The 57,385-nt window shown below is 66.0% G+C and carries 49 protein-coding genes (1 of these 49 cut by a window edge); 32 read left to right on the top strand and 17 right to left on the bottom strand.

Annotation, left to right across the window (positions count from 1 at the left end; all coding sequences use genetic code 11):
- The 5 genes from tgt to fabV form a co-directional block, all read left to right on the top strand.
- A protein-coding gene (tgt, locus tag ABE463_RS04995) for a tRNA guanosine(34) transglycosylase Tgt (protein WP_123729020.1) crosses the window boundary here: on the top strand, positions 1–380 show its 3' end. 751 nt of this gene lie to the left of the window's left edge; the window shows 380 of its 1,131 coding nt (coding positions 752–1,131); its start codon lies beyond the left edge, outside the window; its stop codon occupies positions 378–380.
- Positions 381–534: 154 nt separating this feature from the next.
- Positions 535–879 carry a preprotein translocase subunit YajC gene (gene yajC, locus ABE463_RS04990; RefSeq protein ID WP_019183141.1) on the top strand — a complete coding sequence of 115 codons (345 nt, stop codon included), beginning with the start codon at positions 535–537 and terminating at the stop codon, positions 877–879.
- Positions 880–937: 58 nt separating this feature from the next.
- A complete protein-coding gene (gene secD / locus ABE463_RS04985; protein WP_346467444.1) occupies positions 938–2,791 on the top strand; it encodes a protein translocase subunit SecD in 1,854 nt (617 codons plus the stop codon).
- Between the two features lie 19 nt (positions 2,792–2,810).
- On the top strand, positions 2,811–3,785 hold the full coding sequence (secF, locus tag ABE463_RS04980; protein WP_121042091.1) for a protein translocase subunit SecF: 975 nt from the start codon (positions 2,811–2,813) through the stop codon (positions 3,783–3,785).
- A 740-nt stretch (positions 3,786–4,525) separates the two neighbouring features.
- Complete coding sequence (gene fabV / locus ABE463_RS04975; RefSeq protein ID WP_346467443.1) at positions 4,526–5,785, top strand: enoyl-ACP reductase FabV; 1,260 nt, start codon at positions 4,526–4,528, stop codon at positions 5,783–5,785.
- A 124-nt stretch (positions 5,786–5,909) separates the two neighbouring features.
- Here fabV and ABE463_RS04970 read toward each other — a convergent pair whose 3' ends face one another.
- From ABE463_RS04970 to ABE463_RS04960, 3 genes are all read right to left on the bottom strand, one after another.
- Complete coding sequence (locus ABE463_RS04970; protein ID WP_346467442.1) at positions 5,910–7,979, bottom strand: EAL domain-containing protein; 2,070 nt, start codon at positions 7,977–7,979, stop codon at positions 5,910–5,912.
- 92 nt (positions 7,980–8,071) lie between these two features.
- A complete protein-coding gene (locus ABE463_RS04965) occupies positions 8,072–9,256 on the bottom strand; it encodes an NAD(P)/FAD-dependent oxidoreductase (RefSeq protein WP_346467441.1) in 1,185 nt (394 codons plus the stop codon).
- Positions 9,253–9,804: a YaeQ family protein gene (locus ABE463_RS04960; RefSeq protein ID WP_123729025.1), complete on the bottom strand. Its 552-nt coding sequence runs from the start codon at positions 9,802–9,804 to the stop codon at positions 9,253–9,255. Before ABE463_RS04960 ends, ABE463_RS04965 begins: the two co-directional genes overlap by 4 nt.
- A gap of 41 nt (positions 9,805–9,845) precedes the next feature.
- Here ABE463_RS04960 and ABE463_RS04955 point away from each other — a divergent pair, with 41 nt between their 5' ends.
- Positions 9,846–10,730, top strand: a complete 885-nt coding sequence (locus ABE463_RS04955) for a pseudouridine synthase (RefSeq protein ID WP_346467440.1) — start codon at positions 9,846–9,848, stop codon at positions 10,728–10,730.
- Positions 10,731–10,858: 128 nt separating this feature from the next.
- Here ABE463_RS04955 and ABE463_RS04950 read toward each other — a convergent pair whose 3' ends face one another.
- A complete protein-coding gene (locus tag ABE463_RS04950) occupies positions 10,859–11,335 on the bottom strand; it encodes a YaiI/YqxD family protein (protein ID WP_346467439.1) in 477 nt (158 codons plus the stop codon).
- Between the two features lie 301 nt (positions 11,336–11,636).
- On the opposite strand from ABE463_RS04950, the gene ABE463_RS04945 reads away from it, so the two are divergent.
- From ABE463_RS04945 to ABE463_RS04930, 4 genes are all read left to right on the top strand, one after another.
- Positions 11,637–11,846, top strand: a complete 210-nt coding sequence (locus ABE463_RS04945; protein WP_017356920.1) for a cold-shock protein — start codon at positions 11,637–11,639, stop codon at positions 11,844–11,846.
- Between the two features lie 161 nt (positions 11,847–12,007).
- Positions 12,008–12,700 carry a glutathione S-transferase gene (locus ABE463_RS04940; RefSeq protein WP_123729028.1) on the top strand — a complete coding sequence of 231 codons (693 nt, stop codon included), beginning with the start codon at positions 12,008–12,010 and terminating at the stop codon, positions 12,698–12,700.
- Between the two features lie 37 nt (positions 12,701–12,737).
- Positions 12,738–14,303, top strand: coding sequence for a protein adenylyltransferase SelO (locus ABE463_RS04935; RefSeq protein ID WP_346467438.1), 1,566 nt, complete (start codon positions 12,738–12,740; stop codon positions 14,301–14,303).
- Between the two features lie 42 nt (positions 14,304–14,345).
- On the top strand, positions 14,346–14,882 hold the full coding sequence (locus ABE463_RS04930) for an adenine phosphoribosyltransferase (protein WP_123729042.1): 537 nt from the start codon (positions 14,346–14,348) through the stop codon (positions 14,880–14,882).
- A gap of 104 nt (positions 14,883–14,986) precedes the next feature.
- Here the strand turns inward: ABE463_RS04930 and dbpA are convergent, their stop codons facing one another.
- The gene (gene dbpA / locus ABE463_RS04925; protein WP_123729043.1) at positions 14,987–16,369 is read right to left on the bottom strand and encodes an ATP-dependent RNA helicase DbpA; all 1,383 of its coding nucleotides are present in this window, start codon (positions 16,367–16,369) and stop codon (positions 14,987–14,989) included.
- 33 nt (positions 16,370–16,402) lie between these two features.
- Positions 16,403–17,479 (bottom strand): YeiH family protein, encoded by a 1,077-nt coding sequence (locus ABE463_RS04920; RefSeq protein ID WP_346467437.1) that lies wholly within the window; start codon positions 17,477–17,479, stop codon positions 16,403–16,405.
- A 104-nt stretch (positions 17,480–17,583) separates the two neighbouring features.
- Between ABE463_RS04920 and ABE463_RS04915 the strand changes: the two genes are divergently transcribed.
- On the top strand, positions 17,584–18,480 hold the full coding sequence (locus tag ABE463_RS04915) for a LysR family transcriptional regulator (protein ID WP_346467436.1): 897 nt from the start codon (positions 17,584–17,586) through the stop codon (positions 18,478–18,480).
- Positions 18,481–18,515: 35 nt separating this feature from the next.
- Entirely contained in the window at positions 18,516–20,393 is a 1,878-nt protein-coding gene (locus ABE463_RS04910; protein WP_346467435.1) for an ATP-binding cassette domain-containing protein, read from the top strand.
- Positions 20,394–20,438: 45 nt separating this feature from the next.
- Here ABE463_RS04910 and ABE463_RS04905 read toward each other — a convergent pair whose 3' ends face one another.
- Together ABE463_RS04905 and ABE463_RS04900 are read right to left on the bottom strand one after the other, a co-directional pair.
- Positions 20,439–20,900, bottom strand: a complete 462-nt coding sequence (locus tag ABE463_RS04905) for a cytochrome c (RefSeq protein WP_019183110.1) — start codon at positions 20,898–20,900, stop codon at positions 20,439–20,441.
- Between the two features lie 8 nt (positions 20,901–20,908).
- A complete protein-coding gene (locus tag ABE463_RS04900; protein WP_346467434.1) occupies positions 20,909–21,283 on the bottom strand; it encodes a c-type cytochrome in 375 nt (124 codons plus the stop codon).
- Between the two features lie 204 nt (positions 21,284–21,487).
- Between ABE463_RS04900 and ABE463_RS04895 the strand changes: the two genes are divergently transcribed.
- From ABE463_RS04895 to ABE463_RS04885, 3 genes are read left to right on the top strand one after another with little or no spacing between them, the layout of a single operon-like run.
- Positions 21,488–22,633, top strand: coding sequence for an efflux RND transporter periplasmic adaptor subunit (locus ABE463_RS04895; RefSeq protein WP_346467433.1), 1,146 nt, complete (start codon positions 21,488–21,490; stop codon positions 22,631–22,633).
- The gene (locus ABE463_RS04890) at positions 22,630–26,139 is read left to right on the top strand and encodes an efflux RND transporter permease subunit (RefSeq protein WP_346467432.1); all 3,510 of its coding nucleotides are present in this window, start codon (positions 22,630–22,632) and stop codon (positions 26,137–26,139) included. Before ABE463_RS04895 ends, ABE463_RS04890 begins: the two co-directional genes overlap by 4 nt.
- Positions 26,136–29,237, top strand: a complete 3,102-nt coding sequence (locus ABE463_RS04885; protein WP_259260424.1) for an efflux RND transporter permease subunit — start codon at positions 26,136–26,138, stop codon at positions 29,235–29,237. The genes ABE463_RS04890 and ABE463_RS04885 overlap by 4 nt, the downstream gene beginning before the upstream one ends.
- Before the next feature lie 138 nt (positions 29,238–29,375).
- On the opposite strand, the gene ABE463_RS04880 is transcribed toward ABE463_RS04885, so the two are convergent.
- The 6 genes from ABE463_RS04880 to ykgO all read right to left on the bottom strand — a co-directional run bounded on the left by ABE463_RS04880 (position 29,376) and on the right by ykgO (position 34,082).
- Positions 29,376–30,596, bottom strand: coding sequence for a TraB/GumN family protein (locus ABE463_RS04880; protein ID WP_121042125.1), 1,221 nt, complete (start codon positions 30,594–30,596; stop codon positions 29,376–29,378).
- Positions 30,597–30,600: 4 nt separating this feature from the next.
- Positions 30,601–31,131, bottom strand: a complete 531-nt coding sequence (locus tag ABE463_RS04875; RefSeq protein ID WP_346467431.1) for an N-acetyltransferase family protein — start codon at positions 31,129–31,131, stop codon at positions 30,601–30,603.
- A 19-nt stretch (positions 31,132–31,150) separates the two neighbouring features.
- Positions 31,151–32,038, bottom strand: a complete 888-nt coding sequence (locus ABE463_RS04870; protein WP_259261085.1) for a carbon-nitrogen hydrolase — start codon at positions 32,036–32,038, stop codon at positions 31,151–31,153.
- A 344-nt stretch (positions 32,039–32,382) separates the two neighbouring features.
- Positions 32,383–33,417, bottom strand: a complete 1,035-nt coding sequence (locus ABE463_RS04865; RefSeq protein WP_346467430.1) for an agmatine deiminase family protein — start codon at positions 33,415–33,417, stop codon at positions 32,383–32,385.
- 46 nt (positions 33,418–33,463) lie between these two features.
- Positions 33,464–33,790 carry a hypothetical protein gene (locus ABE463_RS04860; protein ID WP_346467429.1) on the bottom strand — a complete coding sequence of 109 codons (327 nt, stop codon included), beginning with the start codon at positions 33,788–33,790 and terminating at the stop codon, positions 33,464–33,466.
- Between the two features lie 166 nt (positions 33,791–33,956).
- Complete coding sequence (ykgO, locus tag ABE463_RS04855; protein ID WP_057628212.1) at positions 33,957–34,082, bottom strand: type B 50S ribosomal protein L36; 126 nt, start codon at positions 34,080–34,082, stop codon at positions 33,957–33,959.
- 194 nt (positions 34,083–34,276) lie between these two features.
- Between ykgO and cmk the strand changes: the two genes are divergently transcribed.
- The 8 genes from cmk (at position 34,277) to galU (ending at position 42,585) form a co-directional block, all read left to right on the top strand.
- Positions 34,277–34,957 (top strand): (d)CMP kinase, encoded by a 681-nt coding sequence (cmk, locus tag ABE463_RS04850; protein ID WP_046273768.1) that lies wholly within the window; start codon positions 34,277–34,279, stop codon positions 34,955–34,957.
- Between the two features lie 193 nt (positions 34,958–35,150).
- On the top strand, positions 35,151–36,836 hold the full coding sequence (rpsA, locus tag ABE463_RS04845) for a 30S ribosomal protein S1 (protein WP_121042136.1): 1,686 nt from the start codon (positions 35,151–35,153) through the stop codon (positions 36,834–36,836).
- 87 nt (positions 36,837–36,923) lie between these two features.
- Positions 36,924–37,229, top strand: a complete 306-nt coding sequence (locus ABE463_RS04840; protein ID WP_346467428.1) for an integration host factor subunit beta — start codon at positions 36,924–36,926, stop codon at positions 37,227–37,229.
- 103 nt (positions 37,230–37,332) lie between these two features.
- Complete coding sequence (locus tag ABE463_RS04835) at positions 37,333–37,617, top strand: LapA family protein (RefSeq protein ID WP_346467427.1); 285 nt, start codon at positions 37,333–37,335, stop codon at positions 37,615–37,617.
- A gap of 6 nt (positions 37,618–37,623) precedes the next feature.
- Positions 37,624–38,802 carry a lipopolysaccharide assembly protein LapB gene (lapB, locus tag ABE463_RS04830; protein WP_346467426.1) on the top strand — a complete coding sequence of 393 codons (1,179 nt, stop codon included), beginning with the start codon at positions 37,624–37,626 and terminating at the stop codon, positions 38,800–38,802.
- A gap of 3 nt (positions 38,803–38,805) precedes the next feature.
- Positions 38,806–39,780, top strand: coding sequence for a glycosyltransferase family 4 protein (locus ABE463_RS04825; protein WP_346467425.1), 975 nt, complete (start codon positions 38,806–38,808; stop codon positions 39,778–39,780).
- A 16-nt stretch (positions 39,781–39,796) separates the two neighbouring features.
- On the top strand, positions 39,797–41,704 hold the full coding sequence (locus ABE463_RS04820) for a nucleoside-diphosphate sugar epimerase/dehydratase (protein ID WP_346467424.1): 1,908 nt from the start codon (positions 39,797–39,799) through the stop codon (positions 41,702–41,704).
- On the top strand, positions 41,704–42,585 hold the full coding sequence (gene galU / locus ABE463_RS04815) for a UTP--glucose-1-phosphate uridylyltransferase GalU (RefSeq protein ID WP_346467423.1): 882 nt from the start codon (positions 41,704–41,706) through the stop codon (positions 42,583–42,585). The genes ABE463_RS04820 and galU overlap by 1 nt, the downstream gene beginning before the upstream one ends.
- Positions 42,586–42,833: 248 nt before the next feature.
- On the opposite strand, the gene ABE463_RS04810 is transcribed toward galU, so the two are convergent.
- From ABE463_RS04810 to ABE463_RS04800, 3 genes are read right to left on the bottom strand one after another with little or no spacing between them, the layout of a single operon-like run.
- Entirely contained in the window at positions 42,834–44,042 is a 1,209-nt protein-coding gene (locus ABE463_RS04810) for an acetyl-CoA C-acyltransferase (protein ID WP_121042146.1), read from the bottom strand.
- A gap of 22 nt (positions 44,043–44,064) precedes the next feature.
- The gene (locus tag ABE463_RS04805) at positions 44,065–46,437 is read right to left on the bottom strand and encodes a 3-hydroxyacyl-CoA dehydrogenase/enoyl-CoA hydratase family protein (protein WP_346467422.1); all 2,373 of its coding nucleotides are present in this window, start codon (positions 46,435–46,437) and stop codon (positions 44,065–44,067) included.
- Positions 46,438–46,480: 43 nt separating this feature from the next.
- Positions 46,481–47,143: a TetR family transcriptional regulator gene (locus ABE463_RS04800; RefSeq protein ID WP_346467421.1), complete on the bottom strand. Its 663-nt coding sequence runs from the start codon at positions 47,141–47,143 to the stop codon at positions 46,481–46,483.
- Between the two features lie 321 nt (positions 47,144–47,464).
- Here ABE463_RS04800 and ndk point away from each other — a divergent pair, with 321 nt between their 5' ends.
- The 9 genes from ndk (at position 47,465) to ABE463_RS04755 (ending at position 57,340) form a co-directional block, all read left to right on the top strand.
- Positions 47,465–47,890 (top strand): nucleoside-diphosphate kinase, encoded by a 426-nt coding sequence (gene ndk / locus ABE463_RS04795; RefSeq protein WP_008265389.1) that lies wholly within the window; start codon positions 47,465–47,467, stop codon positions 47,888–47,890.
- A gap of 10 nt (positions 47,891–47,900) precedes the next feature.
- Positions 47,901–49,106: a 23S rRNA (adenine(2503)-C(2))-methyltransferase RlmN gene (gene rlmN, locus ABE463_RS04790; protein WP_346467420.1), complete on the top strand. Its 1,206-nt coding sequence runs from the start codon at positions 47,901–47,903 to the stop codon at positions 49,104–49,106.
- Positions 49,093–49,890, top strand: coding sequence for a type IV pilus biogenesis/stability protein PilW (pilW, locus tag ABE463_RS04785; protein WP_346467419.1), 798 nt, complete (start codon positions 49,093–49,095; stop codon positions 49,888–49,890). Before rlmN ends, pilW begins: the two co-directional genes overlap by 14 nt.
- A gap of 6 nt (positions 49,891–49,896) precedes the next feature.
- Positions 49,897–50,751 carry a RodZ domain-containing protein gene (locus ABE463_RS04780; protein WP_346467418.1) on the top strand — a complete coding sequence of 285 codons (855 nt, stop codon included), beginning with the start codon at positions 49,897–49,899 and terminating at the stop codon, positions 50,749–50,751.
- Positions 50,752–50,810: 59 nt separating this feature from the next.
- A complete protein-coding gene (locus tag ABE463_RS04775) occupies positions 50,811–51,449 on the top strand; it encodes a tetratricopeptide repeat protein (protein ID WP_123729063.1) in 639 nt (212 codons plus the stop codon).
- A complete protein-coding gene (gene bamB, locus ABE463_RS04770; protein WP_123729064.1) occupies positions 51,449–52,657 on the top strand; it encodes an outer membrane protein assembly factor BamB in 1,209 nt (402 codons plus the stop codon). Before ABE463_RS04775 ends, bamB begins: the two co-directional genes overlap by 1 nt.
- A 12-nt stretch (positions 52,658–52,669) precedes the next feature.
- The gene (der, locus tag ABE463_RS04765) at positions 52,670–54,061 is read left to right on the top strand and encodes a ribosome biogenesis GTPase Der (protein ID WP_259261070.1); all 1,392 of its coding nucleotides are present in this window, start codon (positions 52,670–52,672) and stop codon (positions 54,059–54,061) included.
- A 74-nt stretch (positions 54,062–54,135) separates the two neighbouring features.
- On the top strand, positions 54,136–55,269 hold the full coding sequence (gene moeB / locus ABE463_RS04760) for a molybdopterin-synthase adenylyltransferase MoeB (protein ID WP_346467417.1): 1,134 nt from the start codon (positions 54,136–54,138) through the stop codon (positions 55,267–55,269).
- A 244-nt stretch (positions 55,270–55,513) separates the two neighbouring features.
- On the top strand, positions 55,514–57,340 hold the full coding sequence (locus ABE463_RS04755; RefSeq protein WP_346467416.1) for a monovalent cation:proton antiporter-2 (CPA2) family protein: 1,827 nt from the start codon (positions 55,514–55,516) through the stop codon (positions 57,338–57,340).
- Positions 57,341–57,385 lie beyond the last annotated feature (45 nt).

Here is a 57,385-nt window from a genome sequence, read left to right as displayed (position 1 = left end):
GACCGGAAGACCTGGTCGAAGGCGTCGCCCGCGGCGTGGACATGTTCGATTGCGTGATGCCGACCCGGAATGCCCGCAACGGCCACTATTTCACCTCGTTCGGCACGGTGCGCATCCGCAACGCCCGCTACGAGCGCGACATGGACACCATCGAGCCGGGTTGCGGCTGCCATGCCTGCACCAGCGGCTATACCCGCTCGTATCTGCGCCACCTGGACCGCTGCAACGAGATGCTGGCGCCGATGCTGGGCACCATCCACAACCTCTATTACTACGAGAAGTTGATGGCCGACATGCGTGCCGCGATCGCGGCGGGAACCTTTACCGCCTTCCGCGAGTCTTTCTACGCGGCTCGTGGAGCGGTCACGCCTGCGCTGTAAAGTGACCCCCGCCGGCCGATCCGGCGCGCCGACCCTGCCAAACGGCCCAAGGACGAACTCCCGGGGCCATGGCATACTTCGAGGCTGACCCCCGTTTCGCGGCGACTCCCTGACCCTTCAAGGGGCGGGGCGCCTCCCAACCCAAGGACACACTATGAACCTGCTCGCCTTCCTGATTCCCACCGCCAACGCCCAGGCCGCCGGTGGCCAGCCGCAGGGCATGGGTCTGACCACCCTGCTGTTCCCGATCATCCTGATCGCGATCATGTACTTCCTGATGATCCGCCCGCAGATGAAGCGCCAGAAGGAACACAAGGCCATGCTGGAGAAGGTCAAGCGCGGTGACGAAGTGCTGACCAACGGCGGCATCGCCGGCGTGGTCACCGACATCGGCGACAACTTCATCACCATCGAAGTGGCCGAGAACGTGCGCATCCGCGTGCAGAAGGGCGCCGTGGGCAATGTGCTGCCGACCGGCACGCTGAAGTCGGCCAACTGATCCACTCCCTTTCCGTTCAACCGCGGTGCCGGGACGGGCACCGCGCGGGACCCAAGCAATGCTCGAATTTCCACGCTGGAAGTATTTCCTCATCCTGATCGTGCTGGCGGTCAGTGCGTTGTACGCACTGCCCAACATCTACCAGAAGGACCCTGCCGTGCAGATCACCGCCAACCGTGGCGGGCAGATCGACGACGCCCTGCGCGACCGCGTGCTGGGTGACCTCAAGCAGGCCGGCGTGGAGCCGTTGTCGGTGGCCAAGGAAGGCGACAGCCTGATCGTGCGACTGCCGACGCTGCAGGCGCAGACCGCCGCCAACGACGCCCTGCGCGACGAGATGGGCGAGGACTACGTGGTCGCCCTGAACCTGGCCTCCACCGTGCCGGAGTGGCTGAGCGACCTCGGCGCCAAGCCGATGGTGCTGGGCCTGGATCTGCAGGGCGGCGTGCACTTCGTGCTGCAGGTCGACCAGAAGGCCGCACTGGACAAACGTCTGGACGCCTACGCCGAAGACGTCCGGACCAGCCTGCGCGATGCCCGCATCGCCTACCAGTCGGTCGAACGCCGTGGCGACAACACCATCGTGGCGAGCATCAGCCCGTCCGCCGGTGCCGATGCCGCCGCCCGTGCCCGCGAAGTGATGGTCAAGGCGCAGCCGACGCTGGGCTACGAGGTGGCGGGCAACCGCATCACCGTGAGCATGCCGGAGACCGAACTGACCGCGATCGCCAACGGCGCCATCGAGCAGAACGTCAACACGCTGCGCAACCGTGTCAACCAGCTCGGCGTGGCCGAGCCGATCATCCAGCGCCAGGGCGCGGACCGCGTGGTCGTGCAGCTGCCGGGCGTGCAGGACACCGCCGAAGCCAAGCGCATGATCGGTGCCACCGCGACGCTGGAGTACCGCGCCGTGGTCGAGGGCAATGCCCAGGACGCGATCGCCAGCGGCCGCATCCCGCCGGAGGCCAAGGTTTACCAGCAGCGTGACAACCGTGGCCCGATCCTGCTCAACAAGCGCGTGATCGTGACCGGTGACCAGATGGTCGCCGCACAGGCCACCACCGACCAGAACGGGGCCGCGGCCGTGAGCGTGACGCTGAACAATGTCGGCGGCCAGCGCATGTTTGATTTCACCAGCGCCAACGTCAACAAGCCGATGGCGGTGGTCTATACCGAACGCATCCCGACCGTGAACGTGGTCGACGGCAAGGAAGTGCGCAGCTTCCGCGTCAAGGAAGAAGTGATCTCGGTCGCCAACATCAACGGCGTGTTCGGCAAGAACTTCCAGACCACCGGCCTTGAGAAGACCGAGGCGGAAAACCTGGCCAAGCTGCTGAAATCCGGTTCGCTGGCCGCGCCGATGGACTTCGTTGAAGAACGCATCGTCGGCCCGAGCCTGGGTGCGGAGAACGTCGAGCGCGGCGTGACCGCAGTCGGCTTCGCGTTCCTGTTCACCCTGGTCTTCTTCACCGTGTACTACCGCATGTTCGGCGTGATCACCTCGGTGGCCATGCTGTTCAACCTGCTGATCGTGGTGGCGGTGATGTCGCTGTTCGGCGCGACGATGACGCTGCCCGGCTTTGCCGGTCTGGCGCTGTCGATCGGCCTGTCGGTCGACGCCAACGTGCTGATCAACGAACGTATCCGTGAAGAGCTGCGGGCCGGCATGCCGCCCAAGACGGCCATCGTGGCCGGTTACGAGAAGGCTTCCGGGACCATCCTGGACGCCAACCTCACCGGCATCCTGGCGGGTGTGGCGTTGTATGCGTTCGGTACCGGTCCGTTGAAGGGCTTCGCCGTGACGATGATCGTCGGCATCCTGGCCTCCATGTTCACTGCAATCACCGTCTCGCGTGCCCTTGCCGTGCTGGTCTACAGCCGCCGCAAGAAGCTCAAGACCCTGGCCATCTGACGGGAAGCGAATAGAAACCATGAAACTTTTCCCGTTGCATCTGATCCCGAACGACACCAAGTTCGACTTCATGCGCACCCGCTGGGTGGCCATCGGTCTGGCGGCGCTGGTGTTCATTGCCGCCATCGGCTGCATTGCCTTCAAGGGCTTCAACTACGCGCTGGACTTCACCGGCGGCACCGTGGTCGAAGTCCGCTTCGACAAGCCCGCTGACGTCGATGCCGTGCGCGAGCACCTGGAAGGCGCCGGTTATGCCGGTGCCCAGGTACAGAGCTTCGGCAGCGGCAGTAACCTGCTGATCCGTCTGCAGCCGCAGGAGATGGCGGAAGGCGAGAACGCCGGTGAGGCCAACAACCGCACCGCAGAAGCCGTGCAGAAGGCGATCTCGATGGAGGGCAACCAGGCCGCCATCGTCGGTGCCGAGTTCGTCGGCCCGCAGGTCGGTAAAGAGCTGGCGCTGAACGGCCTGTACGCGGCGCTGTTCGTGCTGATCGGCTTCCTGATCTACATCGGTTTCCGCTTCGAGTGGAAGTTCGCGATGGTGGCGATCATCACCACGCTGTTCGACGTGCTGGTGGTGGCGGGTTACTTCTCGCTGAGCGGCCGCGAGTTCGATCTGACCGTGCTGGCAGGTCTGCTGTCGGTGATGGGCTTCTCGATCAACGACACCATCGTGGTGTTCGACCGTGTGCGTGAGAACTTCCGCAGCCTGCGTGTGGAGCCGCTGGAGGTGATGAACCGTTCGATCAACCAGACGCTGTCGCGCACGATCATCACCTCGCTGGTGTTCTTCCTGTCGGTGCTGGCGCTGTATCTGTACGGCGGTGGTTCGCTGGAAGGGCTGGCGCTGAGCCAGATGATCGGTGCGGTGATCGGTACGCTGTCGTCGATCTTCATTGCCTGCCCGCTGCTGACGATGGGCGCGCTGGCGGTGACCAAGCAGGATCTGCTGCCGAAGGCGAAGGACGTGGAAGCGTTGGAGCGTCGTCCGTAAGGTTTCTGGTGGTTTGAAACATCCGGGAGGCCGCGCATTGCGCGGCCTTTCTTTTTGTTCGGGGCCAGAGTCAGAGGCAGAGCCAGGGCGGCGCCTTGGATGCTCACTGTTGGAGGGCGACGGATAGCGCTGTGCTGGACGCGCCGTAAACCCATCCCTGGGGGCTCGTGAGCGCCATCCATGGCGCTCCAACGGTCCTGCACATCGCTATCCCTCACCCTCCAGAGAGGGTGCTGGATGGCGGTCAGTAGGGCAGAGCGAAGCAACGCAAAGCAAAGCAAAGCAACGGCACCCGCGCTGGCGTGGATCTACGTGGGGCAAGAATCGGTCATGGCATTGGTGACTCTCTGCACGCGCAATCCTGGTTCGGCGACAGTCGGCCAATCTCCAAGAGTCAGCATCCAATGCACTCGTCATAACGACAGGTGTCGCGTGTAGAGCCACGCCATGCGTGGCTGCTCTCCCGTCCGCAGCGGCCCTTTGTCGGGCAGGGGCCGGTGAGGGCAGGGCGGGACCGTCACCCGCATGGATGCGGGTGTCGAGCCTCCAGGGACGGATTCACGGCGCGTCCCGACCTGCCCTCACCGGTCCCAGGCCACAAGGAACATACACCCCCGTCGGTTGTACTAAGCAGCGCTGCGCACTACGATCCCTTGCGTTCCGCGCAGCCGCTCCGGTGGCGCGCGACCTCCCTTTTCATCGCGCCGGTCCGCCCTGCGCCAGTCCCCCTCGAGGTTTACATGGTCATCAAACCGCGTGTGCGCGGCTTCATCTGCGTCACCACCCATCCCGTCGGCTGCGATGCGGCCGTCAAGCAGCAGATCGATTACATCCAGTCCAAGCCGAAGATCACCAACGGCCCGAAGAAGGTGCTGGTGCTCGGCGCCTCCACCGGCTACGGGCTGGCCGCGCGCATCACCGCCGCCTTCGGCAGTGATGCCGCCACGCTGGGCGTGTTCTTCGAGCGTCCGGGCACCGAGACCAAGCCCGGCACCGCCGGCTGGTACAACACCGCCGCGTTCCACAAGTACGCCGATCAGGCCGGTCTGTACGCCAAGAGCGTCAATGGCGATGCCTTCTCCGATGAGGTCAAGGCCAAGGTCATCGAGCTGATCAAGCAGGACCTCGGCCAGGTCGACCAGGTGGTGTACAGCCTGGCCGCGCCGCGCCGCAAGCATCCCAAGACCGGTGAAGTGATCAGCTCCACGCTCAAGCCGATCGGTGCGCCGATCACGCTGCGCGGCCTGGATACCGACAAGGAAGTGATCACCGAGACCACGATCGAGCCGGCCAGCCCGGAAGAGATCGCCGGCACCGTCGCCGTGATGGGCGGCGAAGACTGGCAGATGTGGATCGATGCGCTGCTCGAGGCCGGTGTGCTGGCCGAGGGCGCGACCACCACGGCCTTCACCTACGTCGGTGAGGAGATCACCCAGGCGATCTACTGGAACGGCTCCATCGGCGCGGCCAAGAAGGATCTGGACGAGAAGGTCGTCGGTCTGCGCCAGAAGCTGGCCCCGATCGGTGGCGATGCGCGCGTGTCGGTGCTCAAGGCGGTCGTCACCCAGGCCAGCTCGGCCATCCCGACCATGCCGCTGTACCTGTCGCTGTTGTTCAAGGTGATGAAGGCCAAGGGCACGCATGAAGGCTGCATCGAGCAGCTCGATACGCTGTACGACATCCTCTACGGCGGCAAGGACGCAGGCACCGCAACCGAGCGCCTGCGCCACGATCTGGTCACCGATGGCGGCCGCAAGGTCGAGCTGATCGATGATGCCGGCCGCCTGCGCGCGGATTACAAGGAAATGGCGCCGGAGGTGCAGGGCGAGGTGGTCGCGCTGTGGCCGCAGGTGACCAACGAGAACCTGTACGAGATCAGCGACCTGGCCGGCTACAAGGCCGACTTCCTGCGTCTGTTCGGGTTCGGCGTGGAAGGCGTGGATTACGACGCCGATGTTGCCACCGACGTGAAGATTCCGAACCTGGTCGAGATGGCCTGATCGGAAGGAGGGATGCCGACCAACGGTCGGCGTCTACCGGTGCGGCGCGCCCCCTGATAGTCGGGCGGAGCGCCGTCATGTCCGGGAGACAACAGGTCACGACCGTGGGTCGTGACGCTTCCGCTCAGCTGAAATCGAAGTTCATCGCCGGCCCCGCCGGGCCGACGAACTCGCCCTGCACGTAATCCACGCCGGCACTGAAGAGCAGGCTCATCGAGTTGGCATCGGCGACGAACTCGGCGATGGTCCGGATGTCGGCGGCCTGCGCACGCGCGGTGATCTCGCTGATCTTCTCGCTGTGCTCGCGGGTGCGGGCGAAGTCCGACGTGAAGTCGCGGTCGAGCTTGAGGAACTGCGGCTGGAAGTGCGCCAGCAGCTGGAACGAATCCAGTCCTGAGCCGAACTGCTCCAGGCCGATCCGGCAGCCCAGCGGCGCGACCGCGGCCAGGAACTGCTGGGCATTGCGCAGATGGGTGAATACCTTGGCCTCCGGCGCGTGCAGCCACAGCTGTTCGCCCGGCACACCCTGCGCCTCGAGTTCGTGGCGGAGCGTGGCGATCATCAGCGGGTCGTTGAACGACTCAGGGGTGATCTTGACCATCATGTGGGTGACATGGCCCTCGCGCTTGCGCGCGGCGAGCATGGTGATCGCGTGCGTCACCACCCAGCGGTTGATGTCGGCCAGCAGGCCATGGTCCTCGGCGATACCCAGGAACGCGTTCGGGCTGAGCAGCTCACCGTTGTGGTCCAGGCGCAGGTAGGCCTCGTACAACTCCAGCGCCTCGCCCTGCAGGCTGAGCACCGGCTGGTAGTGCAGCTGGAAGCCATCCCCGTCCAGTGCCTGCCGGATGCGGGTCACCCAGTGCTGGATGCGCTCTTCTTCCACGCGGTCCACCGCGGCCGGATCGAACACGCGGGTGGTGTTGCCCAGTTCCAGTGCGGCCTGGGTGCACTCGGTCGCGCGCGCCAGCACCTGACCGATGCTCGCGATCTTCTCGCCCACCTGCACACCGCCCACGCTGACGGTGACGGTGGCCGAGCGCTCGCCGATGCTGAACACCTGCGCGGCGAAGGCCTCACGGATATGGTCGGCCAGGGCGACGGTCTGCGCGTAGGGGGCCTCGGTCAGCACGGCAAAGCTGTGCTCGCCGAAGCGGGCCACCTGTGCGGTGTCGCCAACCGATTGGGCCAGCACGCGGGCGAGGGCGCCGATCAGCGCATCGGCCGAGTCCAGCCCGATCTCCGGCAGCAGGCGCGCGTAATGGTCCGGCTCGATCAGCAGCAGGCCGAACTGGCCCTCGCTGCGGCCGGCCTGGGCCACCGCGTTTTCGACATGCAGCATGAAGGTCGGGCGGTTGAGCAGGCCGGTGACCTGATCGCGCTGGCGGAGGTCTTCGACCTCGCGCGCCAGTTCCGGATCGAACTCCATGCGCCGGCGGAACACCACCTGCAGGCAGGATTCGCCCTCGTAGCTGGCCTGGGTGAACTCCATGGTCGCGGCGAACACGGCGCCGTCCTGGTTGCGCGCATCCACCTGGTACTGCGGCGGCGGCGCATCGCCCTTGCTCATGGATTTAAGCAGCTGCTTGAAACCGTCCACGTGTTGGGGGGCGACCATGTCCAGCAGCGAGATGCCTTCCACATCGTCGAAGGTCTCGTAGCCGAACATCTCCAGGTAGGCCTCGTTGGCCCGGATGTGCATGCCTTCGTGGATGTAGGCGATCGGGTCGCGCGAGGACGAGATCAGCGCATCGCAGCGGCGCTCGGTCTCGCGCATCTGCGCCTCGATCCGGCGCAGCCCGCGGCGCGCGTGCAGATCGGTCCATTCGTTGCGGACCACCGCCAGCAGGTGCTCGGGGCGGTGGCGCAGGGCGATGGCGCGGATGCCGTTGGCGCCGGCCTCGACCCACTCGTTCTCATCGATCGATTCGGCCAGCAGGATCATCGGGATGTCCTTGCCGCTGGCCGCGATCTGCTGGGTCACCTGCAGCAGCGGGATGCTCTGCGCGGCGGCGACCAGCACCAGGTCGATCGGCTGGGTACCCAGTGCCTGGGCCAGTTCCTCGCTGTGCTGCGGGCGCATCGGGCGCACCGCGATGCCGCTGTTGCGCAGCGTGCTGACGATGGTCTCGGCGTTCTCGCCGCTGTCGTCCACGATCAGCAGGCGGACCGTCATGTCATTCGCGTTCTGCATTCACTACTCCCCGGACTGCAAACTTGATACACGATGCGTGTGACTACGTCCATGCGGCAAACGGTAGCCGATCACGGAACGCTGGTTCCGGCTCAGGCCACGCTGCCTGCGGCATGGCCACAGGCCCACGCCCACTGGAAGTTGTACCCCCCCAGCCAGCCGGTCACGTCCAGCACCTCCCCAATGAAGTGCAGGCCGGGAACCAGTTGCGACTCAAAGGTACTGGAGGACACCTTGCGGGTGTCGACCCCGCCCAGCGTCACCTCGGCGGTACGGTAGCCCTCGGTGCCACTGGCCACCAGTGGGAAATTCTGCAGCAGTTCCGCGGCCTGGCGCAGCTGGGGTTCGTCGATCTGGCGCACCAGCCGGTCCGGCAGCCAATGCTCGCACAGGCGCAGCGCCAACCGCCGCGGCAACACCTCCGACAGCACCGTGCGCAGCTCGGCGGCACCGCGCTCGGCCTTCATCCGGCGCAGCCACTCCAGCGCGTCCTGGCCCGGCAGCAGGTCCAGCCGCAGCTCATCGCCGGGCTGCCAGAAGGAGGAGATCTGCAGGATCGCCGGGCCGCTGATGCCGCGGTGGGTGATCAGCATGGAATTACGGAACTCGACCTCGTTGCAGTGCGCCGTGATCGGCAGCGCCACCCCGCTGAGATCGTTGAAGCGCTCCTGGTGCTTGCCGCTCAGGGTGAGCGGCACCAACCCGGCGCGGGTCGGCAGGACCTCATGGCCGAACTGGCGGGCCAGCTCGTAGCCGAAGCCGGTCGCGCCCATGCTCGGGATCGACAGGCCACCCGTGGCCACCACCAGCGAGGCGGCATGGAAGTGCCCCTGCGCGGTGTGCACGTGGAAGCCGTCCGCGCCGCGCTCCACCTTCTGCACCCCGCAGTCGGTGCGGATCTGCACGCCGGCGGCCTGGCATTCGTCCACCAGCATCTTCACGATCTGCTTGGAGGAGACGTCGCAGAACAGCTGGCCCAGCTCTTTTTCGTGATACGCGATGCCGTGCCGCTCCACCATCTCGATGAAATGCCACGGCGTATAGCGGGCCAGCGCGGATTTGCAGAAGTGCGGATTGGCCGACAGGAAGTTGGCCGCCGTGGTGCCGGTATTGGTGAAGTTGCAGCGCCCGCCGCCGGACATCAGGATCTTCTTGCCCACCTTGTTGGCGTGGTCGATCACCTGCACCTGGCGCCCGCGTTTGCCTGCGGTCATCGCACACATCAGTCCGGCAGCGCCGGCCCCGATGACCAGCACATCACAGCGGATCACACTCACGCCTGCGGCTTCTGCTTGCGCCAGGTGGGGATGACGCTGAGCTGCGCCTTGTCCGAGGTCAACTGCACTTCGCCGTCCTGGATCTGCACGTCCCACTGCATCGTGCGTTCAATCTGCGCGCCCCATTCGGTGACGAACTCGCCCGGCAGGTCCATGACCTCCAGCGTGGACAGCTTCTTCAGCGCGGAGGCGTTGCGGTCCCACCAGATATCGGCGGCGCGGCCGCCGTAGGTGACCAGCTGCACCGCACGCGCGCGGCCGGCGGCCTTGCGCAGGCGCGACTCGTCGGGCTGGCCCAGTTCGATCCACAGCTCGACGTCACCGGTGTAATCGCGGCGCCACAGGTCCGGCTCGTCGTCCACGCTCAGGCCGCGGCCGAACTCCAGCCGATCATCGGCGTTCAGCGCGAAGGTGAGCAGGCGCACCATCAGGCGGTCGTCGGTCTCGGATGGGTGCTGGGCCAGCGTCAGCGTATGGCTGGCGTAATAGCCGCGATCCATGTCGCTGATCTGCAGTTCGGCCTTGCGGATGGTGGCGGTGAGGGCCATGGGGATACCTGAAACAAAGAGCGCCATGATAATGGTTCGCCATGAGCCCGTCCGATCCGATCCTCGCTGCCCCCGCACCCAGCCGCCTGCAGTTGCCCCCCGGCGACTGGCCGAGCCTGCTGGACGGGCTGTGTGCGCGCTTCCCGCGTATCGACCGCGCGCAGTGGGCAGACCGCTTCGCCCGGGGGCGGGTGCAGGACGCGCAGGGCAGGGCGCTCGCGCCGGATCAGGCCTGGCAGGTGGGGCTGGAGATCGTGTATTTCCGTGAAGTGGCCGATGAGCCGGTGATTCCCTTCGCCGAGGCCATCGTCCACCAGGACGCGCACCTGCTGGTGGCCGACAAGCCGCACTTCCTGCCGGTCACCCCTGCTGGCGGCTACGTTCGCGAGACGCTGCTGGCGCGGCTGGTGGCGCGCACCGGTAACCGCGACCTGGTGCCGTTGCACCGCCTGGACCGGCTGACCGCCGGGCTGGTGCTGTTCTCGACCCGGCCCGATACCCGCGATGCCTACCAGCGCCTGTTCCGCGAGCGGCGCATCGAGAAGGTGTACGAGGCGCTGGCACCGCCACTGCCGCAGCGGGCGTTCCCGCTGGAGCGCCATACCCGGTTGATCCCCGGTGAGCCCTTCTTCCGCATGGCCGAGGTGCCCGGCGAGCCCAATGCGCGGACCCGCATCGAGGTGATCGAGGCCGCCGGCCCGATCTGGCGCTACCGGCTGCACCCTGTCACCGGCCGCAAGCATCAGCTGCGCGTGCATATGGCGGCGCTGGGCGCGCCGATCCTGGGCGACGACCTGTACCCGGAGCTGCTCCTGGATGCCCCGGCGGACGCGCCGCTGCAGTTGCTGGCGAAGGAACTGACGTTCGATGACCCGCTGACCGGGGAGCGGCGCACGTTCACCAGCGGGCTGTCGCTCCACCTGTAGAGCCGGCCGCTGGTCGACTGCCGGGGTGAGTGGTGGTCACCAAGCGCTACGGAGGAGCCGACCGGCGGCCGGCACTACCGGGCCGCGACTCTCCGCCACGCCGGACCCTCGACCGGCCATCCGTCCGTTCATCTTGCCGAACGGTTGGCCAGCCAACGATCCAGCTGCGCAGCAAAGGCCTGCTTGTCGCGCGCGTGCAGGGGCGCCGGTCCGCCCGTCTGAACGCCGGAGCCGCGCAGTTCTTCCATGAAATTGCGCATCGACAGCCGCTCAGCCATGTTGTTCGGGGTGTACAGGTCGCCGCGCGGGTTCAATGCGATGGCCTTCTTGTCCAAGACCAAGGCCGCCAGCGGGATGTCCTGCGTGACGACCAGATCGCCTGGCTGGACCCGTTCGACGATCACGCTGTCGGCCACATCCAGGCCCGGCGGAACCTGGATCGAGCGGATGAAACGGGACGGAGGGGTCCGCAACCAGTGGTTCGCGACCAGGGTCATCTCGATCCCGGCACGCTCGGCGGCCCGGAACAGGATCTCCTTGATGACCGCCGGACAGGCGTCGGCGTCCACCCAGATGTGAACTTTAGGGGTCGGGGCATCTGTCATTTTGCTGATCTTAAGGTAGGAAAAATCTGAATGGGGGGTGCGATTTCGTGTAGGATCGCCCGACCCCTTGTCCTGTCAGGCGGGAGGGGGAGGATGGCTGAATCAACCAGCTATCGCTTTTTCGGTAAAACACGAGTATCGTCACCCACACTGTGTTTGCTAGGGTCACCGTGAATCGTGGCCTGGTGCAGTTGATCTCACGATCTGCTCATCGATCCGCTTTACCAACGCCTGCAACTCAGTCTCGGCTCCGATACGCGGCGGCCGCGATTATTTCAACTATTGTTTCAGGAGTTAGTACATGTCTGATCGTCAGCAGGGCACCGTGAAGTGGTTCAACGACGCCAAGGGCTTCGGCTTCATCACCCCGGAAAGCGGCCCGGACCTCTTCGTGCATTTCCGCGCGATCCAGGGCACCGGCTTCAAGTCGCTGCAGGAAGGCCAGAAGGTGACTTTCGTCGCCGTGCAGGGCCAGAAGGGTATGCAGGCTGACCAGGTGCAGGCGGTCTAATCGACCCCCCGCAACCGTAAGGTCGCCTAAAACGCCGGAAGCGAAAGCTTCCGGCGTTTTTTATTGGGCGGCATCCGGGCATTGCCACCGAAGAACACGTTGAAGACGTCATCGTGCCGGCCGCCCGGTTACGATGCCGCTTTGACCCTGCGGAACCCTCGATGATCAAGGTGCACCATCTGGACCACTCGCGCTCGCTGCGCGTGTTGTGGATGCTCGAAGAACTGGGCCTGCCGTACCAGGTCGTCAACTACCAGCGCGATCCCAAGACCTGGCTGGCACCGCAGGCGCTGCGCGACGTGCACCCGCTGGGAAAATCGCCGGTGCTGCAGGACGATGCGCTGGTCCTGGCCGAATCCGGCGCGATCCTGGAATACCTCGCCGACCGCTACGACAGCGGCCGCCAGCTCTCGCCCGAGCCGATGCCGGCCCAATCCCCCGAACGGGTGCGTTACCGCTACTGGATGCACTACGCCGAAGGCTCGGCGATGCCGCCGCTGGTGATGACGCTGGTGTTTTCGCGGCTGCGCAACGCGCCGATGCCGTTCTTCGCCAAGCCGATCGCGCGCTCCATTGCCGACAAGGCGCTGAACGGCTTCGTGCGTCCTCAGGTGAAGCTGCACATGGACTGGATGGAACGCGAGCTCGGCCAGTCGCCGTGGTTTGCCGGGGAACGCTTCACCGCTGCCGATATCCAGATGAGCTTCCCGATCCAGGCCGCCGCCGCGCGCGGTGGCGACATGACCGCCTACCCACGGTTGCAGGCGTACCTGGCCCGGATCGAGCAGCGCCCGGCCTACCAGCGTGCGGTGGAGCGCGGCGGTCCGTTGAACCTCGGCGGCGGTTCGCGCTGAACTTGCGGGGCAGCCGGTCTGCCCCCATTTCATGCCCATGAGCACCCAGCCCCTGCGTTTCGACAACCGTTTCATCCGTGACCTGCCCGGCGACCCGGAAACCGGCCCGCGCGTGCGCGAGGTGCGGGAGGCCGCGTGGTCCTCGGTCATGCCGACGCCGGTTGCCGCGCCACGGCTGCTGGCGTACTCGCCTGAGGTGGCCACGCTGCTGGGCATGGGCGAGGACCTGATCGAGAGCGAGGATTTCGCGCGGGTGTTCGGCGGCAATGCGCTGTATGCCGGGATGGCACCGTGGGCGGCCAACTACGGTGGCCATCAGTTCGGCCATTGGGCGGGGCAGCTCGGCGATGGCCGTGCGATCTCGCTGGGCGAGCTGCTCACCCCGGACGGTGCGCATTGGGAGCTGCAGTTGAAGGGCGCCGGGCGCACACCGTACTCGCGGGGCGCCGACGGGCGTGCGGTGCTGCGCTCGTCCATCCGCGAGTTCCTGTGCAGTGAAGCGATGCATCACCTTGGCGTGCCGACCACGCGCGCGCTGAGTCTGGTCGGCACCGGCGATGCCGTCGTGCGCGACATGTTCTACGACGGTCACCCTGAAGCCGAACCCGGCGCGATCGTGTGTCGCGTCGCGCCGTCGTTCATCCGCTTCGGCAGCTTCGAACTGCCGGCCTCGCGTGGTGACACGACGTTGCTGCGGCAGTTGGCCGATGTCTGCATCGCGCGCGATTTTCCTGCGCTGGCAGAGGCGGGCGAGGCGCGCCATGCACGCTGGTTCGCCGAGATCTGCGAACGCACCGCGGTGCTGGTCGCGCACTGGATGCGCGTCGGCTTCGTGCACGGGGTGATGAACACCGACAACCTCTCCATTCTCGGGCTCACCATCGATTACGGCCCGTATGGCTGGGTCGAGGACTACGATCCGGAGTGGACCCCCAACACCACCGACGCGCAGGGCCGACGCTATCGTTTCGGCACGCAGCCGCAGGTGGCGTACTGGAATCTCACCCGGCTGGCGCAGGCCTTGGCACCGCTGTTCGAGGATGTCACCCCGCTGCATGACGGGCTGGCGCGTTTCCAGCAGGTGCACGCGGACTGCGAGCGCGCCGCCATCGCCGCGAAGCTGGGCCTGGACACCTGCCGCGATGACGACGTGGCGTTGATGGCGGCGTGGCTGGAGATTCTGCACGAGGGCGAGATGGACATGACCCTGGCCTTCCGTGGGCTGATGGCGCTCGATCCCGCATCGCCTTCCGTGGCGGTGCTGGAGGAGGCGTTCTACAGCCCGGCCCGTCGCGACGCGGTGCTGCCGTCGCTGCAGGCATGGCTGCAGCAGTACGCGGTGCGCCTGCGCGGCGATGGCCTGAGTGCACACGCGCGCCAGCAGCAGATGGGCCGCGCCAATCCGGTCTACGTGCTGCGCAACTGGCTCGCCCAGGAGGCGATCGAACAGGCGGAGCAGGGCGACCTGAGCGGCGTGCATACGCTGCTGGAGGTGCTGCGGCGGCCGTATGAAACGCAGCCGGGGCGCGAACACTTTGCGGCCAAGCGGCCCGAGTGGGCGCGTGTGAAGGCCGGCTGCTCGATGCTGTCCTGCAGCTCGTAAGCGCCTCGGTTACCCTATGCCACCCTGTTTGTTTCCAGACCCATGACCGAGTCTTCCGCCACGCCCGCCTGGGCCGGCCGCCTGCGCGACATCGCCGATTTCCCCAAGCCGGGCATCCTGTTCAAGGACATCATGCCGTTGCTCGCCGACGGCCCGGATTTCGCGGCTGCCATCGATGCGATGGTCGCGCCCTGGCGCGATGCCAACCTGCAGGCGGTGATGGGGATCGAGTCGCGCGGGTTCATCCTCGGTGCGGCCATGGCGCGGGTGCTGGGCGTGGGCTTCGTACCGGTGCGCAAGCCGGGCAAGCTGCCGGGCAAGGTGCTGCGCCAGGATTACACCCTGGAATACCGCACGGACAGCATTGAAGTGCATGCTGATGCCTTGCCGGCCGGCGCACGCGTGCTGGTGATCGATGATGTGCTCGCCACGGGCGGCACTCTGCTGGCGGCGTTGTCGCTGGCCCGCCAGCTGCAGGTCGAGGTGGTTGGTGCGGCCGTGCTGGTGGAGCTGGCCGGCCTCGGTGGCCGCGACCGCTGGACGGATGACGTCCCGCTGCTGGCCAACCTGGTCTATTGATCCGGGAATCCGCGCGGGCCTACCGCCTCCGGTAGTGCCGGCCGCTGGCCGGCACCTCACACGCCGCGACGAAAGTGCAGCCGACCAACGGTCGGCTCTACCGCTCAGACATCCATCTTGCGGACACGGAACCGGCGGCCCTTGATCTTGCCGGCCTCCAGCTGGGCGATCGCCCGGCCAGCCTGCTCGCGTGCGATGGCCACATACGAGCGCGTGGCGTAGATGTCGATCTTGCCGATGTACTTGGCCGCCAGCCCGGCATCGCCGGTCAGTGCGCCGAGGATGTCGCCCGGGCGCAGCTTGTCGGTCTTGCCGCCATCGATGCGCAGCGTGGTCATCGCGGCCTGCGGCAGCACCGGCGGGCGTGCGGTGGCCAGCGGCGTCTTCTGCCAGTCCAGCGGCTTGCCCTGTGCCAGTTCCAGCGCATCGGCGCGGTTGCGCTCGCGGTGCGTCACCAGGCTGATCGCCAGGCCCGTGGCACCGGCGCGGCCGGTACGACCAACGCGATGCTCGTAGGTTTCGATATCGGTCGGCAGCTCGTAATTGATCACCGCGGCCAGGTCCTGCACATCCAGGCCACGCGCGGCCACGTCGCTGGCAACCAGCACGTTGCAGCTGCGGTTGGCGAAACGCACCAGCACTTCGTCGCGGTCGCGCTGTTCCATCTCACCGTGCAGCGGCAGTGCGGAGAAACCGAACTGCTGCAGCGAAATGGCGACATCGTCGACATCGCGGCGGGTATTGCAGAACACCACCGCCGATTCCGGCGTGTACTTGAGCAGCAGGCCGGCCAGCGCCTTCTGCTTCAGCGCCAGCTCGGTCTCGCAGAACAGGTGGCGGATCGCCGGCGCATGATCGGCGCCTTCCACGGTCACTTCCACCGGATCGCGCAGCAGCACGCGGGCGATCTCGCGGATCTCATCCGGGAAGGTCGCCGAGAACAGCAGCGTCTGACGGTCCTTGCTGGTGCGCCCGGCGATCTCGCGGATCGGCTCTTCAAAGCCCATGTCCAGCATGCGGTCGGCTTCGTCCAGCACCAGGGTGGTCACGCCGCCCAGGTGCAGCACGCGCTTGCGGCCCAGTTCCTGGATGCGCCCGGGGGTGCCGACGACGACCTGCGGGTCGTGTGCTTCCAGCGAGGCCAGCTGCGGGCCCAACGGCATGCCGCCGGTCAGCACCAGCAGTTTCAGGTTCGGAATGCCGGTGGCCAACTTGCGGATCTGCTTGCCGACCTGGTCGGCCAGTTCGCGGGTCGGGCACAGCACCAGCGCCTGGGCGCGGGTCACCGATGGGTCCAGCGCCTGCAGCAGGCCCAGCCCGAAGGCGGCGGTCTTGCCGCTGCCGGTCGGGGCCTGTGCGATGACATCGCGGCGCTCAAGGATGGCCGGCAGGCTCTGGGCCTGCACGGGGGTGAGCGAGGTATAGCCCATGGCATCGATGCCGGGCAGCAGCGCTGGTTTCAGCGGCAGGGAGGAGAATTCAGACATGCGGTAGTGTCGCAGAAGTCCGCCCGGCGTGCCTCAGCCGAGCAGCGCGTGCACGCCCAGGTTGATCCCCAGCCCGCCCGCCAGCAGCCAGCCGAACAGCAGCAGCGCCAGCAGCAGCGGCGTCATCCCGGCCTTGCGCAGCGCCGAGGCATGCGTGGTCAGACCGAGCGCGGCCATCGCCATCGCCAGCAGCACGGTGTCCAGATCGATCGCCGCGCTGACGACGGCCGCCGGCAGCACCTGCAGCGAATTGAGCCCGGCCACCGCGACGAAGCCGAACGCGAACCAGGGCACCACGATCCTGGCGCGCTGGCCGGGCGCCCCAGGCGCACCACCGCGCGCCAGCAGCATCGACAGCCCGATCAGGAACGGTGCCAGCATCATCACCCGCACCATCTTGGCGATCACGGCGGTGTCGGCCGCAGCTGCGCTCACGGCGCGGCCGGCCGCGACCACCTGCGCAACCTCGTGCACGGTCGAGCCGGTGAACACGCCGTAGGCCTGCGCGCTCATCGGGATCCAGCCGTGCGCCTGATTGAGCTGGTACAGCAACGGGTACAGGAACATCGCGAGCGTGCCGAACACCACCACGGTGGACACGGCCACGGTCACCTGTTCGGCGCGCCCGCGCACCACCGGCTCGGCCGCCATCACCGCCGCCGCCCCGCAGATAGAGCTGCCCGCGCCGATCAGCAGGGCGCTCTCCTTGTCGAGGCCGAACCATCGCGTCCCGGCCCACCAGGCCAGCGCGAACGTGCTGGTCAGCACCAGCGCATCGATCAGCACCCCGCTGATACCGACCTGGCCGATGTCCTGGAAGGTCAGGCGCAGGCCGTACAGCACGATGCCCGCCCGCAGCAGCCAGTGCCTGGAAAAGCCGACCCCGGCGTTGGCATGGGCCGCCAGCCGCGGGTAAAGGGTATTGCCCACGACGATGCCGAGCACGATGGCCAGGGTCAGCGCGCTGATGCCGTGTGCCTGCAGCCACGCCAGCGGCGCCAGTCCCATGGCCGCGGCCGCAACGGCGCCGGTCAGCAGCAGCCCGGGCAGGCGGCCGCGCCAGCGCTGCGCGGTGGTGGGTGAGGGCAGGGCGGCGGCAAAGATGTTCACAAGGGTCTCCAGTCAACGCACAGCCGTAGCCTGCGCGTCGCCGACAAACCTGTAAAACGCATTGCTTGTGTCAATTCGACCTGTTTAGTGCGTTAATTGTCGTCATGCACCTCACCCTCCGCCAATGGCAGGTTTTCGTCGCCATTGCCGACGCCGGCACCACGGCTGCGGCGGGCGCGCAGCTGGCGTTGTCGCAGTCGGCCACCAGCGCCGCGCTCAACGAACTGGAAAGCCAACTGGCCAACCCGCTGTTCGACCGGATCGGGCGCCGGCTGGTGCTCAACCCGCAGGGGCGGGCGCTGCTGGATCCGGCCCGCGCGCTGCTGGTCGCCGCCGCCGATCTGGAGCGGCTGGCCGGCGCAGGGCAGTCCAACGCCGGCGCGCTGCCTCTGCTGCTGCGGCTCGGGGCCAGCACCACGATCGGCAACTACCTGCTGCCGCCCCGCGTCGCCGTGCTGCTGGCCGATAACCCGCAGGCGCAGGTGGACCTGCGGATCGGCAACAGCGCCGACGTGGTCGCGGCCGTACAGCGCCTGGAGGTCGACCTGGGCCTGATTGAAGGCCCGTGCCATGAAAGCGGCCTGCAGGTGCTGCCGTGGCAGCGCGATGATCTGGTCATCGTGGGCGCGCCGGGAACGATGCCCACGTGCATGAATGTCGCGGCGCTGGCGCAGGCCCGCTGGCTGCTGCGTGAGCCGGGTTCGGGCACCCGCGAGGCGGTCGAGCAGGCGCTGCTGCCGCACCTGCATCACTTTGCCCGCGCCATGCAGCTGGGCAGCACCGAGGCGATCAAGCAGGCGGCTGCGGCCGGGCTTGGCCTGGCGTGCGTGTCGCGGCATGCGGTGGCCGATCTGCTCGCGCTGGGCAGCTTGAGCGTCGTGGAAACGCCGGTGCCGCCGATGTCGCGCCAGCTGTGGGTGGTACGCCATCCGGGCAAGCGGGTGCCCGCGGCGCTGTGGGCGCTGCTGGGGCTGCCTGCGGACGCGTTCGGTCAGGAGTAAGCGACGCGGTTGCCGCCAGACCGTACAATGGTCGGATGCCTCTGATTACTCTGCAAAACGTCGACTTCAGCGTCGGCGGCCCCCTGTTGCTGGAAAAAGCCGAACTGTCGATCGAGCCGGGCGAGCGTATCGCCCTGATCGGGCGCAACGGCGCCGGCAAATCGACCCTGCTCAAACTGCTGTCCGGCGATCACAAGCCCGATGATGGCGAAGTCCGCGTGCAGCAGGGGGTGCGCATCACCCGCCTGGAACAGGAGGTGCCGCACGGTGCCGCCGGCAGCGTGTTCGACGTGGTCGCCGATGGCCTGGGCGAACTGGGCCAGTGGCTGGCCGAGTTCCACCACCTGAGCATGGCCGACGATTTCGACGGCGATGCGCTCTCGGCCGTGCAGGCCAAGATCGATGCCGCCAACGGCTGGGGCCTGGATCAGCGCGTCAGCGAGACCCTGACCAAGCTGGACCTGGACGGCGATGCCGAATTCGCGCGCCTGTCCGGCGGCATGAAGCGCCGCGTGCTGCTGGGCCGCGCGCTGGTGTCCTCGCCGGATCTGCTGCTGCTCGACGAACCGACCAACCACCTGGACATCGAAGCCATCGACTGGCTCGAAATGTTCCTCAAGAACTGGAACGGCAGCGTGGTGTTCGTCACCCATGACCGTCGCTTCCTGCGTGCACTGGCTACCCGCATCGTCGAGATCGACCGCGGCCAAGTCACCAGCTGGCCGGGCGACTGGGCCAACTACGAACGCCGCCGCGAAGAGCGCATGAACGCACAGGCGCAGGAAAACGCGCGCTTCGACAAACTGCTCGCGCAGGAAGAAATCTGGATCCGCCAAGGCATCAAGGCCCGCCGCACCCGCGACGAAGGCCGTGTGCGCCGCCTCAAGGCCATGCGCAACGATCGCTCGCAGCGCCGCGAACTCGGCGGCAACGTGCGCATGGAAGCCGCGCAGGCGGAGAACTCCGGCAAGAAGGTGATCGACGTCAAGGACATCTCGTTCGCCTTCGGCGAGCGCGTGATGGTCAAGGACTTCAGCACCGTCATCCTGCGTGGCGACCGCATCGGCCTGATCGGGCCGAACGGCAGCGGCAAGACCACGCTGCTCAAGCTGCTGCTGGGCGACCTGCAGCCGCAGAGCGGCGAAGTGCGTGCCGGTACCAACCTGCAGATCGCCTACTTCGACCAGTACCGTGCGGTGCTGCGCGAAGACTGGACCGCGATCGAGAACGTGGCCGAGGGCCGTGATTTCATCGAGTTCAACGGCAAGCGCAAGCACGTGCATGCCTACCTGCAGGACTTCCTGTTCTCGCCCGAGCGCGCCCGCGCGCCGATCACCCGGTTGTCCGGTGGTGAGCGCAACCGCCTGCTGCTGGCCAAGCTGTTCGCGCAGCCGTCCAACCTGCTGGTGATGGATGAACCGACCAACGATCTGGATGTGGAAACCCTCGAGCTGCTCGAAGAGCTGCTGAGCGATTACACCGGCACGTTGCTGCTGGTCAGCCATGACCGTGACTTCCTGGACAACGTGGTGACCTCCACGATGGTGATGGAAGGCGATGGCGTGGTAGGCGAGTACGTGGGCGGCTATACCGATTGGCAGCGCCACGCTGCACGCGTGGCCGCCGCGGCTGCGTCCGCGCCCGTGGTGGCGGCCAAGCCGGTTGCTGCGGCCGCTGCCGCGCCGGCCGAGCCCAAGCGCAAGCTGAGCTACAAGGACGCGCGCGAGCTGGAACAGCTGCCGCTGAAGATCGAAACGCTGGAGAAGGACGTCGAAGGCCTCACCGCCGCGATGAACGACCCGGCGTTCTATCAGCGCAGCGCGCCCGACATGGCCGCGCACAATGCGAAGCTCGCCAAGGTGCAGGCCGAGCTGGATGCCGCGTACGCGCGCTGGGAAGAGCTGGACGCCTGATCCGGCGATCGATGTAGAGCCGACCGTTGGTCGGCTCCACCGTCGTCACTTCAAGCCGTGCAGATCCCGCAGCTGGGTCGGCCGTGAGCCGAAATACGCCGCCAGATCGGCGATGTCCTGATCACTCAGGTCGGTCGCCTGCGGGGTCATCAGCGCGTGCTGGCGATCCCCCGCGCGGTAAGCCTGCAGGCTGTGCGCCAGGTAATCCCCGTACTGCCCACCCAGTTTCGGATAGGTCGGGTCGATCGGCTTGTTGCCGTCCGCCCCGTGGCAGTCGATGCAGCTCTGGCCGGTGGCTTTGCCCTTGACCTGGGCACGCGCCTCACCGGCGGCGATGCGGCCGGCCGGCAGGCCGGCGGAGGAGCCGGACCCGTGTTCACCACTGGCGTGGCCCGGATCGGCGGCGGAATCTGCGCTGTTCTCCACCTGTGACTGCGAACACGCAGTCATCAGCAGGGCAACGGACAGGGCGATGGCGTAACGCTGGAGTGGCGTGGCTTTCGACATGAGCGCGCTTATTTGACGGTGGACAGGTAAACAGCGAGATCGGCGATCTCCTGTTCGCTGAAACTCATCGACTGCGCCTGCATCGTCGGATGCTTGCGCTTGCCGTGGCGGTACTCGGTCAGCGCCTGGCTGAGGTACTCACGGGTCTGCCCGCCGATTTTGGGCACTTTGTAGCTGGGGTAGGCGTTCTTGTACCCGGTGATGCCGTGGCACCCCTGGCACGTGTAGGCCAGGACCCGGCCATTGTCGAACCGGCCGGTGACGGCGGCGGCCGGAGCGGTGGGGACGGGCACTGCTGGAGCAGGTGTTGCGGCCTGTGCGGCGGCCCCGAGGGGCAGGAGGACGGCCAGAACGAGACAAGCGGCGAGCGGCTGCGGGCGCATGATGTCCTTTTCCGATAAACGGGTCTGGTCGTTCCGGCGTGGGGTACGGAACTGGGCCGAGTATAGCCTGCCATTTCATCTAGCTGAAACCGGGCCCGGGAAGCCATCGCCGCAGGTCACCATGACCTTTGGGATATGGTGTAGTCGTGACGTGGTGCATTACTTTGCTACCACACCTGCCCACGCATCCTTAGGGACACGACGATGTCGCGACATTCTTTCCTGCTCGGCCGCACCGGACGCTGTGCCGCTGCATTGCTGATCACCTCCACCCTGCTGCTGAGCGGCTGCGGTGGCGCCGGTCCCGCCGAAGCCAACGCCGCTGAAAAGGACGGCAAGGCCGAGAAGAAGGTCGATGCGGTACCGATCGAAGCCGTTGCCGCCAGCCATCGCGCCGTCGCCGCCAGCTACACCGGCACGGCCGCACTGGAGCCCAGGGGTGAGTCGCAGGTGGTCGCCAAGACCTCCGGCGTCGCGCTGGCGGTGCTGGTCGAAGAGGGCCAGCAGGTACGTGCGGGGCAGCCGCTGGTGCGGCTGGATCCGGACCGTGCGCGCCTGGCCGTGGCCCAGAGCGAGGCGCAGATGCGCAAGCTGGAGAACAACTACCAGCGCGCCCAGAAATTGATCGGCCAGCAGATGGTCAGTGCCTCGGACGTCGACCAGATCAAGTACGACCTGGAGAACGCCCGCGCGCAGTACCGGCTGGCCACGCTGGAGCTCTCCTACACCACGGTGATCGCACCGATCTCGGGGGTGATCGCCTCGCGTTCGATCAAGACCGGCAACTTCGTGCAGATCAACACACCGATCTTCCGCATCGTCGACAACTCACGCCTGGAAGCCACGCTCAATGTCCCCGAGCGCGAGCTGGCCACGTTGCGTCCCGGCCAGCCGGTCACGCTGATCGCCGATGCGCTGCCGGGCAAGACCTTCCCGGGCACGGTGGATCGCATCTCGCCGGTGGTCGATGCCGGCAGCGGCACGTTCCGCGTGGTCAGCGGGTTCGGCGAAGATGCTGAAGGCCTGCAGCCGGGCATGTTCGGCCGCATCCGGATCGACTACGACCAACGCGCCGATGCCCTGGTCGTGCCGCGCATCGCATTGCTCGACGATGGCGAGCCGGCGGTGTTCCGCGTGCGCGAGGGCAAGGCCGCGCGCGTGCCGGTCAAGCTCGGCTATGCCGAAGGCCCGTGGGTGGAAATCCGCGAGGGTCTGGCCGCCGGTGACCAGGTGGTGACCGCCGGCAAGGTGGCGCTGCGTGACGGCACCGCGGTGCAGGTGATCGGTGCCAAGCCGGCCGCCACTGCCGTCGCCAAGCCGGCACCGGCCAAGGCGGAGAGCCATCAATGACAGCGGCCGGCAATGACCACGGCAATGATCCGCACCAGGGCGATCGCCCGGGTACCCAAGGCGGCGGCCTGGTGGAATTCGCCACCCGCCGGCGCGTCACCATCGCGATGTTCACCGTCACGCTGACGCTGTTCGGGTTCATCGCGCTGGGCAACCTCAAGGTCAACCTGCTGCCCGACCTGAGCTACCCGACCCTGACCGTGCGCACCGAATACACCGGTGCGGCCCCGGCGGAAATCGAAACGCTGATCACCGAGCCGGTCGAGGAAGCCGTCGGCGTGGTCAAGAACCTGCGCAAGCTCAAATCCATTTCGCGTACCGGGCAGAGCGATGTGGTGCTCGAGTTCGCCTGGGGCACCAACATGGACCAGGCCAGCCTGGAGGTGCGCGACAAGATGGAAGCGCTGAACCTGCCGCTGGAGGCGAAATCGCCCGTGCTGCTGCGCTTCAATCCGTCCACCGAGCCGATCATGCGCCTGGTGATCTCGGCCAAAACCGATCCATCCAGCGATGCCGAGGCCGTGCGCCAGCTCACCGAGCTGCGCCGCTACGCCGATGAAGATCTGAAGAAGAAGCTGGAGCCGGTTACCGGCGTGGCGGCGGTCAAGGTGGGCGGCGGTCTGGAGGATGAAATCCAGGTCGACATCGACCAGCAGAAGCTGGCCCAGCTCAACCTGCCGATCGACAACGTCATCAAGCGGCTCAAGGAAGAGAACATCAACATCTCCGGCGGTCGCCTGGAGGAGGGCTCGCAGCGCTACCTGGTGCGCACCGTCAACCAGTTCGCCGATCTGGAGGACATCCGCAACCTGCTGGTGACCACGCAGAGCAGCAACGGCAGTGCCGCCGATGCAGCGATGCAGCAGATGTTCGCCATCGCAGCGTCGACCGGCTCGGATGCCGCCATCGCGGCCGCCTCGGCGGCACAGAGCGCGTCCAGCAGCAGCTCCACCAACATCGCCAATGGTGTGCCGGTGCGGCTGAAAGATGTCGCCACCGTGCGCCAGGGGTACAAGGAACGCGAAGCGATCATCCGTCTGGGCGGCAAGGAAGCGGTCGAGCTGGCGATCTACAAGGAGGGCGATGCCAACACGGTCTCGACGGCCGAGGCGCTGCGTGCGCGTCTGGAGCAGATCAAGGGCCAGGTGCCCGCCGATGCCGAACTGACCACGATCGAAGACCAGTCGCGCTTCATCGAACATGCCATCAGCGACGTCAAGAAAGACGCGGTGATCGGCGGCATCCTCGCCATCCTGATCATCTTCCTGTTCCTGCGCGACGGCTGGAGCACGTTCGTGATCAGCCTGTCGCTGCCGGTCTCGATCATCACCACGTTCTTCTTCATGGGCCAACTCGGCCTGAGCTTGAACGTGATGTCGCTCGGCGGTCTGGCGCTGGCTACCGGCCTGGTGGTGGATGACTCGATCGTGGTGCTGGAGAGCATCGCCAAGGCGCGCGAGCGTGGCCTGAGCATTCTGCAGGCCGCGATTGAAGGCACCCGTGAAGTGAGCATGGCCGTGGTCGCCTCGACCCTGACCACCATCGCGGTGTTCCTGCCGCTGGTGTTCGTGGACGGCATCGCCGGCCAGCTGTTCCGCGACCAGGCGCTGACCGTGGCGATCGCGATCGCCATCTCGCTGCTGGTCTCGATGACCCTGATTCCGATGCTGAGCTCGCTCAAGGGCCGCCCGCCGCTGGCCTTCCCGGAAGAACCCGCGCATCAGCCGTGGCAGCCGGACAGCCGCTGGCTGAAGCCGGTCGCCGGCAGCCGTCGCGGCGTGGGCACGCTGGTGCGCTGGATCTGCTTCGGGATGGCCTGGTCGGTGATCCGCGTCTGGCGCGGTCTGGTGGCCGTGGTCGGCCCAGTGATGCGCAAAGCCAGCGATGTGGCGATGAAGCCCTACGCCGGTGCCGAGCGCGGTTACCTGAAGCTGCTGCCGGGCGCGCTGCATCACCCGGGCAAAGTGCTGGGTCTGGCCGCGCTGGCGTTCGTCGGGACGATGGCGCTGGTGCCGATGCTGGGTGCGGATCTGATCCCGCAGCTGGCGCAGGACCGCTTCGAAATGACCGCCAAGCTGCCGGCCGGCACGCCGCTGAAGCAGACCGATGCGCTGGTCCGCGAGATGCAGCTGGCCCATGCCAAGGACGACAGCATCGCCTCGCTGTATGGGGTCAGTGGCAGCGGCACCCGGCTGGATGCCAGCCCGACCGAGAGTGGCGAGAACATCGGCAAGCTGACCGTGGTGATGGCCGGTGGCGGCAACGCGCGCACCGAAGCGGCGATCACCGAGCGTCTGCGTGAATCGATGCAGCAGCACCCTGGCGTGCAGGTCGATTTCGCCCGTCCGGCGCTCTTCAGCTTCTCCACCCCGCTGGAAGTGGAACTGCGCGGCCAGGACATGGCGACGCTGGAAACGGCCGGCAAGGCGCTGGCCGCGATGCTGCGCAACAACCCGCACTACGCCGACGTCAAATCCACGGTGGAAGAGGGCTTCCCGGAGATCCAGATCCGCTTCGACCAGGAGCGCGCCGGTGCCTTGGGCCTGACCACGCGCCAGATCGCCGATGTGGTGGTCAAGAAGGTGCGCGGTGACGTGGCCACGCGCTACAGCTTCCGCGACCGCAAGATCGACGTGCTGGTGCGGGCCCAGGAAGGTGACCGGGCCAGCGTGGACAGCATCCGCCGCCTGATCGTCAATCCGGGCAGCAACCGGCCGGTGACGCTGGATTCGGTGGCCGAGGTGGTGGCCACCAACGGCCCGAGCGAGATCCATCGCGCCGACCAGACCCGCGTGGCGGTGGTCTCGGCCAACCTGCGCGACATCGACCTGGGCGGTGCCGTGCGTGAAGTGCAGGACATGGTCGCCAAGCAGCCGCTGGGTGCGGGTGTGGGCATGCACATTGGTGGGCAGGGTGAGGAGCTGGCCGACTCGGCGCGCTCGCTGATCTTTGCCTTCGGCCTGGCGATCTTCCTGGTCTACCTGGTGATGGCCTCGCAGTTCGAATCGCTGCTGCACCCGTTCGTCATCCTGTTCACCATCCCGCTGGCCCTGGTCGGCGCGATCCTGGCGCTGATGCTGACCGGCAAGCCGATTTCGGTGGTGGTGTTCATCGGGTTGATCCTGCTGGTGGGGTTGGTGACCAAGAACGCGATCATCCTGATCGACAAGGTCAACCAGCTGCGCGAGGCCGGTGTGCCCAAGCGCGAGGCACTGGTGGAAGGCGCGCGTTCCCGCCTGCGCCCGATCATCATGACCACGCTGTGCACGCTGTTCGGCTTCCTGCCGCTGGCGGTGGCCATGGGCGAGGGCGCCGAAGTGCGCGCGCCGATGGCGATCACCGTGATCGGCGGCCTGCTGGTCTCCACGCTGCTGACGCTGGTGGTGATCCCGGTGGTGTACGACCTGTTGGATCGTCGTGGCGATGCCTACTACCGCGAGCGCGGGCGCCACCTCAAGACGCGCGTGTCCGGGACGGACCCTGACGCTGCACAGGAGCCGGCATGAGCATTGCCGAGTTCTCCATCCGCCGGCCCATCACCACGATCATGTGTTTTGTATCGTTGGCGGTGGTGGGCCTGATCGCCTCGTTCCGGCTGCCGTTGGAGGCGTTGCCGGACATCTCCGCGCCGTTCCTGTTCGTGCAGGTGCCGTATACCGGGTCCACCCCGGAGGAGGTCGAGCGCAACATCATCCGGCCGACCGAAGAAGCGCTGGCGACAATGACCGGGATCAAGCGCATGCGCTCCTCGGCCACCTCCGAAGGCGCCAGCATCTTCATCGAGTTCACCGACTGGGATCGCGACATCGCCATCGCGGCGTCGGATGCCCGCGAGCGCATCGATGCGATCCGCAGCGACCTGCCTGACGACCTGCAGCGTTACAACGTGTTCAAGTGGTCCAGCAGCGACGACCCGGTGCTGAAGGTGCGCCTGGCCAGTGCCACCGACCTGACCGGCGCGTACGACATGCTCGACCGCGAGTTCAAGCGGCGCATCGAGCGCATCCCGGGCGTGGCGCGGGTCAACATCTCCGGCGCGCCACCGAACGAGGTCGAGATCGCGATCAGCCCGGACCGGTTGACCGCGCACAACCTGAGCATCAACGAGCTCAGCGACCGCCTGCGCACGCTGAACTTCTCGATCTCGGCCGGGCAGATCGACGACAACGGCCAACGCGTGCGGATCCAGCCGGTGGGCGAGATCACCGACCTGCAGGAACTGCGCGATCTGGTGATCGACACGAAGGGCCTGCGGCTGGGTGACATCGCCGAGATCCGGCTCAAGCCCACCCGCATGAACTACGGCCGCCGCCTGGACGGCAACCCGGCCGTGGGCTTGGATATCTTCAAGGAGCGCAGCGCCAACCTGGTGGAAGTCTCGCGTGCCGCGCTGGCTGAGGTGGAGGCGATCCGCAAGCAGCCTTCGATGCGTGATGTGCAGATCAAAGTGATCGACAACCAGGGCAAGATGGTCACGTCCTCGCTGCTGGAGCTGGCCGAGGCCGGTGCGGTGGGCCTGCTGTTGTCGGTCACGGTGCTGTTCTTCTTCCTGCGCCACTGGCCGTCCACGCTGATGGTGACTCTGGCGATCCCGATCTGTTTCGTGATCACGCTGGGCTTCATGTACTTCGCCGGTGTCACCCTCAACATCCTGACCATGATGGGCCTGCTGCTGGCGGTCGGCATGCTGGTGGACAATGCCGTGGTGGTGGTGGAAAGCATCTACCAGGAACGCGAGCGCATGCCCGACCAGCCGCGGCTGGCCTCGATCATCGGCACCCGCAACGTGGCCATCGCGCTGAGCGCCGGCACCCTGTGCCACTGCATCGTGTTCGTGCCGAACCTGTTCGGTGAGACCAACAACATCAGCATCTTCATGGCGCAGATCGCCATCACGATCTCGGTCTCGCTGCTGGCCTCCTGGCTGGTCGCGGTGAGCCTGATCCCGATGCTGTCGGCGCGCATGCAGACGCCCAAGCTGGTGCATTCGGAGACGGGCGTGATCGCCCGCCTGCAGCGCCGCTATGCCAAGGTCCTGCAGTGGACGCTGGAGCACCGTGGCTGGAGCGTGTTCGGCATCGTGATGGTGGTGCTGATCAGCCTGGTGCCCATGAAGCTGACCAAGATCGACATGTTCGGTGGCGAGGGCGGCCACGAGGTGTTCATCGGCTACAACTGGAAGGGGGCTTACACCTTCGGCCAGATGTCCGAGGAAGTGGCGCGCGTCGAACGCTACCTGGACGACAACCGCCAGGCCCTGCACATCACCCAGGTGTATTCCTGGTACAGCGAGCAGGAAGGCAGCAGCACGATCGTGACCTTCGATACCGCGCACGCCAAGAACATGCCGGCCGTGCAGGAAGCACTGCGCAAGGGGCTGCCTCGCTCGGCGCGTGCCGATTACGTGGTCGGCAACTCGGGCGACGGCGGCGGCAGCGGCGGCGGCAACAACCAGGTGCAGGTGCAGTTGGTCGGCGACTCGACCAAGATGCTGCAGGAGATCGGCGAGGAAGTCGTGCCGTTGCTGGCCCAGCGCAAGGAACTGCGCGATGTGCGCATCGACAACGGCGAGAAGGGCAGCGAGCTGTCCATCCATGTGGACCGCGAGCGCGCGGCCGCCTTCGGCTTCAATGCCGAGCAGGTCGCCAGCTTCGTCGGCCTGGCCCTGCGTGGCGCGCCGCTGCGCGAGTTCCGCCGCGGTGACAGCGAAGTACCGGTATGGGTACGTTTCGCCGGTGCCGAGCAGAGCAGCCCGGAGGACCTGGCCAGCTACACCGTGCGCACCGGTGACGGTCGTTCGGTGCCGCTGCTGAGCCTGGTGGATGTGGCGATCAAGCCCTCGGCTACGCAGATCGGTCGCACCAACCGCCAGACGACGCTGACCATCAAGGCCAACCTGGCCGAGAAGGTGACCGTGCCGGAGGGGCGCAAGGCCATGGAGGAGATGCTCAAGCCGATGAGTTTCCCGGCCGGCTATACCTTCAGCTTCGACGGTGGCGACTACGGCGACGACGACCAGGCGATGTCGCAGATGATGTTCAATCTGGTGATCGCGCTGGTGATGATCTACGTCGTGATGGCGGCCGTGTTCGAATCGCTGCTGTTCCCGGCGGCGATCATGAGCGGCGTGCTGTTCTCGATCTTCGGCGTGTTCTGGCTGTTCTGGATCACCGGCACCTCGTTCGGAATCATGTCCTTCATCGGCATCCTGGTGTTGATGGGCGTGGTGGTGAACAACGGCATCGTGATGATCGAGCACATCAACAACCTGCGCCGCCGTGGCATGGGCAGGACCCAGGCCCTGGTGGAGGGCTCACGCGAGCGCCTGCGCCCGATCATGATGACGATGGGCACCGCGATCCTGGCGATGATCCCGATCTCCCTGACCGACACCCAGCTGCTCGGCAATGGTCCGCCGTACTACCCGATGGCCCGCGCCATCGCCGGCGGCCTGGCGTTCTCCACGGTGGTCAGCCTGCTGTTCCTGCCGACGATCTACGCCATGCTCGATGACATGAGCACGGCGGTGTCGCGGATCATCCAGCGCGCGCGTGGCCGCGGCGTGGATGCTCCGGTGGTCGAGCCGGGGGCGGAATCGGTTTGAGGGTGCGGGGAGGCCCGTTGGGCGGGCCTCCCTTTTTTGGCGAACCGCATCCACGCATGCACTACCCGCGGCTCCCACATTCGTGCACAAAAAAGGCCACGCATTGCGTGGCCTTTCGATTCACAGCCGGCGCGGGAATCACCCCGCGACCTTGCCCCACACCTGGAACCCGGTCAGCCACAACCCGAGCATGCTGCCCAGGTTGGTCAGCATGAAGGTCAGCACCACGCGGGTCACGCGGTTGCGGTACCAGCCCTTCACGCTCTGCGCATCGTCGCGCAGTTTCAGGAAGTCTTCGTAGGCCGGCTTGCGCAGGCGCGCTTCCACCAGGGCGGAGAACGCACCGGTCGGAATGCTCAGCCGGAACGGCTTGAACGGCGCGACCACGATCGCGGTCAGGATGCTGAGCGGGTGGCTGCCGGCCAACAGGCAGCCCAGGCCGGCCAGACCGCCGGTGTACATCGCCCAGACCGCCAGCAGCTCACTGCCGACACCCAGGCCACCGCGATAGAAGCCCACACCGATACCGGTCAGCACGATGGCGAGGATCGCCAGCGTAATCCAGGGAATGTTGCGCTTCTTCGGCACGTCTTCCAGCGACTCGCGCAGCGGGCCCGGCGCGTCGGTGTCGGTTTCCAGGTACTTCGCCAGACCGGCCAGATGACCGGCACCGACCACCGCGAGCACTTCGCGCTGGGCCGGGTCGTGCACTTCACGCAGGCGCGTAGCCATGTAGCGGTCGCGCTCGCCGATGATGGTTTCGTACAGGGCAGGGCTCTCGCTGGCGAACTCGCCGAAGCTGGCTTCGAGCATGTCGCCCTGCTTGAGCTTCTCGATCTCGTCTTCGCCCACTTCCTCGGACGCGAACAGGCCAGCGCCCAGGCCCATCACCAGCTTGATCTTGCCGAAGAAACCCAGGCGCTGCGAGGCACGTCGGAAGGTCAGCCCGACCTCGCGGTCGATCAGATGCACGGGCAGGTTGCGTTCGTTGGCCAGGGTCACTGCGCGCTTGAGCTCGGCACCCGGCTCGATCTCGAGCTGTTCGGCCAGGCGGCGCTGGTAGGCGGCCAAGGCCAGGTTGGCGGCGAACAGGGCGACGCGGCCCTTGCGGATCACCTCGACCAGGTCCAGCTTGGCCAGCGCATCCGGATCGGTCAGTGCCTGCAGGCGCTGCGCGTCCAGCTCGACCGCAACCGCATCGAAGCGGCCACTTTCGATCGCACGTTCCACCGCTTCCACGCTGGCCTGCGAGACGTGCGCGGTGCCCAGCAGGGTGTAGCGCACGCCATCGCGTTCGACGATGCGGACGGGCTGGCCGGCGAACAACGTGTCGCCGGCGTCAATCAGGGTATCGGTCATTGCATCATTCATTCGAAGGGGCGCTGTCGGCACCATCGCCGAGCGCGCGCTGCATCTGGACGGTATCCAGCCAGCGGCCATGCTTGCGGCCGAGGCCGCGGAAAACGCCGACGGTATGGAAACCGAAACGCTCGTGCAGTTTGATGGAGGCGGCGTTGGTGGGCTCCCCGATGACGGCCACCATCTGCCGGTAACCGCGCGCGACGCAGGCATCGATCAGGCCCTGCATCAGCGCCGTGCCGACACCGCGGCCCTGGAACGCCGCATCCACATAGACCGAATTCTCCACGGTCCACTGGTAGGCGATCCGGCCGCGGTAGGTATTGGCGTAGGCATAGCCGGCCACCTGGCCATCGACCTCGGCCACGATGTACGGAAAGCCGCGGCCGACGATGTCCTGCATGCGGCGGCGCATTTCCGCCGCCTCCGGAATCTCGTACTCGTAGGTGTTGACGAAATCGGTCACTTCCACCGCATAGATCGCGGTGATGGCCGCGATATCGGCATCGGTGGCATCGCGCAGGTGCACGGTCACGGTGGGGTGTCCTGGTCGGTCAGTCGATGTAGCGCTTGAGCAGATCGCCGTATGCATCGATGCGGCGATCACGCAGGAACGGCCAGATGCGGCGGACGTGTTCGCTGCGCTGCAGGTCCACATCGCAGACCAGCACGGTCGGCTCGCCACCGGCTTCGGCGATGAACTCGCCCTGCGGGCCCAGCACGTGGCTGTTGCCCCAGAACTGGATGCCCGAGGCGCCCATCGGCGAGGCTTCATGGCCGACGCGGTTGCAGCTCAACACCGGCACGCCGTTGGCCACCGCATGGCCGCGGTGACTCAGCACCCACGCATCGCGCTGGCGGCCCTGTTCGTCGCGCTGGTCATCCGGGTCCCAGCCGATCGCGGTGGGGTAGAGCAGCAGCTCGGCACCGGCCAGCGCCATCAGGCGCGCCGCTTCCGGATACCACTGGTCCCAGCACACGAGCACGCCAAGGCGACCCACCGAGGTGTCAATCGGGGTGAAACCCAGATCGCCCGGGGTGAAGTAGAACTTCTCGTAGAAGCCCGGATCGTCCGGAATGTGCATCTTGCGGTACTTGCCGAGCAGGGTGCCGTCTTTCTCGAAGACCACCGCGGTGTTGTGGTACAGCCCGGCCGCGCGACGCTCGAACAGCGAGCCGACGAGCACCACACTGTGCTTCTTGGCCAACGCCCCCAGCCGCTCGGTGCTCGGGCCCGGGATCGGTTCGGCCAGATCGAACTCATCGACCGACTCGTGCTGGCAGAAATACGCCCCGTTGTGCAGCTCCTGCAGCAGGATCAGCTTGGCACCCTGCGCGGCCGCTTCAGCCACGCGCGCTTCGATGACGGCCAGATTGGCCTCGGCATCGCCGTGGTTGCGCTCCTGGATCAGGGCGACGGAAAGGGTGTGGCGTGAGCTCATCCGGAGACGGTCCTGCAAGGGGAAAAACGCAGTTTATCGCGGATGGGTGCACGCAGCGTGCTGGCTGCTAAATGGGCAACACCCGCGCGCCGATAGTGCCGGCCGCTGGCCGGCTCCGCAGAATGCTCCGGGCAACAGTTCACTGGCCAGGCGCATCGGCGTGGCCTGTCGCTCTTCCGTTGGCCGCCAGTGCACTGTCGAAGGGATGGCGGGGGCGGAGGTGCGGGACCGTCAGGGCGCCATGGATGGCGCCCACGAGCCCCCAGGGATGGGTTTACGGCGCGTCCCGCACCTCCGCCCCTGCCAGCCCAGCCTCCGCAGCCTTCAGGCCGCGTGCTTTGCTGTCAGGCCAGCAACCCCGCCGGCAGCTGCATCGTGATGCAGTGCAGGCTGCCGTTCTGCCAGATCAGCGAACGGCACGGCACCGGCACGATCTCGCGGTCCGGATAGGCCTGGGCCAACACCGCACGCGCAGCCTCGTCCGCCGCATCGCCGTAGGCCGGCATCAGCACCGCGCCGTTGAGGATCAGGTAGTTCGCATACGAAGCAGCCAGGCGGCGGCCTTCGTCGATCACCGGCTGCGCCCACGGCAGCGGGAACAGGCGGTACGGCTGGCCGTCCGTGGTGCGCAGCGCCGCCAGCTCCGCACCCATCGCCTGCAGTTCGGCGTAGTGCGAATCGCCCGCGTCGTCGCAGGCCTGGTAGACGATGCTGTCGGTCGAGGCGAAGCGGGCCAGGGTATCGATGTGGGCGTCGGTATCGTCGCCTTCCAGATAGCCATGATCCAGCCACAGCACACGGTCCTGCGCCAGCCAGGTGGCCAGGTCCGTGCTGAGCGATTCGCGGCTGCGGTCCGGATGGCGCTCGTGCAGGCACTGCCAGGTGGTCAGCAGGGTGCCGGCGCCGTCGGTCTCGACGCCGCCGCCCTCCAGCGCGAATGGAATGCTCTGCAGCTCCGCGTTGTTGAACAGGCCTGCAGCGTGCAGCACACCGACCAGCTGATCATCCAGGCTGGCGTCGAACTTGCCGCCCCAGCCGGTGAAGCGGAAGTCCAGCAGGCGGAAGCCACCCTCGGCACGCTTGAGCGTGATCGGGCCGGAGTCGCGCAGCCAGGTGTCGTCGTACTGGGCGGTCACGAACCGCACGCGGTCCGTGTCGATCCGGTTCGAACGCAGGCGCGCATCGGCGTACGCCTCCAGGTCGTCGTCGGCGACGATGATCACCACCGGCTGGAAGCGGGTGATGGCCGCGACGAGCGCGATGTAGGTGTCCTCGACGTCACCCAGGCGGTCGGCCCAGTCGGTGTCGGCGTGGGGCCAGGCGATCAGGATGGCGGACTGGGATTCCCATTCGGCCGGAAAGCGGAGCGTGTCGTTCATGATCTCAGTGCGATGGCCCGCCGGCTGGCGGGCAAAGGGAAAGGGGTCAGCGGATCGGCGGTTTCGGCCCGATCTCGTTGGCGTCGGCGCGGTTGGCCACCACGTCGATCACCTTCTGCTTTTCGAAGTAGACGGTGAACTGCGGGTAGACCCAGCGGTTGATCGTGGGCCACTGGCGCTTCTGCCCGCCGCGCGGATCCAGGCGCTCGCCCGGGTCGCCGAACTGGGCCTGGACCTGCTGCATGCTCTGGCCGCGGACGGGCAGGGCGACGGCGGGCTTTTCACGGCTGCGGTCGATCAGCAGCGTGTCGGCGTGGGCATTGGAAACGGCCAGCACGGCCAGCAACGGCAAGGTGGTCAGGTAATGCTTCATCTCGATCTACTCCCCAGTGGTCAAGAATGTGGAAGGTCCCACGACCGACGGTCGTGAGCTACCCGGCGATTACACCAAAAATGGCAGCAAAAAGCCGCCCGGAGGCGGCTTTTTGTTCATCACCCGGTCCGCTGAGGGACCGGTGGCGGCCGTGAGGCCAGCCGGCTCAGCGCTGGCGAGCCTTGAAGCGCGGGTTCGACTTGCAGATCACGAAGATCTTGCCGCGGCGACGGACGACCTTGCAGTCGCGGTGACGGGTCTTGGCCGACTTCAGGGAAGACAGGACTTTCATTGCATACCTCGGCGTAAACGTTGGATTCGGTTGGAGCGCGGCCGCGATATGCAGATGACAATCGGCAGGTGACGCCCGTTCAAGCCCGCCATTCTACCGGGCTTTTTCCCATCCTTTCAAGTGGTTGGGCCAAAAAAGTCTCAAGCCGCCCCGGGCAGGGGCTAGAATGGGCGGTCACATCTACCGGGAAACCCATGAATCAGCTTCCATCCGTGCTCACCATCGACGGTCCTTCCGGGGCCGGCAAAGGCACTGTCAGCCGCATTGTCGCACGCCGCCTGGGCTGGCATTACCTGGATTCGGGCGCCCTGTACCGGGCGGTGGGCGTGGCCGCCAGCTGGGCTGATATCGATACGTCCGACGCCTCGGCGCTGGTGCGCTGCACCTTCGACACCCACGTGCGCTTCGTGGAATCGGCCGATGGCGGGCTGCGGGTGCTGGTCAACGAGACCGATGCCACCGACGAGCTGCGCCTGGAGACCACCGGGGCGCTGGCCTCGGCCATTGCGGCCATCCCGGAGGTCCGGGCGGCGCTGAAAGAGCGCCAACGCGCATTCAGGATGGAGCCGGGCCTGGTCGCCGACGGACGGGACATGGGCACGGTCATCTTCCCGGACGCCCCATTCAAGGTGTTTTTGACCGCCAGCGCCGAGGAACGGGCCGAGCGGCGGCATAAGCAGTTGAAAGACAAGGGTGTTTCGGTTAACTTTGACGACCTCCTGCGCGAGATCATGGCCCGCGACGCCCGTGATGCACAGCGCACAGTGGCGCCCCTGAAGCCGGCAGACGATGCCGTCGTCATCGACACCAGTGGTATTGGCATCGACGCTGTCGTTGCCAAGGTATTGGATCTGCTTCCGGTTTCGGGTGCCTGATCCGTTGTAAAGGAGGCCGTCAATCCATCGACGGTGTCGCACTATCGCAAGGCAACAAAAGCTCCGTCCCGCAATGATGCGTGGCGGTTTTCCTACTTAACACACGACCTGCGTTTCCGGGGTCGACCAACAGGCGGGCAGTAAGCGGTTCCCTTCGGGGGCCAATGCCCATGTGTCCAACAGAGTAAATCTAATGACCGAATCATTTGCAGAGCTGTTCGAAGCCAGTCAGGCCAATCTGGCCAAGCTGAAGCCGGGCTCGATCGTCAGCGGTGTCGTTGTTGAAGTCCGCGGCGATGTCGTGGTGATCAACGCCGGCCTGAAGTCCGAAGGCATCGTGCCGATCGAACAGTTCCGTAACGACGCTGGCGAGATCGATGTCGCTGAAGGCGACGTCGTCAAGGTTGCCCTCGATTCCATCGAGAACGGCTTCGGTGAAACCGTTCTGTCGCGTGAGAAAGCCAAGCGCGCGATGGTGTGGGACGAGCTGGAAGAAGCGTTGGAAAAGAACGAAACCATCACCGGCCGCATCAGCGGCAAGGTCAAGGGTGGTTTCACCGTGGACATCAAGGATGTCCGCGCGTTCCTGCCCGGTTCGCTGGTGGATGTGCGCCCCGTGCGCGACCCGGCCTACCTGGAAGGCAAGGAGCTGGAATTCAAGCTCATCAAGCTGGACCGCAAGCGTAACAACGTCGTTGTGTCCCGTCGTGCAGTCGTCGAAAGCGAGCATTCGGAAGAGCGCGAGCAGCTGATGGACAAGCTGCAGGAAGGCGCGATCCTGAAGGGTGTCGTCAAGAACCTGACCGATTACGGCGCATTCGTGGACCTGGGCGGTATCGACGGCCTGCTGCACATCACCGACATGGCCTGGAAGCGCGTGCGCCATCCGTCCGAAGTCGTGAACGTCGGCGACGAGCTGGACGTGCGCGTGCTGAAGTTCGACCGCGAGCGCAACCGCGTTTCGCTGGGTCTGAAGCAGCTGGGCGAGGATCCGTGGGACAACATCGCCCGTCGTTACCCGGCCAACAGCCGCGTCTTCGGCAAGGTCTCCAACGTCACCGATTACGGCGCATTCGTCGAGATCGAGCCGGGCGTCGAAGGTCTGGTGCACGTGTCCGAAATGGATTGGACCAACAAGAACGTCAACCCGTCCAAGGTTGTGCAGGTCGGTGACGAAGTTGAAGTCATGGTCCTGGACGTCGACGAGGAGCGTCGCCGCATCTCGCTGGGCATGAAGCAGGTTGCCGCCAATCCGTGGGAAACCTTCGCTGCCATCCACAAGAAGGGCGACAAGGTGTCGGGCCAGATCAAGTCGATCACCGACTTCGGCATCTTCATCGGCCTGGACGGCGGTATCGATGGCCTGGTGCACCTGTCCGACATCAGCTGGAACACCACCGGCGAAGACGTGGTCCGCAACTACAAGAAGGGCGACAACCTGGACGCAGTGGTCCTGGCCGTCGATCCGGAGCGCGAGCGCATCAGCCTGGGCGTCAAGCAGCTGGAGCAGGATCCGTTCGGTCAGTACATGGCTGCCAACCCGAAGGGTTCCAAGGTCGAAGGCGTGGTCAAGGAAGTGGACGCCAAGGGCGCTACCATCGAACTGGCTGACGGCATCGAAGGCTACGTGGCCGCTCGCGACGTTGCGAACGAGCGCGTGGACGACGCGACCCAGTTCCTGAAGGTCGGCGACAAGGTTGAAGCCAAGTTCGTGGGCATGGATCGCAAGGGTCGTACCCTGCAGCTGTCGATCAAGGCCAAGGACGACGCGGAAATGCGCGAAGTGCTGGAGGAATACCAGTCCTCTTCGGCTTCGAGCGGCACCACCCAGCTGGGCGCGCTGCTGCGTGCACAGCTGAACGGCAACAAGTCCGAGTAATCGGTCTGTCGCTGTCGTAGTTTCCTGGGCGGCCCGGACATCAGTCCGGGCCGTTTCAGGGTCTGAGTTCCTCCCCAAGAGCCCGTAATGACCAAATCCGAGCTGATCGAAATCCTGGCGCGCCGACAGGCGCATTTGAAGTCGGACGATGTCGATCTGGCCGTGAAGTCGTTGCTGGAAATGATGGGTGGGGCGCTGGCCGGCGGGGATCGCATCGAGATCCGCGGGTTCGGCAGTTTTTCGTTGCACTACCGGCCTGCACGGCTGGGGCGCAATCCCAAGACCGGGGAATCGGTCGCATTGCCGGGCAAGCATGTCCCGCATTTCAAGCCGGGCAAGGAACTGCGTGAGCGCGTCAGCGCCGTGGTGCCGCTGGAAGGCGATCCTGCCTGAGTGTCCATCCGCCAAGGGGCGGATGCGTGATTTCCATGGAGTCGGCTGGTGGAGCGGAGTGTTAGTCCGCTACTCTTGAGCCCTACGGAACTGGAGCTGCTGCATGAACATCGTACGTCTGCTGATCCTGCTGGCGGTTCTGGTCGTGGGTCTGATCATCGGCGCCCTCAACTCGCAGCCGATCATCATCAGCCTGGGCTTCACCCAGATCAATTCCACCACCGGCGTGGCGATCATCATCGCCTTGTTGTCCGGTGCAATCATCGGCGGCGGCCTCGTGCTTGCCAGCATGGTGATCCCGCTGTACGCCAAACTGCGCCGCGCGCAGAAAGCCGCGCCTGCCGTGGTCGTGGCACCCCCTTCTTCTTCTACATTCGACGGACGCTGAGCGCCGATGGAATTTGTCTCCGAGTGGTTCTGGTTCTTCCTGTGCCTGCCCCTGGCCGCGCTGTCCGGTTGGGTGATCGGGCGCCGCGGCGGTCAACGCCATGGCGACAACCAGGTCAGTCATCTGTCCAGCACGTATTTCCGTGGCCTGAACTATCTGCTCAATGAGCAGCCGGACAAGGCGATCGAGCTGTTCCTGCACATCGCCGAGCTGGACAAGGAAACCTTCGAGACCCAGGTCGCGCTGGGCCACCTGTTCCGCCGCCGCGGTGAGGTCGATCGCGCGATCCGCCTGCACCAAGGCCTGGTCAACCGCGCCGATCTCACCGATCAGCAGCGCGTCCAGGCACTGCTGGCGCTGGGCGAGGACTACATGAAGTCCGGCCTGCTCGATCGCGCCGAAACCGTGTTCACCGAGTTGGCGCAGATCGATCAGCGCGCCCCGCAGGCGCTCAAGCACCTGATCGGCATCTACCAGGCCGAGCGCGATTGGGAAAAGGCGATCGACAACGCCAGCCGCTTCGAAGAAGTCACCGGCGAGCCGATGGGCAAGCTGATCGGGCAGTTCGAGTGCGAGCTGGCCGAGCGTTACCGCGGTGCCGGCAAGATCGACGAAGCGCGCGCCGCGATCGCGCGTGCCTACCAGGCTGATGCGATGTCGGTGCGTGCCGGCATCATCGAGGGGCGCCTGGAGAACGACGCCGGCAATGCCGAAGCGGCCGTGCGTGCCTTCGAGCGTGCCGCCCGCAACGATCCGGAGTATCTGCCGGAAGTGCTGCAGTCGCTGATGCAGAACTACCGTAAGGTTGGTGATCTCGGTGGCGCGCGTGCGTTCCTGTCGGAGATGACCGAGCACTATCGCGGCATCGCCCCGGTGCTGGCCTTGACCCAGTTGATGGAAGAGCAGGAGGGCGTCGCCCCGGCACGCGCTTATCTCGGCCGTCAGCTCAAGGACCGCCCGTCGGTGCGTGGCGAATCGGCCCTGATCGACCTGACCCTGGCCGAAGGCGCGGATTCCACCGCGACCCTGCACGACCTCAAGCACATCACCGACCAGTTGCTGGTCCGCAACCCGGCTTACCGCTGCACCCGCTGTGGCTTCGGCGCGCGCACGCACCACTGGCAGTGCCCGAGCTGCAAGGAATGGGGCACCGTCAAGCCGCTGCTCAACTACGCGGTGCTCTGAGCCATGATGGTCGCCTGGATGGCGGGGCTGCTGGCGGTGCTGGCGGTATCGGCAGGCCTCACCTGGGCTGCACGCGCCTATGCGCTGCGCCGCAATCTGCTGGATGAGCCCGGCGAGCGCCGCAGCCACGGGGTGGCGACGCCGCGCGGCGGCGGCGTCGCGATCGTGCTGACCTTGCTGCTGGCGTGCGTGGTGGCCGCGGTCATCTGGCCCAAGGCGGGGATCACCCTGGCGGTGTTCGCGCTGGGGCTGGTGCTGGTTGCGGGCATCGGTTGGTGGGACGACCATCGGCCGCTGCCAGCGGTTCGCCGTCTGCTGGTCCATGTCGTGGCATCCGCGTTGCTGGCGGGCTTGGTCTGGCATGCCACGGGCAACGCCTGGCAGGCGCTGCTGGCACTGCTGTTCGCGACCTCGTTGATCAACATCTGGAACTTCATGGATGGGATCAACGGGATTGCCACCACCCAGGCGATCCTGGCCGGCATTGCGTTCGCCATGGTGCTGCCGCCGCCCTATGGGCTGGCCGGCGTGGTGCTCGGGCTGGCCTGTCTGGGCTTCCTGCCGTTCAACTACCCGCGGGCACGCATCTTCATGGGTGACGTGGGGAGCGGGGCGCTGGGCTATGCCATCGCGGCCCTGGTGAGCCTGGTCAGCGTGCGCACCGATATCCACTGGCTGCTGCTGCTGGTGCCTATTTCAGCGTTTCTTGTGGACGCGGGCTTCACATTGCTTTCGCGCATCCTGTCCGGACAGCGCTGGATGGAACCCCACACACAGCATCTCTATCAGCGCGCGGTGAAGAGTGGCGCAAGCCACACTTTCGTCACCGGGGTGTATCTTGTTTTTGGAATATTCAGTGCAACAGTGTTTAATGCATGTACGAATTTGCAGCCGAGGTGGGAGGCTGCCGTAGCCGTCGCGTGGTTGATCTTCGCGTCCGGCCTGTGGCTGCTCCTGCGCAAGGGAATGCGCAACTAGAAGGATTATGCTGTTTATGACGCCTTGGCAGGACCGAATCACCGGCTTGATGCCGCGAGCGGCCATCGTCGCCCATGACCTGTTCATGGTCTGGGCGTGCTGGCAGCTGCTGCACGCTGGACGTTACTCAATGCTGGCCGATGCGCCGGCGTTGCCGCTCTGGAACATCGATACCTCGCTGGTCCTGGTCATCCAGGCCGTGGTGTTCTGGCGGGTGGGCCTGTATCGCGGCCTCTGGCGCTTTGCCAGCGTCGCCGATCTGCTCAATATCTTCAAAGCCAGCTTCATCGGCCTGCTCGCCATCGTGGTGGCCTTGGCGTACAAGCGCTTCGACGGCGTGCCGATGTCGGTGCTGGTCATCTACCCGTTCGCGCTGTCGGCGCTGCTGGGCGCGCCGCGCCTGCTGTACCGCGCGTGGAAGGACTACCAGGCACTGCAATCGGACGTCACCGCCCGCCGCGTGCTGATCCTCGGTGCCGGCCAGGCGGCCGAGGCCCTGGTCCGCGATCTGCGCCGTTCCGGTGATTTCGAGCCGGTGGGCCTGCTTGACGACGCCCCGCACCTGCAGGGCGCCAAGCTGCAGGGGCTGCCGATTCTCGGCACGCTGGAGGATGCGCCCGCCGTGGTCCGTGAGACCGCCGCCAAACTTCTGGTGATTGCCATCCCATCGCTGGATGCCGTCGGCATGCAGCGGGTGGTGGCCATCTGCGAAAGCACCGGCGTTCCGTTCCGCATGGTGCCCAAGCTCAACGACATCCTGCTCGGCCATTCGCTCCCGGGCGAGCTCAAAGAGGTGGCGATCGAAGATCTGCTCGGTCGCAAGCCGATCCTGCCGGACTGGGCGCTGATCCGCGGTTGGCTGGGCGGGCGTACCGTGCTCGTCACTGGCGCCGGCGGTTCGATCGGTTCGGAACTGTGCCGCCAGTGTGCTCGTCATGGGGCAGGGCGCATCGTGCTGGTCGAAATGAGCGAACTGCTGCTGCTGACCATCGAGGCCGAGCTGCAGCGCAGCTTCCCGGACCTGGAAGTGGAAGCCGTGCTCGGCGACTGCGGCGACCCCGCGGTGATCCGTCATGCGCTGTCGCTGTCGCGCGTGGACTCGGTCTTCCATGCCGCCGCCTACAAGCAGGTGCCGGTGCTGGAGCGTCAGCTGCGCGAAGCGGTGCGCAACAACATCCTCTCCACCGAGACCGTCGCCCGCGCCTGTGTCGAGGCGAAGATCGAGCACTTCGTCTTCATCTCCACCGACAAGGCGGTCGATCCGGTCAATGCGCTGGGCGCCAGCAAGCGCTACGCGGAAATGATCTGCCAGAGCCTGGACCAGAAGACCAGCCACACCCGTTTCGTGACCGTGCGCTTCGGCAACGTCCTGGCCTCGGCTGGCAGCGTGGTGCCGGTGTTCCGCGAACAGATCCTCAAGGGCGGCCCGGTCACCGTGACCGACCCCGAAGTGACCCGTTACTTCATGACGATCCCCGAGGCCTGCCAGTTGATCCTGCAGGCGGCCGCCTCGGCGTCGCACGGTGCGATCTATACGCTGGACATGGGCGAGCCGGTGCCGATCCGCGTGCTGGCCGAGCAGATGATCCGCCTGGCTGGCAAGCAGCCGTACAAGGACATCGCGATCGTCTATACGGGCCTGCGCCCGGGCGAGAAGCTGCACGAGACGCTGTTCTATTCGGACGAGGACTATCGCCCGACCGCGCATCCCAAGATTCTGGAAGCCGGCGTGCGTACCTTCGCCCGCGAGCAGGTGCTGGCCAACGTGCCGAAACTGCGCGAAGCGATCGCCACCTACGACACCGATGCGATCAACAGCATCCTGTTCTCGACGATGCCGGAGTTCTCTCCGCTGCAACAGGACGATCACGTCAGCTCTGCTAAGGTTCTCGCCTTTCCGGCGCGTGAGGCCAACAGGTTCTGATGAGCAAGCGTATTCGCAAGGCGGTATTTCCTGTCGCAGGGTTGGGAACGCGATTCCTTCCGGCCACCAAGACCGTTCCGAAGGAAATGCTGCCGATCATTGATCGGCCGCTGATCCAGTACGCGGTGGATGAGGCGATCGAAGCGGGCTGCGACACCCTGATCTTCATCACCAACCGCTACAAGCATGCCGTTGCCGATTACTTCGACAAGGCCTACGAGCTGGAGCAGAAGCTTGAGCGCGCAGGCAAGACGGAACAGCTTGAACTGGTTCGCCACGTCCTGCCCAATGGCGTTCGTGCGGTGTTCGTGACGCAGGCCGAAGCACTGGGCCTGGGCCATGCGGTGCTGTGCGCCAAAGCCATTGTCGGTGACGAGCCGTTCGCCGTGCTGCTGCCGGACGATCTGATCTGGAACCGTGGCAACGGTGCCTTGAAGCAGATGGCCGACGCCAACGAAGCCACCGGCGCCAGCATCATCGCGGTCGAAGATGTGCCGCACGACAAGACCGGCAGCTACGGCATCGTGGCCACCGAGGCTTTCGACGGCCGCCAGGGCAAGATCAGTGCCATCGTCGAGAAGCCCAAGCCGGAAGACGCCCCGAGCGATCTGGCCGTGGTTGGCCGCTACGTGCTGAGCCCGAAGATCTTCGAACTGCTCGAAGCGACCGGGACCGGTGCAGGCGGTGAGATCCAGCTGACCGATGCGATCGCCGAGCTGCTCAAGAGCGAACGCGTGGACGCATTCCGCTTCGAAGGACGTCGTTTCGACTGCGGTACCCATCTGGGTCTGGTCGAAGCCACCATCCGCTTCGCGCTCGACAACGAGAAGCTGGCCGGCCCGGCGCGCGAAGTCCTGCAGAAGATGCTGGCCGAAGGCTGAGGACGAGCCGCCGCGCGATGCAGCGGTAGTAGTGCCGGCCGCTGGCCGGCTCCTCAAGCAGCGAGGGTAGTGCCGGCCGCTGGCCGGCTCTCCACAGAACAGAAAAGGGCAGCCGCGAGGCTGCCCTTTTCGTTTCCGACTGTGCACCGACCAACGGTCGGTGCACACCCCTTGCAGTTGAGCCACCGGATGCACCAGTGACACCCACTGCATCGGTGCCGACCCGTGGGCCGGCACCGATCAATGCCTTACAGCGATTCGAAGATACCCGCCGCGCCCATGCCGGTGCCGATGCACATGGTCACCATGCCGTACTTCTGCTGACGACGGCGCAGGCCGTGCAGCAGGGTCGCGGTGCGGATCGCGCCGGTGGCACCCAGCGGGTGGCCCAGGGCGATCGCGCCGCCCAGCGGGTTGACCTTGGACGGGTCCAGGCCGCAATCGCGGATAACGGCCAGCGACTGCGCCGCAAAGGCTTCGTTGAGCTCGATCCAGTCCAGCTGGTCCTGGGTCAGGCCGGCCTGCTTGAGTGCCTTCGGGATCGCAGCGATCGGGCCGATGCCCATCACTTCCGGGCGCACACCGGCGACCGAGAAGCTGACGAAGCGGGCCAGCGGGGTCAGGCCGTAATCCTTGATCGCCTGCTCGGAGGCCAGCAGCACCGCACCGGCGCCATCGCTCATCTGTGAGGAGTTGCCGGCGGTGACCGTGCCACCGAACTGGCCGTTGCGGAACACCGGGCGCAGCTTGGCCAGGCCTTCAGCGGACGAATCCAGGCGCGGGCCCTCGTCGGTATCCACGATCTTGTCGCGGGTGATGATGCGGCGGCCGTCGGCCAGGTCCGGCTGGCGGGTGCGCACGTCGTACGGACTGATCTCGTCCTTGAACTCGCCGTTCTGGATCGCGGCGATGGCCTTCTGGTGCGAGGCGAGGGCGAAGGCGTCCTGCTCCTCACGCGAGACCTTCCATTCTTCGGCGACCTTCTCGGCGGTGATGCCCATGCCGTAGGCAATGGCGACGTGGTCGTTGTCGAACACGCTCGGCGCCATCGCGATCTTGTTGCCCATCATCGGCACCATCGACATCGACTCGGTACCACCGGCCAGCATCAGGTCCGAATTGCCCAGACGGATCTGGTCGGCGGCCATGGCCACGGCCTGCAGGCCGGAGGAGCAGAAGCGATTGACGGTCTGCGCGGCGATGGTGTCCGGCAGGCCGGCCAGCAGCACGCCGATGCGCGCCACGTTCATGCCCTGCTCGGCTTCCGGCATCGCGCAGCCGATGATCGCGTCATCAATGCGGTTGAGGTCGATGCCCGGCGCCTGTGCGACCACGGAGCGGAGCACATGGGCCAGCATGTCGTCGGGACGGGTATTGCGGAACACGCCCTTGGGCGCCTTGCCCACCGGGGTGCGGGTGGCGGCGACGATGTAGGCGTCCTGGATTTGCTTGGTCATTGCAGTGATCTCTCTAAAAGGGTCAGTTACGCAGCGGCTTGCCGGTCTTGAGCATGTGCGCGATGCGGGCCTGGGTCTTTTCCTGCTGGGCCAGTTCGACGAAGTGCTTGCGCTCCAGCGTCAGCAGCCACTCTTCGTCCACCAGCGTGCCGCGATCCACTTCGCCGCCGCACAGCACGGTGGCGATGCGCACGGCGATCTCGTAGTCGTACGGGCTGATGAAGCGGCCTTCCAGCATGTTGACCAGCATCATCTTGAACGTGGCGATGCCAACGTCACCGGCGACCTGGATGCGGCGGGCCGGCATCGGCGGACGGTAGCCGCCTTCGGCCAGCGCCAGCACTTCGGCCTTGGCGATGTGCAGCGTCTCGAAGCTGTTGAACACGACCTTGTCGGTCGCGCGCATCAGGCCCAGTTCCTTGGCGTTGACCGCGGAGTTGGAGACCTTGGCCATCGCGACGGTTTCGAAGGTCTTCTTGAGCTCGGCGAACACGTCACCGCCCGGACCTGCGGCCTGCGAGGCGCGCACAGCCAGTTCCTTCAAGCCACCGCCGGCCGGCAGCAGACCGACGCCGGCTTCGACCAGGCCGATGTAGCTTTCCAGCGCGGCCACGCTCTTGGCGCTGTGCATCTGGAACTCACAGCCGCCCCCCAGGGCCAGGCCGCGCACCGCGGTCACCACCGGCACCAGCGAATACTTGATCGCCTGGCTGGTGCGCTGGAAGTTGTGCACCATCTCTTCGAACTGGTCCACCTTGCCGGCCTGCAGCAGGCCCAGTGCACCGGCCAGATCGGCACCGGCGGAGAAGGGCTCCTTCTGCTGCCAGATCACCAGGCCCTTGTAGTCCTGCTCGGCGCGCTTGATCGCTTCCTGCAGGCCGTTGAGCACGTGGTCGGACACGGTGTTCATCTTGGTCTTGAAGCTGACCACCGCGATGCCGTCGCCGTCGTGCCACATGCGCACGCCGTCGTTCTCGAACACCGTTTCGCCCGGGCTGAAGGTCTCGCCCAGCAGCGGATCCGGGAAGCGCTGGCGCTGGTACACCGGCAGCGCCGAACGCGGCAGCTTGGCGTTGCGCGACGGGCTGTAGCTGCCTTCGGCGGCGTGCACGCCGTCGCGGCCATCAAACACCCAGTCCGGCAGCGGGGCATTGCTCATGCTCTTGCCGGCGACGATGTCATCGGCGATCCACTGGGCGACCTGCTTCCAGCCGGCAGCCTGCCAGGTTTCGAACGGGCCCAGCGACCAGCCGTACCCCCAGCGGATGGCCAGATCCACGTCGCGCGCGGTCTCGGCGATATCGGCCAGGTGGTAGGCGCTGTAATGGAACAGATCGCGGAAGGTCGCCCACAGGAACTGCGCCTGCGGGTGCTGGCTCTCGCGCAGCTTGGCGAACTTCTCGGCCGGGTTCTTGATCTTGAGGATCTCGACCACTTCCGGCGCGGCGGCGCGGTCGGCAGGGCGGTAATCCTGCTTGTCCAGGTCCAGCACCATGATGTCCTTGCCGACCTTGCGGAAGATGCCGGCACCGGTCTTCTGGCCCAGCGCGCCCTTGGAAATCAGCGCGTCCAGCCACGTCGGCGAGGTGAAGAATTCATGCCACGGATCGTTGGGCAGGGTGTCGCCCATGGTCTTGATCACGTGCGCCATGGTGTCCAGGCCGACCACGTCGGAGGTGCGGTAGGTCGCCGACTTCGGGCGGCCGACCAGCGGGCCGGTCAGGCCGTCGACTTCATCGAAGCCCAGGCCGAAGGCCTGCGTGTGGTGGATGGTGGACAGGATCGAGAACACGCCGATGCGGTTGCCGATGAAGTTAGGGGTGTCCTTGGCGTACACCACGCCCTTGCCCAGCGTGGTGACCAGGATCGCTTCCAGGCCTTCCAGCACGGCGGCATCGGTGGTGGTGGCCGGGATCAGTTCGGCCAAGTGCATGTAGCGCGGCGGATTGAAGAAGTGCACGCCGCAGAAGCGGTGGCGCAGCTGCTCCGGCAGCACGTCGGCGAGCTTGTTGATGCCCAGGCCCGAGGTGTTGGAGGCGAGCACGGCGTGATCGGCCACGAACGGGGCGATCTTCTTGTACAGGTCCTGCTTCCAGTCCATCCGTTCGGCGATGGCTTCGATGATCAGGTCGCAGTCGCGCAGCTGCTCCAGGCCGGTTTCATAGTTGGCCGGCGTGATCGCCTCGGCGTAGGACTTGCTGGCGAGCGGGGCAGGGCTGAGCTTGCCCAGGTTGGCGATGGCCTTGAGCACGATGCCATCGGCCGCACCTTCCTTGGCGGGCAGGTCGAACAGCACCGTGTCGACGCCGGCGTTGGTCAGGTGGGCGGCGATCTGGGCACCCATGACGCCGGCACCCAGCACGGCGGCACGGCGGACTAGCAGGGAATTGGACATGTCGATAAGCCTTTGTTGTCTGGAAGCCGGTCAGCGCCCGGCTCTACGGGGTGGAAAGGGAGGTCGTCGAAGCGCTCGAGGCCGCGCTGGCGCTGAATCCGGCTTCGGCGAAATGAATCAGTTCCTGGGCGGCATGGGCACGATGCGCCGCTTCGGTGACACCGGCGGGTCGCTTGATCAGGCCGAAGTCGGCCATCGCATAGGTCAGCGAGCCGGCGAGGAAATCCAGGCGCCAGTACAGCTCTTCCTTGCTCAGCCCCGGCACGCAGGCGGAGATCGCCTTGCCGAAGTCGCGCAGGACGTGACCGTAATGGTCGGAAAGGAACTTGCGCAGGTTGTCGTTCTTTTCGGCGTAGGCGCGGGCGATAACCCGCACGAACGCGCCGCCGGTCTGGCGGTCCTGGGCCATCGCCAGGGCCGGTTCGACGAAGGCCGCCAGCACCGGGCGCAGTTCACCGGGATGCTCGCGACGGGCCGCCTCCAGCTGGGCGAGGCGGGCCGAGGTCATTTCATCCATCCGGCGGCGGAAGACCTCGTTGACGAGGTTCTCCTTGGAGCCGAAGTGGTAATTGACCGCGGCGATGTTCACATCGGCCTGGCTGGTGACCTGGCGCAGCGAGGTGCCCGCGAACCCGTGCAGGGCGAACAGTTCCTCGGCAGCGCCGAGGATGCGGTCCTTGGTGGAGAAGTGGGCAGGTTTGGCCATGGGGCAGGGCAGTTCAATCAAACGATTGTTTGATATTAGACCTGCGGCTGCGCCATCGCATTGTGCGGCGCAGCAGAAATGGGCGTCCGTTCATCCGCGCGTTGTCGTGCCTGCCCATGGCTGGCGACGTCGTCCATTGCCTGAACGGGGGTGAGCTACCCCAGTGGGCGCCTGCCTGCCACGCATGGCGTGGCACTACCGGAGATGGGGAGGACACGTTAGAATTGGCGCACGTATATCAGGCTAAGCCCGCGTTTTGACGCGGGTTTTTTTCATGTTAACCTCGGGCCGATCAAGTGGCCCGCCCAACGGAGTATTCCCATGGCGCTGGAGCGCACCCTTTCCATCATCAAGCCGGACGCCGTCGCCAAGAACGTCATCGGTGAAATCTACGCCCGCTTCGAAAAGGCCGGCCTGAAGGTCGTCGCCGCCAAGTACAAGCAGCTGTCGCGCCGTGAAGCCGAAGGCTTCTACGCCGTGCACCGCGAGCGTCCGTTCTTCAACGCGCTGGTCGAGTTCATGATCTCCGGCCCGGTGATGATCCAGGCGCTGGAAGGCGAGAACGCCGTGCTGGCCCACCGCGACCTGCTGGGCGCCACCAACCCGAAGGAAGCCGCCGCAGGCACCATCCGCGCCGACTTCGCTGAATCCATCGATGCCAATGCCGCCCACGGCTCGGACTCGGTTGAGAATGCCGCGATCGAAATCGCCTACTTCTTCGCCGCGACTGAAGTCGTCTCGCGCTGAGAGTGATGCCGTGAACGAGGTCGTACAGCCAACCGCCATCCCATCCGTGCTCGTGTCGAGCCCGGTTGTGGCCAAGCAGAACCTGCTCGACCTCGATCGCGAGGGTCTGGAGCGCTTCTTCGCCGAGACACTCGGCGAAGCGCGCTACCGTGCCCATCAGGTGATGAAGTGGATCCACCATCACTACGTCACCGATTTCGATGACATGACCGACCTCGGCAAGGCGCTGCGCGCCAAGCTCAAGCAGCATGCCGAGGTGCTGGTCCCGAACATCGTGTTCGACAAACCTTCCGCCGACGGCACCCACAAGTGGCTGCTGGCGATGGGGACCGATGGCAAGAACGCCATCGAAGCGGTCTACATCCCGGACAAGAACCGCGGCACGCTGTGCGTGTCCTCGCAGGTCGGCTGCGCGCTGAACTGCACGTTCTGTTCGACCGCCACCCAGGGCTTCAACCGCAACCTGTCCACCGCCGAGATCATCGGCCAGGTGTGGGTCGCGGCGCGCCATCTGGGCAACATCCCGCACAAGCAGCGTCGTCTCACCAACGTGGTGATGATGGGCATGGGCGAGCCGTTGATGAATTTCGACAACGTCGTGCGCGCCATGAGCGTGATGCGCGACGATCTGGGCTACGGCCTGGCCAACAAGCGCGTGACGCTGTCCACCTCCGGCCTGGTGCCGCAGATCGACCGCCTCTCCACCGAGAGCGACGTGTCGCTGGCGGTGTCGCTGCATGCGCCCAACGATGCACTGCGCGAGACCCTGGTCCCGCTCAACAAGAAGTACCCGATCCTCGAGCTGATGGCCTCGTGCGCACGCTATCTGCGCGCCAACAAGCGCCGCGAATCGGTGACCTTCGAATACACCCTGATGAAGGGGATCAACGACCAGCCCGAGCACGCCCGCCAGCTGGCGCGGCTGATGCGCCAGTTCGACAATGCCGTGCAGGCCTCGAACTCGGGCAAGGTCAACCTGATTCCGTTCAATCCGTTCCCCGGCACGCGCTATGAGCGCTCCGGCGAAACGGAGATCCGCGCCTTCCAGAAGATCCTGCTCGATGCCAAGGTGCTGACGATGGTGCGGCGCACCCGCGGCGACGATATCGATGCCGCCTGTGGCCAGCTCAAGGGCCAGGTGATGGATCGCACACGCCGCCAGGCCGAGTTCAATAAAACGCTGCAGGACGGGAAAGACCGGAATGCCGCTGCCTGATCGCCGATTGCCAGCCGTTGTTTTCTTCGCGCTGGCATTGGCCGGCTGTGGCAAACAAGGTGTCAAACCACCGTCAGGTCCGCTCGAGGTCGCGCCGACCTACGAGGCCCGTGACAACCCCGAGATCCGCAAGCGCGTGAATTACCAGGACCAGATGGTCCTGGCCGGCGAGTCGATGCGCGCCGGCGCACTGGACGCCGCCGAGAAGCGGGTCCGCGCGGCCACGAAGATCGACACGCGACGTCCTGAGGCATACATGATGCTGGCGGCCATTGCCACGCAGCGTGGCAACGAGGCCGGTGCCGGCCCGCTGTATGCCAAGGCCGCCGAGCTGGCCCCGGAGCGGGGGGATGTCCTCAATAATTATGGCGCTTGGCTATGTGCTCATGGCCGGCCGGCCGAGTCGCTGGTCTGGTTCGACCGGGCGCTGCAGGCGCCCGGGTACACCACCCCGGCGTCCGCGCTGGCCAATGCCGGCGGCTGCGCCCTTGAGGCGGGCCAGTCCGAACGGGCCACGCCGGACCTGCGCCGGGCGCTTGAGATAGATCCCGTCAATGCCTACGCACTGGAGTCGATGGCCCGCAGCGAGTACGCCCAAGGACGCTATTTCGAGGCCCGCGCCTTTGCGCAACGGCGTCTGGCGGCTGCACCGGCCACACGTTCCGTGTTACAACTTGCCTCTCAAATCGAGGCGCGGCTTGGCGACAACGTGGCATCCGGTCGCTATCTGCAGCGAATTCATGATGAATTTCCGCAGGATGCGGCACCTAATCCCCGGGGTTGAAGCACTGTGATTGATGACCAGACTGTGAACGCTTTTGATACTGCGGCCGGTTGCGGAGCCCGTCTTCGCCAGGCCCGTGAAGCGGCCGGCCTGACCCTGGAAGCGGTGGGGCAGCAGCTGCATATGCCCGTTCAGGTGGTCAAATCGCTGGAAGAAGAGCAGTGGCAGCGCCTTGGCGCGCCGGTCTTCGTCCGCGGCCAGCTGCGCAGCTATGCTCGCCTGCTCAAGGTGGACATCGGCGAGATCCTCGAGCAGTCCCACATCGGCCCGATCGTGCCGCCGCAGCTGGTCAGCCACACGCACACCCCGCGAGCGCGCCGCATCGCCGAGAGTCTCGGGCGCCGTGTGCTGTATGTCGGCATCACCGCCGTGCTGGCCGTGCCGGTCTGGTTTGCCACCCGCGGCCATTTCGATGGCACCGCCAACACCCCCAATACCGCGTCGCTGGATGTCATCCCGGCGGCGGTACCGGTGGCCGGTGGCGACACGCCGCCCGCACCGGCGCCAGCGACGGCCGAAAGCGCCAAGCCGTCCGCACCGTATCTGGCGTCGCTGACGCCGGTCCCGCGTCCTGCCGCCGCACCGGCGGCCGTGGGCGGTGGTCTCACCCTGCAGTTCAATGGCGACAGCTGGATCGACATCACCGCGCCGGATGGCACGACGGTCGAGAAGGCGTTGCTGAAGTCGGGCGAGACCCGCAGCTTCGCACCAGGGCAGGTGGCCCGCATGGTGCTGGGCAATGCATCGGCGGTCGAGGTTCAGCAGGGCGGCACTATCGTCGACCTTTCGCCGTACCAGCGAGCCAACGTGGCACGCTTTACGGTATCCTCTGACGGCTCCGTGGCCCCAGTTTCGCACTGAGCCGCGTTTCCCCAATCCAATTCAAATAGCTCCTCCTAATGGGCGGGGCGAGAGTACGCATGGCGATCGACGACCTGCTCGACGAGCACGAACAAAGTGAACGCGTCCGCGGCTGGCTGCGGAAGAACGGTGTCAGCATCCTGGCCGGTGTCGCCATCGCGATCGGCGGCATCTGGGGCTGGAAGGAATGGCAGACCCGGCACAGCAACAGCCTGGCCGGCGCCAACGTCCAGTATCAGGTCGTGCTCAAGAGCCTGGAAGACAAGGACCTGGAGCAGGCTGCCAAGGGCGTGAAGGAGCTGGAAAGCGGCAAGGCCAACATCTATGCCGATCTGGCTGCGCTGCAGCTGGCCAAGGCCCAGGTCGATGCCGGCAAGAATGACGACGCGCTGGCGACCCTGCGTGCGATCAAGGCCGACCCCGAATTCAAGCCGGTCATCGAGCAGCGTGTTGCACGCCTGCTGGTGGCTACCGGCAAGACCGAGGATGCGATCAAGCAGCTCGGCACCGCGACCGACAGCACCAGCCTGGAAATCCATGGCGATGCGCTGATGGCGCAGGGCAAGCGTGATGCGGCCCGCGAACAGTATGAGAAGGCGCTCAAGACGCTGGACGTGGCAGCGCCCCAGCGGCGCCTGCTGGAAACCAAGTTGACGGATGCCGGTGGCACCGTCACCGATCCTGCGGAGTCGGTGTAATGAATCAGATGGTCATGATCAAGCGCGTTGCCACGGTTGCCCTGTTGGGCATGGCCCTGACCGGCTGCAGCACGATGAAGGGCTGGTTCGCCGGCAAAGATGCGGCGGCCAAGAAGGCGCTGGAACCGGCCGAACTCGTCAAGTTCGATGCCACCACCAAGGTTGACCGGATCTGGTCGGCCAATGTGGGCAAGGGTGAAAAGCGCATCGGCGTCCGTCAGGGCCCGGTGGTCGCCGATGGCCGCGTCTATGCCGCCGCCATCTACGGTGGCGTGCACGCCATCGACCTGCAGACCGGCAAGAAGGTCTGGACCTACGAGCCGGCCAAGGAAAAGAAGAAGCCGAAGCTGCGCTTGTCCGGTGGCCCTGGCGTGGGTGAAGGCCTGGTCGTCATCGGCACGCTGGACGGTCAGGTCATCGCGCTGAACGCGGCGGACGGCACCGAAAAGTGGCGCGCAAAGGTGCCGGGTGAAGTGATTTCCGCCCCGGCCGTCGGCCAGGGCATGGTGTTCGTGCGCAGCAACGACGGTCGCGTGACCGGTCTGGATGTCGAGAACGGCACCCAGCGCTGGTTCAACCCGCGTGAGCTGCCGGCGCTGACCGTGCGTGGCAATGCCCCGGTCGTGACCGGCCCGGGCGTGCTGTTCATCGGCAACGATGACGGTTCGATCGCCGCGCTGGCCATGCAGGACGGCCGCACGCTGTGGGACCAGATGGTCGGCACCGGCGAAGGCCGCACCGAGCTGGAGCGCATGGCCGACATCGACGGCGCCCCGGTGTTGGAAGGCAATACGCTGTACGTCAGCAGTTTCAAGAACCAGACCATGGCGATCGAAGGCCCGACCGGCCGTCCGCTGTGGGCGCGTGATCATGGTGGCGCCGGTGGCGTCGCCCTGACCTCGAGCAATGTGTTCGTCACCGACAACAAGGGCGGCGTGTTCGGACTGGACAAGACCAGCGGTTCGGCCATGTGGTCGCAGACGGGCCTGGCCCGTCGTTCGCTGACCGGTCCGGTCATCCACGGCGATTACGTTGTGGTCGGTGATTACAAGGGGTATCTGCACTGGTTGCGGACCGATAACGGTGAGTTCGCGGCGCGCGCCAAGAGTGGCGGCGACGCCCTCCTGGCACAGCCGGTGGTCGCTGATGGGATTCTGCTGGTGCAGAACGTTGATGGAAAGCTGACCGCATTCCGGTTGGCACAATAAGGAGTTACCGCGATGCTGCCCTTGGTCGCCCTGGTTGGACGGCCGAATGTCGGCAAGTCCACGCTGTTCAATGCGTTTACCCGTACGCGCGACGCGCTGGTCCATGACCAGCCCGGCGTGACCCGGGACCGTAATTACGGTGTTTGTCGTCTTGATGAAGATCACCCGTTCCTGGTGGTCGATACCGGTGGTATCGCCGGTGAAGAAGAAGGTCTGGCCGGCGCTACCGCTCGCCAGGCCCGCGCCGCCGCTGCGGAAGCGGATCTGATCCTGTTCGTGGTCGATGCCCGTGAGGGCCCGATGGACGACGAGATCCTGTCCTGGCTGCGCAAGCTGGCCCGTCCGACCCTGCTGCTGATCAACAAGATCGACGGCATGAACGAAGACACCGTGCGTTCGGAATTTGCCCGTTACGGCTTCAGCGAAATGCTGACCGTCTCGGCCGCGCACCGTCAGGGCCTGGATGATCTGCTGGACGAGGTCGTGGAACGGTTGCCGGAAGAGGGCACCACCGAGACCCTGGACACCGATCCGAACCGCATTCGCATCGCCTTCGTCGGCCGCCCCAACGTGGGCAAGTCGACGCTGGTCAATCGTCTGCTCGGCGAAGAGCGCATGATCGCCTCCGAAGTGCCCGGTACCACCCGTGATTCGATCGCGGTGGACATGGAGCGCGACGGGCGTGAGTACCGCCTGATCGATACCGCCGGCCTGCGTCGCAAGGCGCGTGTCGAGGAAGTGGTCGAGAAGTTCAGCGTCATCAAGACCCTGCAGGCCATCGAGCAGTGCCAGGTTGCGGTGCTGATGCTCGATGCCTCTGAAGGCGTCACCGATCAGGACGCCAGCGTGCTGGGTGCGGTGCTCGATGCCGGCCGTGCATTGGTGGTGGCGATCAACAAGTGGGATGGCCTGACCGATTACCAGCGCGAGCAGGCTGAAGCGCTGGTCTCGCGCAAGCTCGGCTTCGTGCCGTGGGCGGAAGTGGTGCGCATCTCGGCCAAGCACGGCTCGGGCCTGCGTGAGCTGTTCCGCTGCATCCACGCCGCGCATGCCTCGGCAACGCATGAGTTCAGCACCAGCGAAGTCAACAAGGCGCTGGAAACGGCCTACGAGACCAACCCGCCGCCGGCGATCCGTGGTCACGTATCCAAGCTGCGTTACGTGCATCCGGGCGGTTCCAATCCGCCGACCTTCATCGTCCACGGCACCCGTCTGAAAGACCTGCCGGAGTCGTACAAGCGCTATCTGGAGAACTTCTTCCGCAAGCGCTTCAAGCTGGTCGGCACGCCCGTGCAGTTCATCTTCCGCGAGGGTGTGAACCCGTACGAGGGCAAGAAGAACGTGCTCACCGAACGTCAGCTCAAGCGCAAGCGCCGCTTGATCAAGCACGTCAAGGGCAAGTGATCCAAGGAAGAGCCGGCGAAAGCCGGCTCTTTTCATTGGCGCTGCCGACGTTCCCGTGCGCGATAATCCTCCGCATGAGCATTTCCGAACTCACCCCGGCGCAGGCCCGCGAGCGCCTCGCCCATGGCGCGCTGCTGATCGACATCCGCGAGGCGCACGAACGCGCCACCGGCATGGCTGAAGGCGCGCTCGGCATCGCCAGGGGCGATCTCCAGGCTGAACCCGGCAAGCACCTGCCGGCAGCCGAGCGCGAGGTCGTCCTGATCTGCCAGAGCGGCAAGCGCTCGATGGAGGCCGCAAACGTCCTGGCCGGTCTTGGCTACACGCATATCGCCTCCGTGCACGGCGGCACGACCGCGTGGCGCGCTGACGGGCTGCCGTTGGTGCAGCCGATGCAGAGCGACGCCGAGCGTGACTTCAACGAGCGTTACTCGCGTCATCTGCTGCTGCCGCAGGTCGGTGTCGACGGCCAGAAGACGCTGCTCGCCTCACGCGTGCTGGTGCTCGGCGCTGGCGGCCTGGGCGCACCGGCCAGCTTCTACCTGGCCGCGGCCGGGGTAGGGCACCTGCGCATCGCCGATGACGACGTGGTCGACCGCAGCAATCTGCATCGGCAGATCATCCACACCGACGCCAGCGTCGGCGAGCCCAAGGTGCTCTCGGCACGCGCCCGCCTGCTCGCACTCAATCCTTCGCTGGATGTGGAGGCCGTGCAGGCACGGGTCACCTCGGACAACATCGATGCGCTGCTCGAGGGGGTCGACGTGGTGCTGGATGGCTCGGACAACTTCCCGCTGCGTTACCTGCTCAACGATGCCTGCCTCCAGCACGGCATCCCGCTGGTGTATGGCGCGGTGGAGCGCTTTACCGGCCAGGTCAGCGTGTTCGATGCCGGTCGCCAGCGTGGCACCGCGCCCTGCTATCGCTGCCTGTTCCCCGAACCGCCACCGCCCGAGTTCGCGCCCAACTGCTCGGAGGCGGGGGTTCTCGGCGTGTTGCCGGGCATGGTCGGCCTGCTGCAGGCCACCGAAGTGCTCAAGCTCCTGCTCGGCATCGGCGAGCCACTGATCGGTCGCCTGCTGACCTTCGATGCGCTGGGCATGCGCTTCCGCGAGACGCGGCTGCGTCCGGATCCGGCCTGTCCACTCTGTGCCCCCGGGCGCGACTTCCCCGGGTACATCGATTACGCCGCCTTCTGCAGCGCCTGAGAGGTAGGGCGTAGATCCACGCCATGCGTGGGATGCTCGATCTGTCCGTGAGGCGTGTAGATCCACGCCATGCGTGGATGCCGTTCGCGAGGGGGCCCGGTTCGGCTGCGATTTCAGGACGATCTGGCATCCGGGTTCAATATCGTTCTAAATTCAGCACGATAAAACGCAGCATCCGCGCTATTGCCCTTCAACACTTTGCCCTATCGTTGACGCATCTTTTGTAGTCCGGGGAAACAACCGCATGGCGGTGGAAGCAGGTGCCAGTGAACTGGTGAAAGTGGTCGCCCTGCTGGGTGCGGCAGTGGTCATGGTGCCGCTGTTCCGCCGGCTTGGGTTGGGCTCGGTGCTGGGCTATTTCGCCGCAGGCCTGGCCATCGGCCCGTTCGGGTTCGGCTGGTTCTCCGATCCGCAGGCCATCCTGCATACCGCCGAGCTCGGCGTGGTGATGTTCCTGTTCGTGATCGGCCTGGAGATGCGGCCCTCGCATCTGTGGAGCCTGCGCAACGAGATCTTCGGTCTGGGCACGCTGCAGATCGTGGTCTGCGGCGCGGTGCTGACCGGCGTGTGCATGCTGCTCGGCTTCCCGCTGCCGGTGGCCTTCATCGGCGCCGCCGGGTTCGTGCTGACCTCCACCGCGGTGGTGATGCAGTTGCTCGCCGAGCGCGGCGACATCGCGCTGCCGACCGGCCAGAAGATCGTCTCGATCCTGCTGTTCGAAGATCTGCTGATCGTGCCGCTGCTGGCGGTGGTGGCGTTCATGGCGCCGGTGCACAGCGATGCCGGCGAGACATCGCGCTGGATCACGGTGGGCATCGCCGCCGGTGCGATCGTCGGGCTGGTACTGGTCGGTCGCTTCCTGCTCAATCCGCTGTTCCGCATCCTCGCCGCCGCCAAGGCACGCGAAGTGATGACGGCGGCCGCGCTGCTGGTCGTGCTCGGCGCCGCGCTGCTGATGCAGCTGGGTGGGCTGTCGATGGCGATGGGTGCGTTCCTGGCGGGCGTGCTGCTCAGTGAATCCACCTTCCGCCACCAGATCGAAGCGGACATCGAGCCGTTCCGCGGCATCCTGCTCGGCCTGTTCTTCCTCAGCGTCGGCATGGCGTTGGACCTTACCGTCGTCGCCAACAACTGGCCGCTGATCGTCTCCGGCGTGTTCGCGCTGATGCTGGCCAAGGCAGTCTGCATCTACGTGGTCGCGCGCATCCTCGGCAGTGATCATCGCCAGGCGCTGGACCGTGGCGTGGTGATGGCGCAGGGCGGCGAGTTCGCCTTCGTGCTGTTCTCCGCCGCGGCGGTGGCGGGTGTGATCGATGTGCAGGTCAACGCCAACCTCACCGCGATCGTGGTGCTTTCGATGGCGCTGACGCCGCTGTTCGTGCTGCTGCACGACAAGCTGATGCCGGACCGCGAAGTCTCGCTCGATGGCGTCGAAGAAGCCGACGGCCTGTCCGGCAGCGTGCTGCTGATCGGCTTTGGTCGCTTCGGTCAGGTGGCGAGCCAATCGCTGCTGGCGCGCGATGTGGATGTGACCATCATCGACAACGACGTGGACATGATCCACAACGCTGAGCGCTTCGGGTTCAAGATCTACTACGGCGACGGTACCCGACTGGATGTGCTGCATGCCTCCGGCGCAGCGACCGCCCGTGCGATCGCGGTGTGCGTCAACAGCGACCAGGATGCCGATCGCATCGTGGAGCTGGTCACCCACCAGTTCCCGCAGGCCAAGCTGCTGGTGCGGTCGTTCGACCGCGAACATTCGCTGCGCCTGATCCATGCCGGCGTCGATTTCCAGATTCGAGAAACCTTCGAATCCGCACTGCAGTTCGGCCAGGCCGCGTTGATGGAGCTCGGCGCCGATCCGGATGATGCGCGTGAGATCGCCGAGCAGATCCGTGAACGCGATGCCGAACGCTTTGAGCTGGAGATGGCAGGCGGAGACCTGCGCGCCGGTGCGCACATGGTGTTCGGTAGCGCGCTGCCGGGCGTGCCTACGCCCACGCCGTTCACCGCGCCGAAGCGGAAGGCGCGCACGCTCAACGCCGACCAGGTACCGGAAGAAGAATAAAGCTCCGGTAGTGGCAGCCCCCCGCCCCCCCCACCCCGGCGAGCC

The sequence above is a fragment of the Stenotrophomonas sp. TWI819 genome (genome assembly GCF_039673075.1).
In the GTDB taxonomy this organism is placed as follows: Bacteria; Pseudomonadota; Gammaproteobacteria; order Xanthomonadales; family Xanthomonadaceae; genus Stenotrophomonas; species Stenotrophomonas rhizophila_B.
Note: the sequence above shows the minus strand (reverse complement) of the source record. Positions and strands in the feature narration are given on the sequence as shown.

What these genes read in the sequence shown, in the direction of transcription:
- yajC (WP_019183141.1), top strand. Translation starts at nt 535, where the DNA reads ATGAACCTGCTCGCCTTCCTGATTCCCACCGCCAACGCCCAGGCCGCC.
- secD (WP_346467444.1), top strand. Translation starts at nt 938, where the DNA reads ATGCTCGAATTTCCACGCTGGAAGTATTTCCTCATCCTGATCGTGCTG.
- secF (WP_121042091.1), top strand. Translation starts at nt 2,811, where the DNA reads ATGAAACTTTTCCCGTTGCATCTGATCCCGAACGACACCAAGTTCGAC.
- fabV (WP_346467443.1), top strand. Translation starts at nt 4,526, where the DNA reads ATGGTCATCAAACCGCGTGTGCGCGGCTTCATCTGCGTCACCACCCAT.
- ABE463_RS04970 (WP_346467442.1), bottom strand. Translation starts at nt 7,979, where the DNA reads ATGCAGAACGCGAATGACATGACGGTCCGCCTGCTGATCGTGGACGAC.
- ABE463_RS04960 (WP_123729025.1), bottom strand. Translation starts at nt 9,804, where the DNA reads ATGGCCCTCACCGCCACCATCCGCAAGGCCGAACTGCAGATCAGCGAC.
- ABE463_RS04955 (WP_346467440.1), top strand. Translation starts at nt 9,846, where the DNA reads ATGAGCCCGTCCGATCCGATCCTCGCTGCCCCCGCACCCAGCCGCCTG.
- ABE463_RS04950 (WP_346467439.1), bottom strand. Translation starts at nt 11,335, where the DNA reads ATGACAGATGCCCCGACCCCTAAAGTTCACATCTGGGTGGACGCCGAC.
- ABE463_RS04945 (WP_017356920.1), top strand. Translation starts at nt 11,637, where the DNA reads ATGTCTGATCGTCAGCAGGGCACCGTGAAGTGGTTCAACGACGCCAAG.
- ABE463_RS04940 (WP_123729028.1), top strand. Translation starts at nt 12,008, where the DNA reads ATGATCAAGGTGCACCATCTGGACCACTCGCGCTCGCTGCGCGTGTTG.
- ABE463_RS04935 (WP_346467438.1), top strand. Translation starts at nt 12,738, where the DNA reads ATGAGCACCCAGCCCCTGCGTTTCGACAACCGTTTCATCCGTGACCTG.
- ABE463_RS04930 (WP_123729042.1), top strand. Translation starts at nt 14,346, where the DNA reads ATGACCGAGTCTTCCGCCACGCCCGCCTGGGCCGGCCGCCTGCGCGAC.
- dbpA (WP_123729043.1), bottom strand. Translation starts at nt 16,369, where the DNA reads ATGTCTGAATTCTCCTCCCTGCCGCTGAAACCAGCGCTGCTGCCCGGC.
- ABE463_RS04915 (WP_346467436.1), top strand. Translation starts at nt 17,584, where the DNA reads ATGCACCTCACCCTCCGCCAATGGCAGGTTTTCGTCGCCATTGCCGAC.
- ABE463_RS04910 (WP_346467435.1), top strand. Translation starts at nt 18,516, where the DNA reads ATGCCTCTGATTACTCTGCAAAACGTCGACTTCAGCGTCGGCGGCCCC.
- ABE463_RS04905 (WP_019183110.1), bottom strand. Translation starts at nt 20,900, where the DNA reads ATGTCGAAAGCCACGCCACTCCAGCGTTACGCCATCGCCCTGTCCGTT.
- ABE463_RS04900 (WP_346467434.1), bottom strand. Translation starts at nt 21,283, where the DNA reads ATGCGCCCGCAGCCGCTCGCCGCTTGTCTCGTTCTGGCCGTCCTCCTG.
- ABE463_RS04895 (WP_346467433.1), top strand. Translation starts at nt 21,488, where the DNA reads ATGTCGCGACATTCTTTCCTGCTCGGCCGCACCGGACGCTGTGCCGCT.
- ABE463_RS04890 (WP_346467432.1), top strand. Translation starts at nt 22,630, where the DNA reads ATGACAGCGGCCGGCAATGACCACGGCAATGATCCGCACCAGGGCGAT.
- ABE463_RS04885 (WP_259260424.1), top strand. Translation starts at nt 26,136, where the DNA reads ATGAGCATTGCCGAGTTCTCCATCCGCCGGCCCATCACCACGATCATG.
- ABE463_RS04880 (WP_121042125.1), bottom strand. Translation starts at nt 30,596, where the DNA reads ATGACCGATACCCTGATTGACGCCGGCGACACGTTGTTCGCCGGCCAG.
- ABE463_RS04870 (WP_259261085.1), bottom strand. Translation starts at nt 32,038, where the DNA reads ATGAGCTCACGCCACACCCTTTCCGTCGCCCTGATCCAGGAGCGCAAC.
- ABE463_RS04865 (WP_346467430.1), bottom strand. Translation starts at nt 33,417, where the DNA reads ATGAACGACACGCTCCGCTTTCCGGCCGAATGGGAATCCCAGTCCGCC.
- ABE463_RS04860 (WP_346467429.1), bottom strand. Translation starts at nt 33,790, where the DNA reads ATGAAGCATTACCTGACCACCTTGCCGTTGCTGGCCGTGCTGGCCGTT.
- ykgO (WP_057628212.1), bottom strand. Translation starts at nt 34,082, where the DNA reads ATGAAAGTCCTGTCTTCCCTGAAGTCGGCCAAGACCCGTCACCGCGAC.
- cmk (WP_046273768.1), top strand. Translation starts at nt 34,277, where the DNA reads ATGAATCAGCTTCCATCCGTGCTCACCATCGACGGTCCTTCCGGGGCC.
- rpsA (WP_121042136.1), top strand. Translation starts at nt 35,151, where the DNA reads ATGACCGAATCATTTGCAGAGCTGTTCGAAGCCAGTCAGGCCAATCTG.
- ABE463_RS04840 (WP_346467428.1), top strand. Translation starts at nt 36,924, where the DNA reads ATGACCAAATCCGAGCTGATCGAAATCCTGGCGCGCCGACAGGCGCAT.
- ABE463_RS04835 (WP_346467427.1), top strand. Translation starts at nt 37,333, where the DNA reads ATGAACATCGTACGTCTGCTGATCCTGCTGGCGGTTCTGGTCGTGGGT.
- lapB (WP_346467426.1), top strand. Translation starts at nt 37,624, where the DNA reads ATGGAATTTGTCTCCGAGTGGTTCTGGTTCTTCCTGTGCCTGCCCCTG.
- ABE463_RS04825 (WP_346467425.1), top strand. Translation starts at nt 38,806, where the DNA reads ATGATGGTCGCCTGGATGGCGGGGCTGCTGGCGGTGCTGGCGGTATCG.
- ABE463_RS04820 (WP_346467424.1), top strand. Translation starts at nt 39,797, where the DNA reads ATGACGCCTTGGCAGGACCGAATCACCGGCTTGATGCCGCGAGCGGCC.
- galU (WP_346467423.1), top strand. Translation starts at nt 41,704, where the DNA reads ATGAGCAAGCGTATTCGCAAGGCGGTATTTCCTGTCGCAGGGTTGGGA.
- ABE463_RS04810 (WP_121042146.1), bottom strand. Translation starts at nt 44,042, where the DNA reads ATGACCAAGCAAATCCAGGACGCCTACATCGTCGCCGCCACCCGCACC.
- ABE463_RS04805 (WP_346467422.1), bottom strand. Translation starts at nt 46,437, where the DNA reads ATGTCCAATTCCCTGCTAGTCCGCCGTGCCGCCGTGCTGGGTGCCGGC.
- ABE463_RS04800 (WP_346467421.1), bottom strand. Translation starts at nt 47,143, where the DNA reads ATGGCCAAACCTGCCCACTTCTCCACCAAGGACCGCATCCTCGGCGCT.
- ndk (WP_008265389.1), top strand. Translation starts at nt 47,465, where the DNA reads ATGGCGCTGGAGCGCACCCTTTCCATCATCAAGCCGGACGCCGTCGCC.
- pilW (WP_346467419.1), top strand. Translation starts at nt 49,093, where the DNA reads ATGCCGCTGCCTGATCGCCGATTGCCAGCCGTTGTTTTCTTCGCGCTG.
- ABE463_RS04775 (WP_123729063.1), top strand. Translation starts at nt 50,811, where the DNA reads ATGGCGATCGACGACCTGCTCGACGAGCACGAACAAAGTGAACGCGTC.
- bamB (WP_123729064.1), top strand. Translation starts at nt 51,449, where the DNA reads ATGAATCAGATGGTCATGATCAAGCGCGTTGCCACGGTTGCCCTGTTG.
- der (WP_259261070.1), top strand. Translation starts at nt 52,670, where the DNA reads ATGCTGCCCTTGGTCGCCCTGGTTGGACGGCCGAATGTCGGCAAGTCC.
- moeB (WP_346467417.1), top strand. Translation starts at nt 54,136, where the DNA reads ATGAGCATTTCCGAACTCACCCCGGCGCAGGCCCGCGAGCGCCTCGCC.
- ABE463_RS04755 (WP_346467416.1), top strand. Translation starts at nt 55,514, where the DNA reads ATGGCGGTGGAAGCAGGTGCCAGTGAACTGGTGAAAGTGGTCGCCCTG.